Origin of the sequence: Nocardia higoensis NBRC 100133 (assembly GCF_000308595.1) — a bacterium.
GTDB classification, from domain to species: Bacteria; Actinomycetota; Actinomycetes; order Mycobacteriales; family Mycobacteriaceae; genus Nocardia; species Nocardia higoensis.
In genome coordinates this window covers 1-57,671 of sequence record NZ_BAGA01000004.1, presented here as the reverse complement: position 1 = coordinate 57,671, position 57,671 = coordinate 1, and the positions used below count along the sequence as shown (strand labels likewise).

Genomic DNA, 57,671 nt, shown 5'->3' with positions numbered 1-57,671 from the left:
CGGGGACGGTATGTCCCCGGCGGGCGCCGACGACCGGCGGTCGAAGCTCACCCTTGTGAATTACTCTTCCGGTGCATCGGGGAAAGCCTGCTGGGTGTAACCACCCCGCAGCGTTCCCTCGAGATAAGCGGTCTTGCAGGCCCGCCGCGCGATCTTGCCGCTGGACGTGCGCGGGATGGAGCCCGCGGGCACGAGCAGCACGTCACGCACGGTGACGCCGTGCCGCTGGGAGATCGCCGCGCGCACCGCGTCGCCGATCGGGCCGGGATCGGCCTTGCCCGCGCCCGGACCGCGCTCGGCCACGATGACCAGCTGCTCGGAGGCGTCGTCGGCGTCGAACTTCAGACCCGAGTGGCTGTCGGCTTCGAAGACCTCGGCGGGCAGCTGGTTGGCGGGCACCGAGAACGCGGCGACGAAGCCCGGCCGCAGCGCGTTGCTCGCCTCCTGCGCGGAGTACTCGAGGTCTTGCGGGTAGTGGTTGCGGCCGTCGACGATCACCAGGTCCTTCACGCGACCGGTGATGTAGAGCTCGCCGTCGAAGTACACGCCGTAGTCGCCGGTGCGCATCCAGTTCGCGTCCGGCTCGGTGCCCTCGGCGTGGCTGCCCTCGGCGATCCGCTCGGTGACCCGGTTGCGGAAGGTCTTCCTGGTCTCCTCCGGGCGGTTCCAGTAGCCGATGCCCATGTTGTTGCCGTGCAGCCAGATCTCGCCGACCCGGCCGTCGGGCAGCTCGTGGCCGCCGCCGTCGTTCTCGACGGTCTCCGGATCCACGATCACGGCCCACTGCGACAGCGCGACATAACCGCAGGAGACCTGCGCGATGGCGTTCTCGGCGCCGGGATCGACCTTGACCATGCGGCCCGCGTTCAGCTCGGAGCGGTCCACATAGGTCACCTTGGCCTCGTCCTCGGCCTTGGTGGCCGAGACGAACAGGGTGGCCTCGGCCATGCCGTAGCAGGGCTTGATGGCGGTCTTGGGCAGGCCGTAGGGCGCGAACGCCTCGTTGAACTTGCGCATCGAGGACGTGGTGACCGGCTCGCTGCCGTTGATCAGGCCGAGCACGTTCGACAGGTCGAGCGACTCGCCGCTGCGGGGCAGGCCGCGCGCGGCGGCGTGCTCGAAGGCGAAGTTCGGCGCGGCCGCGAAGGTGCCCGCGCCGTCGGAGATCGCGGCGAGCTCCTTGATCCAGCGGTACGGGCGGCGCACGAACGCGCTCGGCGACATGATGGTGATGTACTTGCCGCCGACCGCGGGCAGGATCACCGTCAGCAGGCCCATGTCGTGGAACAGCGGCAGCCAGGTGACGCCGCGCGAGTTCCAGTCCAGGTTCAGCGCGTCGACCATCTGCAGCAGGTTGGTGGCGACCGCCCGGTGGGTGATCTCCACGCCCGCGGGCACCCGGGTGGAGCCCGAGGTGTACTGCAGGTAGGCGATGTCGTCGACCGAGATGTCCGGGCGTACCCAGCTCTCCCCGACGCTGTCGGGGATCGCGTCGACGGCGATGATGCGCGGGCGCTGCGCGGCGGGCAGCGAGCGGAAGAACTGGCGCACGCCCGCGGCGGAGGAGCTGGCCGTCAGGATGGCCGAGGGCTCGCAGTCGCCGAGCACGGCGTGCAGGCGATCGGTGTGGCCCGGCTCGTCCGGGTCGAACAGCGGCACGGAGATGGCGCCCGCGTAGATGGCGGCGAAGAAGGAAACCACGTAGTCCAGGCCCTGGGGGGCGAGGATGGCGACCCGATCACCCCGCTTGGTCACCTGCTGGAGTCGGGCGGCCACCGCGCGCAGCCGGACACCGAACTGTTGCCACGTCAGCTCGTGCACCTCGCCATCGCGTTCTCGCGAATAGTCGATATACCGGTACGCAAGCGTGTTGGCGTCGTTGCGGGTGTGCTTCTCGACGTGATCAACCAGGGTCTGACCCTCGGGAATTCGGATGTTCCCGGTTTCGTCCAGGTAGTCGTCGAAAGTCTCTTCCATTCCTTCTTCTCCTCCGAGGCACACGCAGCATGACGGCGACACCGCCGTTGGTATCTGTGGGGCCTCGACTCGCTTTCGCCCGCGGGTGCTCCATGTCGCAGAGTCAACCTGCAGATTTCCTGCGGTCTGCGCGGTGACCGCCTTATCGGCTAGATGTCCTCAAACCAGGGTCATGTTACAGAGAAGACCCGCTCACTCATCCCTCAGCAGGGGGATAACCGGAGCGAATGCGTCCATCTGCGTGGGATAGATGCCGACATAGGACATCGACGTGAGCTTGCGCACCCGCTTGATCTGCTCGGCGATCTCCTCGAAGCTGCCGATCGCCACATAGGGCGAGTCGAGCAGTTCCTCGACCGTCAGCTTCACATCCACCTCGAGATCGGGGGCCAGGCCCCGCTCCAGCGCGGACAATGCCATCTCGGCGGTCTTCTCCCGGTCGTCGGTGATGACGACGGCGGTGATCGCCCAGTTCAACTCGATGTCGGCGAACCGGTCACCTGCCGCTTCCTTGACCAGGTTCACCTTCTCGATGGCCTTTTCCAGGGTAATGCCGGAGAGCAGGCCTTTGCCGTTCTTCGTGGTCATCGGCACAACCGAGACGATGTCGGCGTGCTGCGCCGCCAGGCGCAACATCTTCGGGCCACCACCGCCGGTACACAGCGGCGGGCGCGGGCCCTGGCGCGGGCGCGGCGTGCCCTTGACCCCGTCGACCTGGTAGTACTTGCCCTGGAACGTGCACTCCTGGCCGCGCAACAGCACGTCCAGGATGGTCAGGGTTTCGGCGAGCTTGGCCAGGCGAACGCCCGGGCTCTCGTAGGGCAGGCCCGCGGCGAGGAACTCGTCCTGCTTCCAGCCCGCGCCGACGCCGACTTCGAGGCGGCCCTTGGACAACACGTCGATGGTGGCCAGATCCTTGGCCAGCACCACGGGGTGCCGGAAACCGTTGGCCAGCACCGAAGTACCGAGCCGGATCTTGTCGGTGGCCTGGGTGAGGGCGCCCAGCGCGGCGATCGGGCCGATCTGGTCGCCGAGGTGGTCGGGTACGACGAAGGTGTCGTAGCCGTACTCCTCGGCCTGCTGCGCCAGTTGGACGAACTTGCGAGCGCCGCCCTCCTGCTTGTTCCCCTCGCCCGCGGCCGCGAAACGAAACGGGCGCAGCGGCGTGCCCAAGGCGGTCAGCTCACCGGCCGGTGCGGCGGCTTGTGTCATGGATACATGCTCCTGGCTGTGCGGAAATGCGGCGCGACGGCCTTCCCCGGGATCCGGGGCCGGTCGCGAATCACCAGCGCACTTTACAGCGTTCCGGCGATGTGTCGTGCGGTTGTCACCGCACCGGTCGACACGGCACACAACCGAGGTGACCGGTGTTGTGTCAGCTCATGCTTGTGGTCGGGAATTCGGTACCGATCCGGGGCTCGGGAATGCCGGTGCAGGACGAACGGGGGTGGGTCACGTATGGGGCGGGGCGGGTGCGTCCCGGATGAGGCCGCTCGCCCAGCCCACCGTCCACCGGGTGGCGGTCGTGCCGTTCTCGTCGACGACATAGGTGTTGTACAGGGCGTGCACCGGATTGCCCGCGGCGCGCACCAGGCTCAGCACGCTGGGGATCCAATTCACCGGGTTCAGCGCCTGCCTGGGCGAATCGCAGATCATGTCGCCGGGTGCGCAGATGGTGTAGGTACGCTCGGCGAGCTCGCCGAAACCCGACCGGGCGCCGGTCATGGTGATGCCGGGGACCTTCAGCCCGTTCAACGCCACCTCGGCGCCCTCACCCGTCGGGGACGGACCGACCTCGATCGCCTGTCCCGGTCCGGATACCCGCCTGCCGTCGGCGATCAATGCCACGCCGAGCACCTTGTCGGCGGGCACCGGGCCCTCGCCCGCGCCGATCCGCTCGGCCACATCGCCCACGATGACCGCGCCCTGGGAGAAGCCGGCCAGCACATAGGTGGTCAAGGGGCATTCCCGCGCACGCTCGGTCAGCGCGTCGACGGTGCGCTGGGTGCCCTCGGAGCGGCTGTTGTTGTAGGACTGCTGCCCGTCCGGCGGGATCGCCACCGGGTTGGAGAACTGGGCCACGTACGGCACGGTGTAGACGTCGAGGCGCTCGGCCGGGAACTGCTCGCGCAGCGGCCCGCTGATGTTGAGCATCAGCGACTGTGGATTGGCCATCGGATTGCGCGGGTCGTCGGTGCTGCTCGACTCCCAGGTGCCGGGCACCGAGATCAGTTGCACGTCAGGGCAACTCGCGGGCTGACCGGCCGGCGGACCGGGCGGCTGCGGACCGGGGCCCGGCACTTTGAGCCTGCCCGCGAGCAGGAACCACAGCAGCACGATCACCGCGACGAGCAGCGCGGCGATCAACAGCACCAGCAGACGTCCCACCGGCCGGGGCCGGCGGGACGAGGACCCGCGACGTGCGCTCACCGGCAGTACGTCTGCTCGGCGGTGTCGATGTAGATCCGGCCTGCTTCCTCGACCGACATCTTCGACGGATCGAAGGAGGCGTCCGAACCCGCCATCGCGTTGACGAAGGTGGTCAGGTCACTCTCGGCGGCACCCGCGGCCACGCCCTGGCAGATGTAGGTGGCGACGCTGATCGCGATGTCCGGGCTGGAGGGCTTGATGCCCTTCTCCTCGAGCGCGGCCAGGAACTGCTTGTCCTTGTCGCTGAGACCGGAGGTGTCCGCCTCGGGGATCTGCTCGGCGGGCACCGGCTGCGGACGCTCGGGCGCGGCGGTATCGGTCTGCTGCTCCGGCTGCGGTGCGGGCTCGGAGGCGGGCGCCTCCGGGGCCGGGCTCGCCGGCTCACTCGCCGTCGAGCTGGGCGCGGCGGCCGCGGAGGTCGCCGTGGTGGTCAACGTCGGCGTGCTCGACGCGGTCGAATCGTCATCGCCGCAGGCGGCGAGCAGAGCGGTGGCCGCGATCGCCACGGCAACGCCGAAAACCTTTCCACGAATCCGGTGCATGTATGTCTGTCCTCGATCTGTGCGCAAGGGGGTGCGGTCGGCCCCCAGGGTAACGGCATCGGCCGAGACCGGTCAGAGGGAGTGAACCTCCGCCTTGCCGTCGCGCACTGTGACGAAGCCCGCCTGGAAGTTCTGCTGCACACCACCGGAGATCGGGAACTCGTCGCTGATCGGGAAACCGAGCCTGCCGTTCTCGAAGCCCTCGGACTGCCAGGCGTCCATGATCGGGCCGTTGCGCACCGCCCAGGCGCCCGACAGCGGACTCCAGTAGACGTTGCCGCCCTCGAACCGGCTGAACCGGCCCAGATCCTTCAGCGGCGCCTCTTCGGCGAGCGGGAAGCCGAGCCAGCTGCTCTCGTATCCCATCTGCGCGTATTTGCCCAGGACCAGGCCCTGCACCCGGTACACCCCGGTGTTCGGGCTGTAGTAGAACGGCCCGCCCTCGAAGGCCTGCACCGCGCCGGCCTTGTTCGGCGTCTGCACCTCGGGTCCGATCGGGTAACCCGCCGGGCCGCGCTCGTAGCCCTGCTTGCCCCATTCCTCGAGGATCGCCCCGCGCACCACCTGCGCCCCGGTCTGCGGAGTCCAGTACAGCGGGCCGTGCTGGAAGGACTGCACCCGGCCGCGGCCGTCGCCGAGATCGCGTTCGCCGCCGGTCGGCAGGCCGAGCACACCGTCGGGACCGCCGGCGGCCTGGTAGCCCCCGCCGATCATGCCGCCCACCGTGTGCGTCCCGCTCTCCGCCGAGGAGAACACCCGGCCACCCCGGAAGTCCTGGGCGACGCCACCTTTCACCTGGTATTCGGCGGTGAGGCATTCGCCGAGCCAGCCGTTGCCCGCCGCCACCGTGCCGATCGCGCCACCGGGGGCGCAGGCCGGCTTGTCGCGTTCCGCCGCCAGCGCGGACGCGGTCTGCGGCCAGGACTGCCGCATCTCGAAATCCCAGTACGGCCAGCTGTGCGTGCCGGACGCGCGGTAGTTCACGGTGGCCGGGATCTTCAGCTCGCCGAGCTTGGTCACGAAGTTCTGCGAGGTCAGCCGGGACAGGATCTCCAGACCGGTGCCCGCGTAATTGGTGCTGACGCCGGGGATTCCGGACGCCTGGTCGAACGGGCCGGTGGTGCCGCTGCCGCTGGAGATGTAGAGGCTGACGCCCTGCAGCTTGTCGGCCAGCAGATACGGATCGTGGGCGGCCCACTCGGGATTCGACGGCGGGCCCCACATCGCGTCGGCGTCGAAGCCGCCCGCGTCGCGCATCGCGAACTGGATGGCCTGCGGCATGCCCAGGGTCGTGGTGGTCAGGAAACCGGAATAGGAGGCGGCGTAGCGGGCGAACCCGGGATTGCGCCCGGCCAGGAACATCGCCGCCGTGCCGCCCATGGACAACCCGGCCAGGCCGCGCGCGTCGGTGGCGCGCCACTGGCTCTCCAGCAGCGGCGGGAGTTCTTTGGTGAGGAAGGTCTCCCACTGGTAGTTGCGTCCGTTGTCGGGGCGAAGCCAGTCGGCGTAGAAGCTGGACTGGCCACCGATCGGCAGCACCACGGTCACGTTCTTGTCGGCGTAGAACTCCGCGGCGCCCGCGTCCTTGGTCCAACCGCTCTCGTCGTCGGTGGCGCGCAGCCCGTCCAGCAGGAACAGGACCGGAAACCTGGTGTCGGGTCGGGAGTTCCAGTCGCGCGCGAGCAGCAGCTGCACCTGTACCGGGGCGCCCATGGACGGCGAGGTGACCCACAGCGCGACCCGCCGGTCACTCAGCCAAATCGCCTGCTGGACAGTTGCTGCGGATGCCGCTGCCGCGGGTTGAGCGGCCGCATGCGGAGCCATCGGGGTGATCGTGATCGCAGCCGGCAGCACAGATATCGCGGCGACCAGGGCTAATCCACCGAAGAGCTGCCGGACGCCGCCACCGCGGCGCCGACTCGGCTTACTCCAAGCAAATCCGACCACCCGCTGTTTGTACCCCGGTCGGAGCGGGATTCCGGGTAAGGCGCGCCGCGTGTGAGCAAGCAGTGACCGGATCGCCCACCCCCGAAAAGCGAGCCAATCGTGATGCGCGTCACAGCATATCGGCGGTCCGTCCACCGCCGCGGCGAATTCGGCCACCACGGCAGCAACGACAGAGGCCGCCGCTTCCGGATTCGGAAGCGGCGGCCTCGTCGATTTCGTGTCGGCCCGGTCAGCTGGGCCGGGTCATGCCTTTCGCGTGGATGTCACCAGGCGCCGGTGGCGTCCAGGATGCCCTGACGCGAGTTCCACAGCTCCGACTCCCAGTACTTCCAGGAGTGCGTGCCGGTGGCCGGGAAGTTGAAGAACGCCGGGATGTTCAGCGACTTCAGACGAACCTGGAACGCGCGGGTGTTGACCAGCGAGAGGGCTTCCAGCGCCATCGCGTTGCCGGTGTTGAACACGCCGACCGCCGAGTTCGGATGATCGTGCTGGCCCGGCAGGCCGCTCGACGCCGAGATGTACATCGGCAGGCCACGCAGCTGCGGGGCGAACACGAACGGGTCCATGCGCAGCCACTGCGGGCTCCACGGCGCGGCCATCGAGTCGACGTTGTAGCGGCCCGCGTCGAGCATCGCGATGCGGATCGCCTCACGCATGCCCGGTGCCGAGATGTTCAGGTAGCCGGAGTAGGACGCGGCGTACTTGAACTGATCGCGGTGGTAAGCGGCCAGCGCCAGCGCGGCGCTGCCACCCATGGACAGACCGGCGACGGCGTTGTTGGTCTTGGAAACACCGTATCCGGCAAGGAAGTTCGGCAGTTCCTCGGTCAGGAAGGTTTCCCACTTGTAGGTGGTCTTCTGGCCGTTGGTGCTGGAGGGGGCGTACCAGTCGGTGTAGAAGCTGGACTCACCGCCCACCGGCATCACCAGGGTGATGTTCGCGTCCTTGAACTGGTCGATGGCGTTGGTCTCGAAGGACCACGCATTGCGGTCGTCGCGCGCCCGCATGCCGTCGAGCAGGTACAGCGCGGCGCTGCCGCCACGCGAGGCCCACTGGACCTGCACCTTGATCGGGCCCATGGACGAGGGGACCATCAACTCTTCGAACCCACCGGCCGGCGCGCGCAGCACCGGAGCGTGGGCGGGAGCGGCGGTAGCGACCGTCGGGGCCGCCACTCCGGCGGCAACCGGTAGCGCCAGCGCGGCGGCGCCCACCGCCAGGATCCGATGACGCCAACCGCGAGGCGTGCCTCGCTTACCCGACGGGACTCTCTTCGGCGCGGCGGCCCTGCCGAATCGCATGAATGTCGCTCTCTTTCTGCTGTTGTGGTGTCGCCACGCCGAGCCGACGAGGCACCACCCGTGCTGCCAACGAGACGCACGCCACCGTGTGCCGGCCCCGACAGTCCGGCACACAATGACGGCGCTACAACGATCTGGTCACACTTGTGCTCGCGGAAGAATATTCGACCCGGACATTCCCGGGCAAGACCGAGATATTTCCGTTGGCCGATATCCCACCGCACCCGCGATGTGATCGTGCGGTGACCATACCGCGTTCGCGCCGCGATGTCGTCCCGGATGTCCGATTGCCGTTCGGCGATGCCATGTCGCACACCGGAATCCGCCTGCGCTGTAGCCGTTCGGAACGCACGACGAAACCGCCGAGCGCGGCAGCGCCCGGCGGTTCGGCGGTTCGGCGGTTGCTTCGGCTATCCGATATGCGCCGACATATCCGGCAACATCCTGGTGACCTCGTCACGCCAGTTGTTCCACGCGTGGATTCCGAATGGCGGGAACGAATACACCGCGTTACCTCCACCCAAAGTCGCCATACGCACCTGGAACGAACGCGTATTCGCCAGCGCGAGCGCTTCGAGCATCATGCCGTTGAAGGTGCCGAAACTCGGCGGATCCGAGGAGGTGGGCAGGCCGCTGGCGGCCGCCACCCAGATCCTGGTCCCGTTGTTGACCAGATTCGGCGCGAAGACGAACGGATCCATGCGCAGCCACTGCGGACCCCAGGGCGGCGCCATGGCGTCGACGTTGTATCCGCCCGCGTCGAGCATCGCCATGCGGATGGCCTCGCGCATTCCCGGCGCCGAGATGTTGAGGTAGCCGGAGAACGAGCCGGCGAAGCTGAACTGATCCGGGTGGTAGGCGGCCAGCGTCAGCGCGGCCGAGCCGCCCATCGACAGGCCGAACGCGCCGTTGCGGTAGGGATTGAAGCCGAGCCGGTCGCGCAGCGCCCAGCGCAGGTTGTCGGTCAGAAACGACTCCCAGGTGTAGCGATAGCTCTTGCCGGGACCACCGGCGAAGCCGTTCAACCCGCCCGATCCCGTACTGGATCCGCTACCCGCCGGAATACCGAAGAATTCGCTCGGCGCGTTCCAATCGGCGTAGAAACTCGACATACCGCCGACCGGCATCACCACATTGATGTTCCAGGAAGCCAGCAGCGCCGGGACATCGGTCTCGATTTCCCAGCCGTTCAGCGTCTCCGGCGCACGCATGCCGTCGAGCACATAGGCTACGCGATTGGTGTTGCCGTCCGCGGCGCGCAGCACGCGGGTTTTGATCGGACCCATTTCGGAATCGACCCAGAAATCGAACGCGCGTGGATCGAATGCCGCCGAGGCCGCCGCGCCGCCCCCGGTCACCGAGACGCCGAGGGGTACCAGCAACGCGGTTGCCAGTCCGGCCGCCCAGCGTCGCGTCCACGCACGGGTCCGGGACCCGCCGTGCGCTCCGGAGGCCCTCGGCGTCGCACGTTTCCAGCGGAGACTTCGCATACCATCGACCTTTCTCCAGGACGACCGGCAATCATCTAGCTATCTGTCCGGTCTTCTCGTCCGAGCACAGGGACGGAGTCCGAAGCAGATCGGACATGACGACCTCAGTGCATTCTCTCCGGGTAATCAATCGGCAACGAATGCCTACATGTTGCTGGAAAGTGATGCCAGTCACAAGCACGCGGGGCCGCCGCTACTGATTCGTTGCCGATCGGGTCACGGATCTATCCGGTCGCGCGCATGAAAAACCGCCCGCGGCATGCTGCCGCGGGCGGTTTTCCGTCCCATGGGGTGGGTAGCCGGGCGATCGCGCCCGGCCGACCGACGTCGGGCTATCGGTCAGCCGATGGTCGCCGACAGGTCGGGAATCATCCGGTAGACCTCGGTCTCCCAGTAGCGCCAGTTGTGCACGCCGACCGCCGGGAAATCGTAGGTGACATTGTTCGCGCCCAGGGTCGCCATGCGCACCTGGAAGGCGCGGGTATTGGCCAGCGCCAGCGCTTCCAGGCCCATCGCGTTCAGGGTGCCGAAGCTCAGGCCGTCCTGCGCGGCGGGCAGGCCGCTGCCCGCCGAGACCCACAGGCGGGTGTTGTTGGCCTTCAGCCTCGGGGCGAAGACGAACGGGTCCATCCGCAGCCACTGCGGACCCCACGGCGGGGCCATCGAGTCGATGTTGTAGCCGCCCGCGTCGATCATGGCGACACGCAGGGCCTCACGCATGCCCGGCGCGGAAACGTTCAGGTAGCCGGAGTAGGACGCGGCGTAGTTGAACTGATCCGGGTGGTAGGCGGCCAGCGTCAGCGCGGCCGAGCCGCCCATCGACAGGCCGAACACGCCGTTGCGGTTCGGGTTGAAGCCGAGCCGGTCGCGCAGCGCCCAGCGCAGGTTGTCGGTCAGGAACGTTTCCCACGTGTAGCGGGTGCTCTTACCGGGGCCGCCGGCCAGCATCTGCAGCGCGCCGGAGCCCGAGGAGGAGCCCGCCGACGACGCCGAGGAGGAGCCGCTGGAACCGCCGCCGATGCCGAGGATGGTGCTCGGGGCATTCCAGTCGGCGTAGAAGCTGGACATGCCGCCGACCGGCATGACCACGTTGATGTTCCACTTGGTCAGCTCACGGGCGACTTCGGTGTCGATCTCCCAGCCGCTGAGGTCGTTGCGCGCGCGCATGCCGTCGAGCGCGTAGACCACGCGGTTGGTGTTTCCGTCCGCGGCACGGAAGATCCTGGACTTGATCGGACCCATGTCCGAATCCACCCAGAAATCGAATCCGGAGGGGTTGAATGCCGCCGAGGCGGTGGCTCCACCACCGGCCACCGTCACACCGAGCGGCATCAGCACGGCAACCGACATGACCACCGCGCGTTTGAGCCATGCGCCGGCTCTTCGAGCTCGCATCTTCTCTTTCGGCCTTTCCTTCGAGCGGCCGGACTCGACCGCGTCCGGACGGCAATGGCAGCCGACCGGAATTGAACTAAGTCCAGAACACGCCCACGGGCGTCGCGGACGAGCCTAACTCCACCCCCCTGCTCGGACGTTACCAAACCGAGACAAAGAGGTATATCCCACTATCACACTGCAATCTCTGCGCCAAGAGTGCACGCTCGAGGCCGGTGTGACAACCCGTGATCTTTATCGGCTCGCGATCAGCGCGGCGGTTGCGGGAAAGGATCGACCAGACCGCACCGCGCGATCTCGTATTTGGGCACGCGATCGATGCGGTACTTCGCGAAGCTCAGCGCATTGCGCAGGTTGTGCCGGAACCGTTCGAAGGTGAGCGGATCGCGGGTCGAGACCAGCAGCGCGTGGGTGTCGTCGCAGCTGAGCGCGGTCCTGGCCTGGGCCACCCACTTCTCGTCGAGGAACCAGGGCATCCACGGCTTCTGATCGACCATGCCGGCATCCACGACGACCCAGTCCGGATACAGGCTCTTGTCGTGCCCGATGCGCCCGTCCACCAGCCGGTCGCTGTGCGCGGCCAGTGGGTAGGCCAGTCCCATCGGGTCGATGACCCGCACGTCGAGCGGGACGTTCATGCTGGTCATGCCCAGGTTCAGGAAGTACACGGTGTGCCCGGCCCCGCCTTCGGGGATGGGCAGCGGCGGCGGCGCGATGTACCAGAACATGAACGACGGCGAATTCAGCAGCAGGCCGCCGTCGGGATTGCGGCGGATGTCGGCCACCATCGCCCGCATCCGCGGATAGTCCAGGTAGTCCTCGGCGCGGATCGGGTGATCGTGGCCGGTGTTGAGCACGTAGTAGACGCGCTCGTCGACGATGCCGGACTCGTTGATCTTGGTGCCGGAGGTGATCGCGGTGGTGCCCGCGGCGAACAGCGCCCAGCCCATGGTCGCCAGCCAGGCCAGCAGCACGAAGCCGAAGCTGCGCCGGGCGAGAGCCGATCCGGAGCGGGGCAGCCGCAGCGGCAGCACCGAGACCGGCAGCAGCAGCAGGAACACCTGCGCCAGCAGCATCCGCCCGTGCATGAAGTCGCCGCCGACGCGCAGCGCGTAGACGGTCAGGATGAGGCCGCTGGTGATCACCAGCGTGACGACCGCCGCGGGCGAGCGCAGCCACCGCTGCCACTTCGCGAGTCGGGAAGCGCCGGTGACCTCGTGCGCGCCGGGCGCGGGCGACCAGGCGGGCAGCCCGCCGCCGCGCATCGCGACCACTGCCGCGGCGAGCAGGATCAGCAGCGGCAGCCACAGCAGGTAGGGACCGACCAGATCCCACAGATAGGTGAAACCCTGCGCCCATTTGGCGCCGCCCGCGTCCTTGGCGACGGCGGTGTTCGGGTAGGGCAGGCCGTAGTAGCCCATCCGCCAGACCTGATAGCTCAGCGGCAGCACGCCGGCCACCGCGACGATCCCGATGCGGGTGGCCACGGGACCGAAGCGCCACTGCGGCATCGGCGCGCAGAAGATCATCGCCAGCGCCAGGCCGCCGACCAGCGTCATCTCCGGGCGGATCAGCGGCGCCAGCCCGGCGAGGAAGACCAGCCAGGCCAGCCCGCCGGGGCGCACCCGGTCGGCCTGCGCCCAGCGCATCATCGACCACCACAGCACCGCCAGCCAGCAGATGACCAGACCGGTCTCCAGGCCCGAGGTGACGTAGTCGCGGGCGGGCGGCAGCGAGATGTAGACGATCGCACCCGCGGGCAGCAGCAACGACGAGCCGGAGCCGCCCCACAGCCGGGCCGATCCCAGCATGGCGAAGACGATCGCGATCATCGAAAGGGTCAGCGCCACAGCGAGGACCACGTACTCGAGGCGAACCTGGGTGAGCCAGCTGAAGAACCAGACGATGTAGGTCCAGGCGGTGCTGGTGTTGGCCTCGACCCGCTCGTCCATGTTGAACACCGGGCCGTTGCCCGCGAGCAGATTGCGCACCGTGCGCAGGACGATCAGGCCGTCGTCGGCGATCCAGCGCCGGTTCCAGCCGCCGATGGCGAACAGCGCGACGGTGAGCGTTATCCCACCGACGAAGAGAGCCGAAGGCAGGCGCAGCGCGGACGAGACGGACCGCTCCTGCGGCGCAGGGCGATCCGTCTCGTCTTCAGTTCGCTCCGCTGCATCGACCAACTTTTCGTCAGGTGAGATAGACAGCGACACCTACCGCTCCGATCCAGGCGATTGCGAGGAACTGCAGAACGCGGTCCCCCAAGGCGATCTCTTCCGGTTCCCCTGCCTCGCCGCCGTCGACGTCGACCGCGTAGCGCAGGATTGCGATGGTAAACGGCACCATGGAGATGGCGAACCAGGTGGTGTCGTTGGCGCGATCCTGCTCGAAGGCCCACAGGCCGTAGAAGACGACGACCGCGGTGGCCGCGAGAGTCCAGATGAAGCGCAGGTAGGTCGGGGTGTAGTACTCGAGCGACTTGCGGATCTTGGCGCCGGTGCCCAGCGCGATCTGCAGTTCGGCGTAGCGCTTGCCCGCCGCCATGAACAGCGAACCGAACGCCATGATCAGCAGGAACCACTGCGAGAGCACGATATTCGCGGCCGCGCCGCCCGCCACCGCGCGCAGCAGGAAGCCCGAGGACACGATGCAGATGTCGAGCACGGCCTGGTGCTTGAGCCCGAAGCAGTAGGCCAGCTGGATGCCGATGTAGACCGCCATCACCACGGCCAGCTGCCAGGAGGCCAGGAAGGCCAGCAGCACGGAGCCCGTCAGCAGCACCGCCGACAAGCCGAAGGCCAGGTTGACCGGCACCACCCCGGCGGCGATCGGACGGAACCGCTTGGTCGGATGCGCGCGATCGGCCTCGACGTCGAGTGCGTCGTTGACCAGGTAGATGCCCGAGGCCGCCATGCAGAACACGACGAAGGCGATGGCCACGTGCCCGAGCACCGTGAGGTCGCTGACCGTCTCCGGGCCGGCCGCCAGCGGGGCGGCGAGCACGAGCACGTTCTTGACCCACTGCCGCGGCCGGACGGCCTTGATCAGACCGCCCGCCAGCGACTTCGGCGGACCCTTGACGACGGCATCGGCCAGGTCGGCGCCGGTCGGCTCTTCACTCATCTCAACCAAGGCCTTTTCTCGAGCGGTCACTGTCTTCGATCTCGTCCGTGCGGTGCGTGGCGTCGCGCGCGCGTTCGCACGCTACCGCCCCGCGGCCCGTCGCTCACGCCGCTTCTCGACAGCGAGCAGGGCCGAAGCCGACGCCGCACCCAGCGCCGAACCGGCCAGCACATCGGAGGGGTAGTGCACCCCCAGCACGACCCGGGAGAGCAGCATCGGCGGGATCAGCACCGCAGGCAAGGGTAGCCCGGTGAGTTTTCCGAGCAACACCGCCGCCGCCGCGGTGGAGGTGGCGTGCGAGGACGGGAAGCTGAGCTTGCTCGGCGTACCCACGTTGACCTGCACCGACGGATGGTTCGGTCGCGGACGGCGCACCACCCGCTTGATCACGATGGAGGCCGCGTGCGCGCCGACCGCGCCGACCGCGACCCCCGCCCACTGCCGCCTGCGCGGCTTGTCGACCAGCCAGCCCGCGGCCGCGACGCCCACCCAGCCGAGCGCGTGCTCGCCGAAATGCGACATGCCGCGCGCGGCCGAGACCACCGCCGGGTTCGCGCCGATGCTCGACTGCACGGCGTTGATGAGCGCGACCTCCGGCGAACGCGGGGGATCGCCCGGCTGTCCGGCGGTGGCCGCGGGCTCGGCGAAGGCCTCCGCCCGGGCGTTCGGGGAGGCTGCGCCGCCATTCCCCGCGCCGGTCGGGCCCGCGCCGTTGCGGTCCGCCGCGCCGTCGCGTGTCACAGCTCCGCTCCGGTTCTCGGCGCCGTCGCGGTCGGGGGCGCCGTTCTCGTCCACAGCACTGTTCGGGTTCACCGGTTCTCGCCTTCGGTCTGCTCGATGCCGAACACGTTCTCCCAGGCGGCGGTGCTGGTCAGCCGCGGATGGGCGGCCCGATAGCGCTCGCGCAGCTCGGGGAAACGCTCGGCCAGTTCCTTGCGCAGCCGCATGGCCTCCTTGAACAGGGCCAGCGCCTGGCGCGGGTCGCGCTTGCGGTACACCACGCCGCGGCCGTCGGCGGTGGTCACCGTGACGCCGTCGACCTGCGAGAGCAGGTACCAGCGCGCGTCCAGGGTCGGCACGTTCAGCTGCGGGGTGTCGTGATGTTCGGGGCGGGCCGGGCGGAAGTTGTGCACCACGCCCTTGGCCAGCCGGACGATCTTGGCGATCGGGTTGGCCGGCTCGCCGACGGCACCCACGTGCAGGTGTGAGGCCAGCGGCAGTTCCGTCGAGGACGGCAGGATCACCGCGTCCGGATACTGCTTGCGCAGCTCGTGCACCGCGCCCAGCGCCGACGGCAGCAACTGGAACAGCCGCTCCGGACCGGCCAGGTAGTCGCGGATCGCCAGGTTCTGGATGGCGACCGTCGAGTACTCCAGGCACAGCAGGTGCTTGAGGGTGGCCTTGACGGTGTTGACGATCAGGCCGCGGCCGTCGCCGGGCATGTGCAGCGAGGCGACCACCAGGCGGTTGCGCAGGTGGAAGTACGCCTGCCAGTCGATGGCGTCGTCCTTGTCGCTCCAGGCCATGTGCCAGACCGCCGCGCCGGGCAGGGTCACCGTCGGGTAGCCGGCCGCCTTGGCGCGCAGACCGTATTCGGCGTCGTCCCACTTGAGGAACAACGGCAGCGGCTGGCCGAGCTCCTCGGCCACCTGCCGCGGGATCACGCAGGTCCACCAGCCGTTGAAGTCGACATCGATGCGCCGGTGCAGCAGCTTGGAGTTGTCCCGATCACGCAGCGGGTACTTGGCGAAGTCGTGGTCGTACTCGACGTTGGGCGCCGCGCTCCACATGAAGATCGACCGGTCGACGACCTCGCCCATCACATGCAGATGCGACCGTTCCTGCAGGTTGAGCATCTGCCCGCCGACCAGCACCGGCGACTTGGCGAACCGGGAGAAGGCCAGCGCGCGCAGGATCGAGTCGGGCTCGATCTCGATGTCGTCGTCCATGTAGACGATGAACTGCGCGTCGGTGGTCTTCAGCGCCTCGTACATGACCCGGCTGTAGCCGCCGGAACCGCCGAGGTTGGGCTGGTCGTGGATGGCCAGCCGGTCGCCGAGCACCGCGGCGGCCTCGGCGAAGCCCGGCTCGTCGACGACCTTGCGGGTGCCCTGATCGGGGATGATGACCGCGGCCACCTTCTCCAGCACCAGCGGATCGGAGCCGAGCGCGGCCAGTGTCTTCACCGCGTCGGTGGGCCGGTTGAAGGTGGGCATGCCGACGGCGATGCTGCCCTCGCCCGGCGCCTCGATCGGGGCGAACCAGCCGCCCGACAGCAGCGTCACCGCGGTGTCGGTGGTGATGTCGAACCAGATCCAGCCGCCGTCCTCGAAGGGGGCCAGCTCGGTCTCGAATTCGACGCTGGTCGAGTCCGCGCCCGCCGCGACGGAGAACTCCTTGCCCTGCACGTGGATTCGCGAGCCGTCGGCCTTGGAGCGGTAGACGTCCACCCGGCCGTGCCCGGCCAGTTCCAGGCGCAGCACCACCGACGTCAGGATCGTCCAGCGGCGCCAGTAGCTGGCGGGCAGGGCGTTGAAGTAGGTGCAGAACGAGACTTCCGATTCCGCGCCGATGGCCAGCGAGGTGCGGGTGGCCGCGTGCGCGCGCCGGGCGTTGGTCGCCGATTCCTCCAGGTAGAGGGTGCGCACATCCAGCGGTTCACCGGGGCGGGGCAGGATGATGCGCTGCAGCAGCGATTTCGCGCGGGTCTCGGTCGTCATGTCTTCCAATATGGACTGGGAGGTCATCGTGGACTTTCGGTCTGTGCGCCCCGTGTTCTCGACTGCGATTCAGCTCTGCTCGTCGGCCAGCGGGGCGCCGGTTTCCAGGTGCGGGCGCAGCACGTTGTCGAACATGCTCAGCGCCGAACCGATCGCCATGTGCATGTCCAGGTACTGGTAGGTGCCGAGACGGCCGCCGAAGAGCACCTTCGACTCGGCGGTCTCGCGGGCGGCACGCTCCCGGTAGGCCAGCAGCTTGGCGCGGTCCTCGGGGGTGTTGATCGGGTAGTACGGCTCGTCACCGGTCTGCGCGAAACGCGAGTACTCGCGCATCACGACCGTCTTGTCCGTCGGGTAGTCGCGCTCGGGATGGAAGTGGCGCGGCTCGATGATGCGGGTGTAGGGGACGTCGGCGTCGTTGTAGTTCATCACCGAGGTGCCCTGGAAGTCACCGGTCTCGAGCACTTCGGTCTCGAAATCGATGGTGCGCCAGCCCAGCTCGCCCTCGGCGTAGTCGAAGTAGCGGTCCAGCGGGCCGGTGTAGACGACCGGGGCATCGGGGTTCGCGGCGCGCAGTTCGTCGCGCACCTCGAACCAGTCGGTGTTCAGCCGCACCTCGATGAGCTCGGAGGCGGCCATGTTCTCCAGCCACTTCGTGTACCCCTCCTTGGGCAGGCCCTCGTAGGTGTCGTTGAAGTAGCGGTTGTCGAAGGTGTAGCGCACCGGCAGGCGGGTGATATTGCCCGCGGGCAGTTCCTTGGGGTCGGTCTGCCACTGCTTGGCGGTGTAGTCGCGGACGAACGCCTCGTAGAGCGGGCGCCCGATCAGCGAGATCGCCTTCTCCTCGAGGTTCTGCGCGTCCTTGGTCTCCACCTCGGCGGCCTGCTCGGCGATGAGCTCGCGGGCCTCGTCCGGGGTGAAGTAGCGGCCGAAGAACTGCGAGATCAGACCGAGCCCCATCGGGAACTGGTAGGCCTGCCCCTTGTGCATGGCGAAGACGCGATGTTGGTAGTTCGTGAACTCGGTGAACTGTGTGACGTAGTCCCAGACCCGCTTGTTGGAGGTGTGGAACAGGTGCGCGCCGTACTTGTGGACCTCGATCCCGGTCTCCGGCTCCGGCTCCGAATAGGCGTTGCCGCCGAGGTGATAGCGCCGGTCGAGGACCAGCACTCTCTTGCCCAGCACGGCAGCCGTGCGTTCGGCGATGGTCAGCCCGAAGAAGCCGGAGCCGACGACGATCAGGTCGAATTGTGCGTTGGAATGTGCGGAGCCGGGAGACGATGCGACGGTCACGGGAGCCCAGAGTATCGGAAGTCCGGCCGCGCGCAGGGCGCAGTCACGCGATGACGCCGACCGCCCGGTCACACGCCGCTTTCCGCCCAGGTGAGGGCGCTTGCACCGGTCCGCGCCTCAGCGATACGGCTCCCCGCTTCGATGGTCAGGACGCCCGCGAGGGCGTGGAAGGCCCTCGGACGAATCGGACCGAAGTCTACCGGCCGGCACTCACCGGCTCGGGGGCGAAGGCGTAGCCGTGACGAACTCGGAGGTGGGAGCGAACCAGCGGGTGGTAGCGGGTACGGCGGCCGGCACGACGACGATCAGCGGGAGGACCACGGCGGCGAGGCTCGGGAGCCAGGCGCCGTGGACGAAGGCCGTGATCACGCCGGGCAGGCCGGTGGTGGCGGTGGCGATGTCCGCGGCGGCACCGCCGGGTTCCGCCCAGTGCACGCCGTAGTCGGACTCGTAGCCGAATACCGAGGTCAGCAGGCCCACGACGGCGAAGGTGAGCCAGACGCCCGCGCCGAACAGGACCGTGACCCGCCCTTCCTCGGCGCGCTGATACATCCGTACCGCGCCGTAGGCGAACGAGCCCGTGAGCAGGGCCGCGCCGAACAGGGTGAGCACGGCCAGGGAGTTGTCGTAGACGCCGGGGTCGGAGAGGAACGAGGCGCCCAGGATGCACAACCCGACCAGATTCGCGGCGGCGGCGAGCGCGGCGAGCCAGACGGACACGGTGGCGGCGATGCTGCCGGGGCGGTCGGCGCCGTGCACACCCTGGCTCATGGTTCCTCCTAATAAGCGACGGGAACGTATCGTGCGCCGAGCGGGTCGGGCGCGCGAACGCACCAAGTATGCGCAACGCCACGTCCGCGCGTGGGATCGCGACGGCGAACGCCGTACGCCCGCGCAGTCGTCCCGCGCGGGCGTACGGATTCACGAGCCTCTGGTCGCCGCACCGGTCGCGCCGGCCGGAGCACGGTCCGAGGGACCGCGATCGCCGGACGACACCGCGATCGTCAGCGCATCACCGCCTCGGCATAGGACTTCATCGCGTCGCGGACGTAGGCGGCCGTGCCCTCGCCGTGCTTGTCGTAGTTCGCGCCGAAGCGGGGGTCGGTGACGTACATCTCGCCCAGGCCGATGAAAGCGTCCGCGGGCACCTCCCGCTGCCCCCAGCCCGCGGACACCCAGTCGCGGTGGCGCGCGGTGATGGCACGCACCTCGTCGCTGTCCACCGGCAGGCCCGCGGCGTGCGCCCGGCCGTAGGCGGCGGCGATGTCGATCGCGTCCTGACCGAATCGCTGCTTCCGCTCTTCGCTCAGCGAGCGCCACCAGGTGTCGCTGCTGGTATAGGCCTGCTCACCCCAGCGTTCGATCACCTCGTCCTTGTAGCGCGTGTGGTCGAAGCCGTCGAAAACCTCTGCTGCCACGAGTTGCTCACCCCTTTCCGTCTTGTGCAACGTGGTCCGCACCGAGTCGATCAGCCGCGCGATCCGGTCCTGCTCCTGTTTCAGCAGGTCGAGATGGGTGCGCAGGGCGGCGGCGGTGTCCTGTTCGCCGGCGAGGACCTCGGCGATGACGGGCAGGCCGAGGCCGAGTTCGCGCAGCAGCAGGATGCGTTGCAACCGGAGCAGAGAGTTCTGGTCGTAGTACCGATAGCCGTTGGCGCCGATCCGGCTGGGCGTCAGGAGCCCGAGCTGCCCGTAGTGGCGCAGCGTCCGGCTCGTCGTGCCCGCCGCCCTGGCCAGATTCTGGATCGACCATTCGCCGGTGGCAGTATCTGTGGTATCCGTCGTCACGACCGGTTCTCCTTCCCCGATCTTCTCGGTGAAACCAGTCTGCGAATTGACGCTACGTCAAGGTCAAGCCCGTTTTCGACGGGTTCACCCGGCCGGGATCACATCCACCCTCGACGGGATCGCGAAGGTGGCCTCGCCCGGCGGCGCACCCTCGGCCCGGCCGCCTTCGGCGGGGGCGCCCTCGGTCGGGGCCTGCTCGCCGGGGGTATCGGTCAGGTCGGTGCCCGGGATCATCTCCAGCAGCGTGGTGAAGTCCACGACCTGCGCGCCGAGCAGCTCGGTGACGATGATGACACCGTTGCTGAACAGCCGGTAGGTGCCCGCGTTCTGCGGGAGTTCCGCCTCCGGGCCGAGCGGGTCGCCGAGGGTGCTCGAGGGACCGCCGATGCGCGCGTACTCGATGTCGATCGCGGTCGGTCCGCCGTCGTCCGCCGGACCGCCGGGGTCGATGTCGCCGGGGCTCATCGGCGGGCGCGCGATCCCGAGTTCGGCGGGGGTGGGCCCGATCTCGAAGGTCTGGATGTCGGCCGGGCTGCCGCCGTCGGGCGCGGCGGAGTACTCCGAGCGCAGGATGTGCCCGTCACGCAGCAGGACCAGACCGGCGGTGGAGGCCACCGCGGCGGCCGAGCGCGGATCTTCCCGCTCGGTGCCGGGGTAGACCTGGCAGTCGGTGCTGTCGCAGGTCTGCGCGTACGGGTAGCGGGTCTCGGCCAGCGCGTAGGATCGCGCGGCGACGGCCTGGGCGCGCAGCGCTTCGTTCGCGCCCTTGTCCGCCCAATTCGCCTGCATCTCCGCGGGAACCACGCCGAGCAGGTAGTCCTCGATGTCGACCCGGTTCACCGTGCGGAACGCGCCGTCCTCGGTGGCCACGCCGAGCGCGCCGCGATATCCGCGACCGTCGCAGAGGGTGAGATGTTCGGCCACCGGACGACCGGGATTCGGGTCGAGCGGATAGAGCCAGGGATCCGATGTGGCTGTCTGCCAGACGACTTCGCCGTCGCAGCCGAGCGTGACCACGACGTTCGCGCCGCCGTCGGGCAGCGGAGTCAGGTGCGCGACCTGTCCGGGCTCCAGGATTCGCCCGGCCACTCGGGCGCCCGCGTCGGCGTAGGCGTCCAGACCCTCGTCGTCGAGTCCGGTCAGCCGCACCGCGAGGGTGGTCGGGCCGATCGTGCCGATGGCCGCGCCGGGGTAGTAGTGCGCCAGGATCTCTTCGGCGGTGCTGCCCTCGGTGGCGCTGTCGAAGGCGCCCGCCTGGCTCATGCCGCGTCCGTGGCCGGGACCGGCCAGGGGTGAATAGTCGTGCGCGGCAGGCCATTCGATGTAGGCGAACGCGCCGCCGAGCAGCACTGCCGTCGCGCCGGTGAGCACCACCGGCCGCAGGCGGATCGTGGGGGGTCCGACCCGGTTCCGAAGTCGCCTTCGGCGCCGGGTCCGGCCTAGCGGTCCGCAGTCGTTCCGATGTCCGTCACGCCCACTGCCTTGCATAGTCACACTCCCACCTCGTCGGCATGTCTCCCGGACCAGCCGCACTCCGGGGGCTACATTCGAGCAATCACAAATCTAACCCTAAACCAGAGGTTTATATTTGTGGTGAATGTGAACCAGTGTGATGGCTGTTCTTTCCGGACACAACCCCGATCCAGCGGCCTGATCACTGTTCGATCCGATGGGAGAGACCTGTGCCGTACCCCAAGCCGAAACGTTCTTTCGTGCTACCGATGGTGACCACCCTGGCGGTCGCCGCCCCACTGGCAGCGCTGACGACGATCGACTCGGCGGAGGTCCGCTCGACCAACGATTCGGGCACGGCCGCCGTACCCGCACAGCTCGCCCAGGTGGTCCTGAACCAGGCTCCCGACGTCACCCTGCCGCTGCGCGAACTGAGCGGGCTCGACCTGCCCGACCTACGCCTGTCGGACCTACGCGCGCTACCACTACCCGCCTCGGACCTGCCTGTTACCCCACCCGGAGCCCTGGCTCCCGCGGGGGCGCCCGCCGCGATCGCCGCCCCCGCCGGACTCCCCGAGGGCATCACCCCCGACTCCCCCGCCCTGGCCCCCGGCGTGTTGCCGCGGGAGCTGCTCGACCAGCTCGGCGCACAGGTCAAGGAGCTGTCCAGGGACACCCCGTTCAGCATGGTCGCGCTCACCGCCCCCGACCTGTCCGGCACCGCCGCGATGGTCCGCGCGCGCGAGGCCGACGGCAGCTGGGGCGAGTGGTACCCGGCCCAGCCGGTGGACTCCGGGCGCAGCGACGCCGATCCGACGAGCGCCACCAGCGGAACCGAGCCGATCTACGTCGGCGACACCACCGCGGTGCAGATCCTGGTCAGCCGCAAACTAGCCGCAACGGATCCGCAAACACCAAGTGGGGCAGCACAATCCGAGCCCGTCGCGCCGATCGCGCACCCGGAGTTCGATCCGGCGCAGGCCATCGACGATCTCACCGCGGTGCTCATCGATCCGGGCCGCGGCGCGCTCGACGGCACGCTGCACGAGGTCGCCGCTCCCCTGCCCAACGGCGGGCCCAATGTGATCACCCGGAGCCAGTGGGGCGCCGACGAATCCATCAACTGCCAGGAACCCACCTACGACGACGGCCTCGGCGGCGTCACGGTGCACCACACGGCGGGTCGCAACGACTACACCCGCGCCGAGTCGGCGGGCATCGTCCGCGCCATCTACACCTACCACTCGCAGACCCTCGGCTGGTGCGACATCGGCTACAACGCGTTGGTCGACAAGTACGGCCAGATCTTCGAGGGCAGGCGCGGCGGGCTCGACCGTCCGGTGCAGGGCGCGCACGCCGGTGGGTTCAACGAGAACACTTCGGGCGTGGCGCTGATGGGCAATCACGAGTCGGTGCCGCCCACGGAGGCCGCCATCCAGGCGATCGGCTCGTTCATCGGCTGGCGCACCAGGATCGCCGGTCTCGATCCCAAGGGCTACACCACCATGTGGTCGGAGGGCACCCAGTACACCCCGTACGCGCAGGGCGAAGAGGTGGACCTGCCGATCGTCTTCGCACACCGCGACGTCGGCTACACCACCTGCCCCGGCGACTCCGCCTACTCGATGATGGACCGCATCCGCGATATCGCCGCGGGCACTCCCGGATCCGACACGCCCAAGCGCGCCGGATCCGATCTCGCCGCGCTCGCCCAGCTCACCGCGCGACTGCTGAACATGGTCAACGACAACCTGATCGCCAAGCACTATGCCGCCACCGGCGGTCCGGAGGGCCCGCTCGGCGAGGCCACCTCCGAACCACTGCCCGCCGCCCAGGGCCAGCAGTACGCGAAGTTCGTCAACGGCTACGTCTACACCGCCCCCGACGGCAATGCCGTCGAGGTGGTCGGCGAGATCCTCGAACGCTTCCTCGCCCTCGGCGCCGACTCCGGCATCCTCGGCCTGCCGCTGACCAGCCCCTACCCCGTGCCCGACGGCCTGCGCTCGGACTTCCAGAACGGCTCGCTCATCCTCAACCACCTGACCGGCATCGTCACCACGGTCTGGAAGACCTACAACGACACCTACCAGGAAGAGATGAGCCGCCACCCGATCGCGGGTCCCGACGGCGCACCCGCTCCCGGGGCCGGACCCGCCCCGGCGACACCTCCCGCCCCGGGCGAACCGGCCCCCGCCCCGGAGGGCATCGCCCCCGGGGAAGCGGTCCCGGCGCCCGATTCCGAAGGCGCTCCCGCGGCGGAAGGGATCGCGCCGGAGCCGGTCCCGGCACCCGCCTAGCCGCGTAGTCCCGACAGGTCGGGCGACGGCGAGAACGCGGCCGCCAGCCGTGCCGTGGTCGCCGCGTCGGGCAGGAACTCCACCCGATAGCGCTCCGGAAACAGCCCCGGCACCGGCCGCAGCGCCAGCTCGCGTGCCAGGTCCGGCCATGCGACCTCCACCGCCGAGCCGGACTCCATCGAGGTCAGCAGCACGCGGTCGGCGCGCGGCAGCAGAGTGGGCACGGTGTCGACCCAGGTGGTCACGGTGAACTCCACGCCGTCCCGGCCACGCGCGTGCATCAGCTGCCCGGGCAGCAGATCGGTGATCTCGGCCTCGAGGTCGGCACGCAATCCCTCGTACTGGTCGTTGTACACCGAGGCAGCCAGGGTCGATTCCGCCGAGCGGATCCCCGGCCAGGCCGGGTGATCGGGCGGCACCCGGAACGGAATCAGCCTGCCGTGCCGATCGGTGATGTAGGGCACCGGTGAGACCGGCCGTACGGCTTCCTCGTAGACCTCCCGCACCAACTCGACCAGCTCGGCGACGACCTGCGGCGAGGTGACCGCACCGATCGCGACCCCGGTGTTGCCCGGAACGCACGCGATGAACTCGCAGCCGTATCGCTCGCGCAGCGCGCCCAGCCAGCCGGGCACCAGCGGCAGCGCACCCGCGTAGAGCTCGCCGTCCTCGTCGGGCAGGAACATGATCGGCTCGCCGGAACGCCCGAACGCGTCGACGACCGCGGCACCAAGGCCCTGGAGATTGGCACGGGCGGTGGCGAACACCGTCTCCGCGTCGACGCCCCAGGTCACCAGATCATGGGGTGTCACCGCGGCCATGGAGGTCGGTGTGTCGACGACCACGCGTTCCATCATGCCCGGCGCCACCGGTCGCCACAGGGTGTTCTCGGCCAGTCGCAGGCCCTGGATCCGGGACGCGAGCTCGCCCGCCTGCCGCAGCACCGGACGCAGCCGCGGGGCCGCGACTTCCCAGGAATCCCGGCGCATCGCGGCGGCCGTCCCCTCGACGATCCCGCGCACATAGGACTCGAGCATGGCGTGGGCGGCGGGTCCGGTCTCACCGCGACAACGCCGGTAGGGCGTGGTCAGCCCCATCCGGAACGACATCCCTTCCGGGGTGCCGTAGTGGATCACGAACTCCCGATCGTCGAATTCCGCCCCGGCGACGCCGGGCTGAGCCCGCACGACGGACAGGACCAACAGCCCGAAGTCGCGCCGCGCCGCCTCGCTCCCGCCCCTGCCGAACCAGCTTCCGATCCCCATCCCGTCCTCGCTTCCGCCCCACCGACCCGAGCGCGGCGGAACCGCGGGACGTTACCAGAGGAACTCGAAAACTGCTGCGCCACAGCTGGATCGCGCAAGCACCGGATCTGCGCCGGGGCTCGGACGAACAGGCGGCCTACTTCCACCAGCGCTCGAGCACCCGCGCGACGCCGTTCTCCACATTGGTGGCGGTGACCTCGTCGGCGGCGGCGATCGCGTCGGCGTGCCCGTTCGCCATCGCCACCCCGTGCCCGGCCAGTTCCAGCATCGGGATGTCGTTGGGCATGTCGCCGAAGGCGATGACCCGGTCCTGGTCGATGCCCAGCCGCTGGGCCACGGTGACCAGCCCGGAGGCCTTGGTGATGCCCGGGGCGGACAGTTCGATGAGGCCGTGGTCGGTGGAGTAGGTGATGTCGGCCTGGTCGCCGATATAGGGCACCAGTGCCGCGCGCATCTGGCCGCTGTCGGCGCCGCGCATCCGGATGAGCAGTTTGACGGCGGGCGCGGCGACCACCTCGTGCCGCGCGACCTCGGTGTCGTCCGGGTTCAGCCAGGCATGCTCGTATTCCGGCGCGCTCACGAACTGCGGGGTCGCGGCGTCGTGGGCCGAGGCGCCGACCCGTTCGGCGGCCAGCCCGCAGCCGGGCAATACGCGTTCGGCGATCTCGGCGATCTCGACCAGGGTTTCCACGCCCAGGGTGTACGCGCCCAGGATCCGGTCGGTGGCGCTGTCGTAGATCACCGCGCCGTTGGCGCAGACGCACAGCGGCGCGTGGTCGAGGCCGTCGACGACCGGATCGACCCAGCGCGGCGGCCTGCCGGTGGCCAGCACGAACGGCACACCGTCGGCGACGAGCGCGGTCACGACCGCCTTGGTGCGGTCGCTGACCCGTTCGTCGTGGTCGATCAAGGTGCCGTCGACGTCGGTGGCGACCATCTTCGGCGGGGGCAGGTGCAAGCGCGTCACCTGTCCATCCTGCCGGAAAAGCGGCTCGCAACGGTGGCGAAGCGGCCGGGCGGCGGACATGCCCGTCCCGCGCCGGTGCCGCACGCGCATCGACGCTCGTCCCTATGATCAGGGTCCGAGACCCGTATGCCAGCCCGGCGAAGGACCAGACCTGATGATCGGCTTCCTGCTGCGACGCGCCGCGAACTATGTGGTGTTGCTGCTGCTGGCCTCGTTCCTGACCTTCGCCGTCGCCGGTCTGACCTTCCGGCCGCTGGACAGCCTCGAACAGCGCAATCCGCGCCCGCCGCAGTCGGTGATCGACGCGAAGGCCGCCGAACTGCATCTCGACGAGCCGATCCCGCAGCGCTATCTCACCTGGGTCAGCGGCGCGGTGCACGGCGATTTCGGCACCACGCTGGCCGGGCAGCCGGTGAGCGAGGAACTGGGCAGGCGGGTCGGGGTGAGTCTGCGACTGCTGCTCGTCGGCTCGGTGCTGGGCACGGTGCTCGGCGTGCTGATCGGCGCGGCCGGTGCGATCCGCCAGTACAAATTCAGCGACTACTTCACCACGATCGTCTCGCTGGTGCTGCTCAGCACGCCGATCTTCCTGCTCGCCACACTGCTGAAATACGGTGCGCTGGAGATCAACTCGATGACCGGGCAGCGCATCTTCCTCTACACCGGCGAGACCTCGGCGCATCGGATCGACGGGTTGTGGCCGCAGTTGCTCGACCGGCTCCAGCACCTGGTGCTGCCCACACTGGCGCTGGCGCTCGGCGCGATGGCCGGCTACAGCCGATATCAGCGCAACGCCATGCTCGATGTGCTGCAGAGCGATTTCATCCGCACCGCGCGGGCCAAGGGGCTGACCAGACAGCGCGCGCTGTACAAGCACGGCCTGCGCACGGCGCTGATCCCGATGGCGACACTGTTCGCCTACAGCCTGGGCGGCCTGATCACCGGGGCCACCTTCACCGAGAAGATCTTCGGCTGGCACGGGGTCGGCGAATGGCTGGTGGACTCGGTCAACGCCCAGGACATCTACGTGGTGGTGACGGTGACGGTGTTCACCGGCGTGGTGGTGCTGGTGTCGGGACTGCTGTCCGACATCGTCTACGCCGTGCTCGACCCGCGGGTGCGGGTCGGATGACGGCCGGATCGCACGGACAGCGCGAGGCGAGGGGCGGGCGGACATGACCGAAGCCGAGATCATCGTCGCCGGAGCCCCGCGGGCGGCCACCGGCAGGCGGGCGCTGGTGCGGCGGCGGTTCCTGCGCAACAAGCCGGCCGTGGTGGCGGCGGTGGTGCTGATCCTGCTGGTGCTGGCCAGTTTCGTGCTGCCGCACTTCCTGCCCTACGACTACCTGTATCAGGACCGCACCGCGCTGCGGCAGCCGCCGAGCCCGCGGCACTGGTTCGGCACCGACCCGATCGGCCACGATGTGCTGGCCCAGACCCTGCGCGGGGCTCAGAAATCGCTGATCATCGGGTTCTGCGTGGCGGTGTTCAGCACCGCGCTGGCCGCGCTCGCCGGATCGGTGGCCGGGTTGCTCGGCGGATGGCCCGATCGGGCCATCATGTGGCTGGTCGATCTGCTGCTCGTGGTGCCGTCCACGATCATCATCATGCTGTTCGCGCCCAAGGTGAAGGGCGGCGGCGGGATCGCGCTGCTGGTGGTGCTGCTCAGCGTGTTCGGCTGGATGATCAGCGCGCGCATCGTGCGCGGGTTGACGATGAGCCTGCGCGAGCGTGAATTCGTCCGCGCGGCGCGGTATATGGGCGCGCCGACCCACACGGTGATCCTCACCCACATCGTGCCCAACATCGCCTCGATCCTCATCATCGACACCACTCTCGCGGTCGGCGCGGCGATCATGGCCGAAACCGGTTTGAGCTTCCTCGGTTTCGGCGTGCAGCCGCCGGACGTGTCTCTGGGCACGCTGATCCGCGACGGCACCGCCTCGGCGCTGACCTATCCCTGGTTGTTCCTGTTCTCCGGCGGGTTCCTGGTCACGGTGGTGTTGTGCGCGAACCTGGTCGGCGACGGGCTGCGCGACGCGTTCGATCCGAGTGCCAGGGGTGCGCGGAAACGGAAGCGGGCGAAGGCATGAGCGACACGGACAGTCCCCGCCGGGCAGGCGAGGCGGGCGCCGGCTTGCTGGAGATCGTGGATCTGCGGGTCTCCTTTCCGAGCGAGGAAGGCCGCATCGAGGCGGTGCGCGGGGTGAACCTGACCGTCGCGGAAGGCGAGGTGCTCGCCGTCGTCGGCGAGTCCGGCTCGGGCAAGTCGGTGTCGGCGCTGGCGATGATCGGCCTGCTGCCCGACCAGGCCAGGGTGAGCGGTTCCATCCGGCTGCGCGGGCGCGAGCTGATCGGCCTGGGTGACCGGCCGATGTCGAAGTTGCGCGGGCGCTCGATCAGCATGGTCTTCCAGGACCCGCTCTCGGCGCTCACCCCGGTGTACCGGGTGGGCGATCAGGTGGCCGAGGCGCTGCTGGCACACGGCCGGACGACCCGCAGGCAGGCCGCGGCGCGCGCGGTGGAGTTGCTGGATCTGGTGGGCATCCCGGACGCGGCGGTGCGCGCGCGGGCCTTCCCGCACGAATTCTCCGGCGGCATGCGCCAGCGGGTGGTGATCGCCATGGCCATCGCCAACGATCCCGCGCTGATCCTGTGCGACGAGCCGACCACCGCCCTGGACGTGACCGTGCAGAAACAGATCCTCGATCTGCTGCGCACCGCACGCGACATCACCGGCGCGGGCGTCGTCATGATCACCCACGACATGGGCATCGCCGCGACCCTGGCCGACCGGGTGGCGGTCATGTACGCCGGGCGCGTGGTGGAGACCGCGCCCGCCGCCGACTTGTTCGCCGAGCCGCGCATGCCCTACACCGTTGGCCTGCTGGGTTCGATTCCCCGGATGGACGGCCCGATGCGCAGCCCGCTGATCCCGATCGCCGGCGCACCGCCCGCCATGCAGGCTCTGCCGCCCGGATGCGCCTTCGCCCCGCGTTGCCCCGTCTCGATCGACGAGTGCCGCACGATCGATCCGGTGCTGACCCCGACCGGCGAACGTGGCCTCGCCGCCTGCATCCGGACCGGTGATCTGAGCGCCGACGACCTGTTCGCCGCCTACCGCCGCGACCTGGACGGGACCGGCACCGCGAGCGCACCGGCCGGGAACTCCGACCACGAGGCCACTGCCGCCTCCGTCGCCACCCCGACCTCGGCGGTCGGGCAGCCCGACGCCACCCACACCTCGGATGCCGTGCCCGGCACGGCGAGCCCGTCCGGCGACGCCGCCTCGGATCCGACGGTGGTCCTGCGGGTAACCGATCTGGCCAAGACCTATCCGCTCACCTCGGGGGTGATCCTGCGACGGCGGACCGGCGAGGTGCGCGCGGTCGACGGCATCGATTTCGAGGTGCACGCGGGCCGCACGCTGGCGCTGGTCGGCGAGTCCGGGTCGGGCAAATCGACCACGCTGACCCAGATCCTGGATCTCGAGCCGCCGGAGCGGGGACGCATCGAGGTGCTCGGCCACGACGTCGCCACGTTGACCAAAGCCCAGAAGCGGCAGCTGCGGCGCAAGATGCAGATCGTCTTCCAGGATCCGACCGCGGCGCTGGACCCCCGCTTGCCCATCTCGGACGTGCTGGCCCAGCCGTTGCGCATCGACGGGCGTCCGCGGGCGGAGATCGCCCGGCGGGTACCGGAACTGCTCGAGCTGGTGGGCCTGCGTCCCGAGCACGCCGATCGGTATCCGGCGGACTTCTCCGGCGGGCAGAAGCAGCGCATCAGCATCGCCAGGGCGCTGGCGCTGGACCCGGAACTGCTGGTGCTCGACGAGCCGGTGTCCTCGCTGGACGTGTCCATCCAGGCGGGCGTGCTGAACCTGTTGCGGCAGTTGCAGGCCGATCGCGGGCTGTCGTATCTGTTCGTCTCGCACGATCTATCGGTGGTGCGCAATCTCGCCCACGAGATCGCGGTCATGCACCGGGGCAAGATCGTGGAATCCGGGCCCGCCGAACAGGTGCTCGGCGACCCGAGGCATCCGTACACGCGGGCGCTGATCGACGCGGTGCCGACACCGGCGCTGTCGCGATAGGAGGTAGATCATGGGCATCCGCACATCGCGACTGCTGGCCGGGCTGAGCGCGGGCGCACTGCTGGCCGCGCTGCTGGCGGGCTGTTCGGCGGACGACCGTTCCGCGACAGGGCTGTCCGACGCCATCGGCAGCACCAGCGACATCAATCCGGTCGAGCGTGACCGGGTCGCCGAGGGCGGCAATCTGCGGCTGTCGGTGAGCTCCTTCCCGGCGAACTGGAACACCCTCTCGATCGACGGCAACGAGGGCGATATCGCCTCGATCACCCACGCGATGTTGCCGCGTTCGTTCGTCTCCGACGCGGCGGGCCGACTCAGCGTCGATCACGACTTCTTCACCGATGTCGCGCTGACGAACACCGAGCCCCAGCAGGTCACCTACACGATCGAGCCGAAGGCGGTGTGGTCCGACGGCCGCCCGGTGACCTGGGAGGACATCGCCTCCCAGGCGAACGCGCTGAGCGGGCGTGATCCGCGCTTCCAGATCGCCATGACCAACGGCTTCGACCGGGTCGCCCGGGTAGAGCGCGGCGTCGACGACCGCCAGGCGGTGATCACCTTCGAACGCCCCTACGCCGAGTGGCGCGGCCAGTTCGCGGGCAACGCGATGCTGTATCCGAAGTCGGTGACCGCCGACCCGGAGGCATTCAACGACAGCCTGACCGACGCCATGGGGCCGACCGCGGGCCCGTTCCGCATCCAGTCCACCGACCGTGCCCAGGGCCGCATCGTGCTCGAGCGCAACCCGCTGTGGTGGGGCGAGACGCCCAAGCTGGACACCATCACCTTCAGCGTGCTCGACAGCGTCGCGCGCGTATCCGCCCTGCAGAACGACGAATTGGACGTCTCGCAGCTCAACAGCGTCGACGAGGTGCTGCTCGTGCGCGACACCCCCGGCCTCGAGGTACGGCGCGCGCCGGGGAACCGCTGGCGGCACATCACCTTCAACGGCGCGCCCGGGTCCATCCTGGCCGATCCGGGCGTGCGGGTGGCGATCGGCAAGGCGATCGACCGGCAGGCCATCGCCTCGGCGCTGCAGAACGGGCTGGTGGAATCACCGACGCCGCTGAACAATCACATCTACCTGCAGGGCCAGGAGGGCTACCGGGACAACGCCCCCGCCTTCGATCCGGCGGCCGCCGAACGCGAACTCGACGAACTCGGCTGGCTGCGCCGGGGCGATGTGCGGGTCAAGGACGGGCGCGAACTGGTGATCCGCGACGTGATGTACGACGACCCGACCTGGGTGCAGATCGCGGGGATCATCCAGAACGACCTGGCGCGGATCGGCGTACGCCTGCAGATCGACACCAGGCCCGGCGCCGGCTTCTTCACCGATGTCATCCAGCCCGGCGATTTCGACGCCGCCCAGTTCATCTACCAGGGCGACGCCTTCCCGCTCAGCAGCGTCCCGCAGACCTACGGGTTCTACCCGCCCAACACGCAGAACAATTTCGGGCGGATCGGATCGCCGGAGCTCAACGAGCTGATCGAGGCCACCCTGTCCGAGCTCGATCCGCAGCGGGCGATCGAGCTGGCCAACGAGGTCGACCACGCGGTGTTCGCCGAAGGCCATTCCCTGCCGCTGTACCAGTGGGACGGCAGCTACGGCGTGCGCGCCGATCTGGCCAACTTCGGCTCCCCCGGCCTGGCGTCCTACGACTACACCGCCATCGGATTCCTCCGGTGAGCGGCGAATCCACCGCGTACGCGCGACATTCAGGGAGGCGACGATGAAGATACGCCCGGCCGCACGGCTCGCGGCTCCGCTGCTGGCGATCGGCGTGGTCCTCGCGGCCTGTAGCGGCGATACCGGCGACCTCGTCGGCGACTCCACCGTCGGCGCGACCAGCGATATCAACCCGCACGATCCGGGTGAGCTGCGCGACGGCGGCAACCTGCGGCTCGCGCTGACCGCGTTCCCGCCCACTTTCAACAGCCTGCACGTCGACGCGGACGCCGATGTGTCCACCGTGATGGCATCGACGCTACCCGGCACGGTCACCGCCGACGCGGCGGGCGAACTCTCGGTCGATCACGACTACTACACCGACATCGAGCTCACCGGCACCGATCCGCAGCAGATCACCTACACCATCAACCCGGCGGCGGTCTGGTCCGACGGGACGCCCATCACCTGGGAGGATCTGCGGTCCCAGGCGAACGCGCTGAGCGGGCGGGACCCGGCCTACCGGGTGTCGGCCACCCAGGGCTACAGCCGGATCGCCTCGGTCGAACGCGGCGTCGACGACCGGCAGGCGATCGTCACCATGTCCGATCACTACGCCGAGTGGCAGGGCATGTTCAGCCCGCTCTATCCGAAGGCCACCACCGAATCGCCGGAGGCCTTCGAGAACCTGGACCGCCAGGCGCCGCGCGTATCGGCCGGGCCGTTCGTCGTCACCGACATCGACCGCGCCCAGCAGCGCATCGTGCTCGGCCGCAACCCGTCCTGGTGGGGCGAGACGCCGAAGCTGGAGAACGTCACCTTCAGCGTGCTCGACTACGCGGCCCGTATCAACGCGCTGCAGAACGACGAACTCGACTCCGCGGAGATCTCGAGCCTCGACGAGGCGAGCGCCGCCACCCAGTCGCCGGGGCTGGTGGTGTTGCGCGCGCCCGCTCTGCGGTTCTCGCACATGACCTTCAACGGCGCCCCCGGCTCCATCCTGGAGGATGCCCGCCTGCGGGTGGCTGTGTCCAAGGCCATCGACCGCCAGGCCATCGCCTCGGCGATCCAGAACGGTCTGGTCGCGGACCCGAAGCCGCTGAACAATCACATCTACCTCGACGGTCAGAAGGGTTACCGGGACAATGCCCAGGCCGTCGCCTTCGATCCGGCGGCCGCCGAGCGCGAGCTCGACGAGCTGGGCTGGGTGCGCGAGGGCGACGTGCGGGTCAAGGACGGGCGTCCGCTCGAGCTGCGCATCGTCATGTACCAGCAGCAGACCTGGGTGCAGATGTCGCAGATCGCCCAGCAGAGCCTGGCGCAGGTGGGCGTGCGGCTGAAGATCGAGACCTATCCGGGCAACGGCCTGTTCACCGATGTCGTCGACCCGGGCAACTTCGACATCGTGAACTTCTCCTGGAACAAGAGCATCTTCCCACTCGGCGCGCTGCCGCAGATCTACGCCTACGACCCGGCCAACCCCTTGAGCAACAAGGGCCGGATCGGTTCGCCGGAACTCAACGAGCTGATCGAGCGCACGATCTCCGAGCTCGATCCCGACAAGGCGATCGAGATGGCCAACGAGGCCGACCGGATGATCTTCGAACTCGGCTTCTCACTGCCGCTCATGCAATCGGTCGGCATGGTGGCTCAGCGCGCGGACCTCGCCAACTGGGGTGCGTTCGGCCTGCAATCGGAGAACTGGACGAAAGTCGGCTTCCTGAAGTGAGTTCCGGGACGAGCGGGCAGGCGCGCCCGCTCGCCTATCCGCTCGGCGTGACGGCGGCCGCGCTCGCCGGGTGCGCGGCGGTGCTGCCCTTCGGCGATGTCGATCAGCGCGCCGCCGCGGCCGCGGTGGCGCTGGTCGTGCTCGGCTACAGCGGAATCCGGCTGGCCAGGGCGCTCGGGGCGCTGCCACACGGCTTGCCGGAGGAGGTCCGGACAGCGGGCGTGCCGGTGCGTCGGGTCCGTCAGCAGCATCGTCTGGTCAGCCGGTCGTGGCTGGAAATCGGCGTGCCCGGCCGGCCGGACCGGTGGTGGCTGCCGGTGTACTTCACCCCGGAACTGGTGCGCCTCACCGCGACCGAGGCGCGGGTGGACGCGCGATACATCGAGGTCGCGGGAATGCGGATGCTTCCGGCCGGACGGGCGCGCGACAGCGAACCGGCGGGCCGGCTGCTCGACAACCCGGTGCGGCCCGATCCGGATGCCGGGCGTCGAGCGCGCACCGCGAACCGCCTGTCCCGGCGGTTGCTGCTGGACGCCCAGCCTGCCGTCGCGGCCCCGATCGCCGCATTGCTGTGGGTGTATCTCGACGGCGGCGGATTCGGCGCCTTCCTGGGTGCGCTGTGCGTAGCCGGAGCGGCGGCTGTGTGGCTGACGGCGATCCGTGGTTCCGATCCGAGCTGACATTGGTCTTACCACTTGACCAGTTGACCACTACGGGCGCAGAGTTGTCGCATGGCGTTGCAACCAGTGGTCAAACGGTCGGTGTCGACGGAGGTCTTCGAGCAGATCGCCGAGGAGGTACTCAGCGGTGAACGAGCCCCGGGCTCGGCGCTGCCCAGCGAACGGCAGCTCGCGGAGGCGCTCGCGGTGTCCAGGCCTGCCGTGCGCGAGGCCCTGCAGCGACTTGCCGGGGCCGGGCTGGTCTCGGTGCGCCAGGGCGACACCACCACCGTGCTCGACTACCGGCGCGGCTCCGGGCTGGAGATCCTGCCGCGGCTGCTGATCCGGCAGGGCACACTCGATCCCACCGTGGCCCGCAGCATCCTCGAGGCCAGGCTGCACAACGCGCCCAAGGTCGCCGAGCTGGCCGCGGCGCGCACCCGCCGCCCCGCGGATCGCGACCGCCTGCGACACGCCCTCGACACCACCCTGGCCGAGCTGGCGGGTGAGACCGAGCCGATCGCGCTGCAGCGGCACGCGCTCGAATTCTGGGAGCACCTGGTCGACGCGGCCGACTCGCTGGTGTTCCGCCTGATGAACAACATGCTGCGCGCCGCCTACGAGCCCGCGCTGGCGGCACTGGCCCCGCTCATGACGGTCGAGGTCGGCAATGCCGCCGGGTACCGCGCGGTGGCCGAGGCGGTGCTGGCAGGCGATCCCGCCACCGCCGCCGAACGTGCCCACACCCTGCTCGAACCGGCGACCACCAGCCTGATCGCCGCCCTGGACAGCGCCATCGACGCATCCGAACAACCCACTCCGCACAGCGAGGTGCCCTCATGACCGGAACGACCGCGCGCCGGGGGATGACCCTGCGCGACGCCCGCGCCGAATTCGTCCGTCACCCCTCCCCCTGGCTGATCGGCGCCACCCTGATCGCCGCGTCGGGCGCGCGCGTGGCGCTCGGCGACTGGCAGCCGACCGACGCGCTGGTGCCGCTGGTGATCCTCGCGGCCTTCCCGTTGGTCGAGTGGATCATCCACGTGCTGGTTCTGCACTGGCGCCCCAAGCAGCTCGGGCCGCTGCGGCTGGATTCCGAGCTGGCCCGCAAACACCGTGAGCACCACCTCGATCCGCGCGATATCCCGCTGATCTTCATCCCCACCCGCTCGCTGGTCTTCGTCATCGCCGGGCTGGTCGTGATCGCGGCGTTCGCCTTCCCGCGCACCGGCCTCGCCCTCACCTTCCTGCTCACCGTGGCGGCGCTCGGGCTCTGCTACGAGTGGACGCACTTCCTCATCCACACCGACTACAAGCCGCGGCACGCGCTCTACCGGGCGGTCTGGCGCAACCACCGCCACCACCACTACAAGAACGAGCACTTCTGGTTCACGGTGACCAGTTCGGGCACCGCCGACCGGCTCCTCGGCACCTACCCCGACCCCGCGGACGTGCCGACCTCGCCGACCGCGCGCCACCTGCACGGCGCCTGAATCCCTCGTTTCCGGCACGCGTCCGCGCGCTCGCAGGCGTTGACAAAATACCCCTGGGGGGTATCGTCGGAGCCGTGAACACCACAACCAAGTTCGCCGGCTTCGGCATCGGTCTGGCTGCCGTCTTCGCGCTCGCACTGGGGATCGGCGCGCTGGTCGGTCCCACCGACTCGGGCGCCGATTCCGCCGAGCACGACGCGCACACCGGCGGCGCGGGCCAGACGAGCGCCATGCCCGGCGGCCTGCTGGTCACCGACGCGGGCTACACCCTGCAACTGGAGAACGCCCTGGTTCGGGCCGGCGACCGGGCGCCGCTGCGGTTGCGCGTCCTCGACGAGCACGGCGCGCCAGTCACCCGCTACACCACCAGCCACGACAAGGATCTGCACCTGATCGTGGTGCGCCGCGATATGACCGCTTTCCAGCACGTGCACCCGGTGCTCGGCCCGGACGGCGCCTGGAGCGTGCCGGTGGACCTGAGCCGCGCGGGCGACTACCGCGTCTTCGCCGACTTCGTCCCCGAGGGCGGCGAGAACCTGACACTCGGCGCGGATCTGCGGGTCGCCGGTGACTACGACCCGCGGCCACTGCCCGCACCCGCAGGCACCGCCACGACAGGCGACTACACCGTGACGCTGGACGGCACGGTCACCGCGGGCGCGAATTCGACGGTCACCCTCTCGGTCGCCCGCGACGGACGCCCGGTCACCGACCTCGAGCCCTACCTCGGCGCATACGGCCACCTGGTCGCACTGCGCGGCGCCGACCTCGCCTACCTGCACGTGCACCCCGAGGGTGGTCCCGGCGACGGAGTCACCCCGGCAGGACCGGGCATCACCTTCGCGATGACCGCGCCGAGCCCGGGCGACTACCGCCTGTTCCTGGACTTCCAGCACGAAGGCGTCGTGCGCACCGCCGAGTTCACCGTGACCGTGCCCTACGAGAACTCGGACAGCTCGCCGGCTTCGGCAGGCCCAACGACCGCACCCGGCACCGGAACACCGAGCACCGTGCCGGGCGTGAGCCCCGGCGGCGAGCACGGCGACCACGGCCACTGAGCCCGGACCCCGTGCCACATCGAACGGAGCACCCCATGAGCACCGCCTCCCCCGCCCTGGCGCAGCAGGCGCCGCAGCTGATCGAATTACAGATCGGCGGTATGACCTGCGCCTCCTGCGCCAACCGCATCGAGAAGAAGCTGAACCGGCTCGACGGCGTGACGGCTACGGTCAACTACGCCACCGAGAAGGCCTCCGTCCAGATCACCGGCGACCTCACGCCCGCGGACCTCATCGCCACCGTCGAGGCCACCGGGTACACCGCCGAGCTGCCCGCGCCGCCGGTCTCCGCGTCCACGGCGCAGCCGCAGGCCGAGCCCGCCGACCCGACCGACGCGCTGCGGCAGCGCCTGATCGTCTCGGCGGTGCTGAGCATCCCGGTGATCGCGCTGGCGATGGTCCCGGCCTGGCAGTTCGAGTACTGGCAGTGGCTCTCGCTGACGCTGGCCGCGCCGGTCGTGGTGTGGGGCGCGTGGCCGTTCCACCGGGCCACCTGGGTGAACCTGCGCCACGGCGCGGCCACCATGGACACCCTGGTGTCGATCGGCACGCTGGCCGCCTTCGGCTGGTCGCTGTACGCGCTGTTCTTCGGCACCGCGGGGACGCCCGGCATGACGCACCCGTTCGAGCTCACCATCGCCAGGGCCGACGGCAGCGGCAACATCTACCTGGAGGCCGCCGCGGGCGTGACGACCTTCCTGCTGGCCGGCCGCTACTTCGAGGCCAGGTCCAAGCGCACGGCGGGGGCGGCGCTGCGCGCGCTGCTCGAACTCGGCGCGAAGGAGGTGACGGTCCGGCGCGGGCAGACCGAACAGCGGATCCCGATCGAACAGCTCGCCGTCGGCGACGAATTCGTGGTGCGGCCGGGCGAGAAGATCGCCACCGACGGCGTGGTGGTGGAGGGCGCCTCGGCCGTGGACGCCTCCATGCTGACCGGTGAATCCGCGCCGGTCGAGGTCGGCGTCGGAGACGCGGTCACGGGGGCGACGGTCGATGTCGGTGGGCGATTGGTGGTGCGCGCCACCAGGATCGGCGCCGACACCCAGCTCGCGCAGATGGCGAAGCTGGTGGAGCAGGCGCAGACCGGCAAGACCCAGGCGCAGCGGCTGGCCGACCGGATCTCCGGGGTGTTCGTGCCGGTGGTCATCGCGCTGGCGGTCGCCACGCTCGGCTTCTGGCTGGGCACCGGCGGTTCGGTGGCGGCGGCCTTCACCGCGGCCGTCGCGGTGCTGATCATCGCCTGCCCGTGCGCGCTCGGCCTGGCCACCCCGACGGCGCTGCTGGTCGGCACCGGCCGCGGCGCGCAGCTCGGCGTGCTGATCAAGGGTCCGGAGGTGCTGGAGTCGACACGGCGGGTGGACACCATCCTGCTGGACAAGACCGGCACCGTCACCACCGGCAAGATGGCCCTGCGCGAGGTGATCGCCGCCGAGGGCGAAGACGCCGACCGGGTGCTGGCCGTGGCGGGCGCGCTGGAGCACTCCTCCGGACACCCGATCGCCCGCGCGATCGCCGACGCCGCCCACGCGAAGACCGGCGACCTCGAGCAGGTACGCGACTTCGCCGATCTGGCCGGCCTAGGCGTGGAGGGCGTCGTGGCCGGGCGCCGGGTGCTCATCGGACGGGCCAGGCTGCTCGAGGAGCGCGGCCTGCCGCTGAGCGGCGAACTCGCCGAAGCGCTGGCGCGCGCCGAGCACGACGGCGGCACCGCGGTCGCGATCGCCTGGGACTCCCCCGCGGGCGGACTCGCTGCGCGCGGCGTCCTCGTCGTCGCCGACGCGGTGAAACCGACCTCCGCGCAAGCGGTCTCGCAACTGATCGGCCTCGGCCTGACCCCGATCATGGTGACCGGCGACAACGCCGCCGTGGCTCGCACCGTCGCGGACGAAGTCGGCATCGACGAAGTGATCGCCGGGGTGCTGCCCCAGGACAAGGCGGAGGTGGTGCGGCGGCTGCAGGACGAGGGCAAGGTGGTCGCGATGGTCGGCGACGGCGTGAACGACGCCGCCGCGCTCGCCCAAGCCGACCTGGGCCTGTCCATGGGCACCGGCACCGACGTGGCGATCGAGGCGGGTGATCTGACGCTGGTGCGCGGCGACCTGCGCGCCGCCGTCGACGCGATCCGGCTGTCCCGGCGCACACTGGGCACGATCAAGGTGAACCTGTTCTGGGCCTTCGCCTACAACGTCGCGGCGATCCCGCTGGCGATGGCCGGGCTGCTGAACCCGATGCTGGCAGGCGCGGCGATGGCCTTCTCCTCGGTCTTCGTGGTGAGCAACAGCCTGCGCCTGCGGGGATTCTCCTCGGCGGGCGGCGCGCACTGAGCGACACGAGCCCGTCCTCCCGAATCCGCGGAGGGCGGGCTCAGTCGCGCAATGCCTGCTCGCGCAGACTCTTCAGCGTGCGCGACAGGATGCGCGAGACCTGCATCTGCGAGCAGCCGAGTTGCTTGGCGATCTGATCCTGCGACATCGATTGGAAGAACCGCATTTCCAGCACCCGGCGCTCCCGTTCGGGCAGCGCCGCGATGAGCGGACGCACCGCGAGATAGTTCTCCACCGTGCCGTATTCGGGGTCCTCCTCGCCGAGCGTCTCGGCCAGCCCGGGCATCCCGGACTCCTCGCTGCTCGCCGAACCGTCGATCGAGGAGGTCTGGTAGGCGTTGCGGGCGACCAGCGCCTGGGTCACCTCGGCGATGTCGACGTCGAGTTCCTCGGCGATCTCGCGCGCCCTCGGCATCCGTCCGAGCCGCTGGGTCAGCGTCTCGATCGCCGGATTGAGGGTGGCCTGCAACTCCTTGAGCCGGCGCGGCACCCGCACCGACCAGGTGTGATCGCGGAAATGCCTGCGCACCTCACCCATGATGGTCGGCACCGCGAAGGCCAGGAACGGCGCGCCCTGGCCCGGATCGAAGCGGTCCACCGCGGCCACCAGACCGACCCGGGCGATCTGCAGCAGATCCTCGAAGTTCTCCCCGCGCCCGCTGAACTTGCGAGCGATGTGCTCGGCCAGCGGCAGGCAGCGCTCGATCAGCTCCTCGCGCAGCACCCGGCGGCGCGGATCGTCGGCGTCGAGAGCGGCCAGCTCGGCGAACTCGGGTTCCAGGTCCTGGTAGCCCCCGACCGCCGGCTCCACCGGACCGGTGGAGGCGGCCTCAGGCATCGGCGCGTCCGCGTGACCAGCGGAAATGCACGGTCGTCAGGTAGCCGCCGGTGGCATCGCGGGGGCCGGTGTCGATGGATACCGATTCGGTGAGGGTGGTGAGGATGTGCCAGCCGAATCCGGTGCGGTCGGGGCCGTCCTCGGTGACGGTGCGCGCCGAGACGGAGATGTCCATCGAGGCTTCCCCGTAGTTCAGCGAACAGTCCAGATCGGTGCCGGGTACCGCGTCCTGCATGAGTGCGGTGGCCACCTCGTCGAGCGCCAGCCGGATGTCGGCGACCTCGTCGATGCCGAAGTCGGCGATGAGTGCCACCGTCTCGGCCAGCGCGCGCAGCATGACGAGCTGATCGTAGCGGGCGGGCACGCGCACGCCGATGGTGGTGGTACGTGTCTCCGCCGAGGGGAACACCTTCTCGCCCTTACCCATAGGAGTACTCCTGGATGCGCCGCTGTCGAGCCCGGAACGACAGCGTACCGCTGCGAGGATCGCGGCCGTGGCGCGGGCCACCGCAGACGAGCACCAGCCGCCTGTATGGAGCGGATGACGGGATTCGAACCCGCGACCCTCACCTTGGCAAGGTGATGCGCTACCAGCTGCGCTACATCCGCGTGCCCGGCCGCTGCGGCCGTGCGATCGAGAACTTTAGCCGCCCCGTAGGCCGGTACAAAATCGCCTGGTCAGCGGGCTACGGGCGGGGCGGTCGGTCGTCGCCGGACGCGGCCCGTTTGGCCTGGCGTTCGGCGATCTCGGCGGCGTCGAGCGCGTTGGCCTCCTCCAGGGTGGGCGCGCTGCCGCCGAGCCGCGCGGGCACCCAGTAGGCGCCGGGTTCGTGCTCGTAGCTCTCCTGGAGCCCGGCCAGCAGGCGCTGCATGGTGGAGTGCAGCACTTCGGTGAGTTCCGCGGGCGGCAGGTTCGGCGCGATCGGCTCGCCCACCGCGATCGAAATCGGAGTGTTGGTGCGGCCCAGGCGCTTCGGATGTCCCTTCGTCCAAACCCGTTGCGCGCCCCAGATGACGAGGGGGATGATCGGCACGTCCGCCTCGATCGCCATGCGCGCGGCGCCGGACTTGAACTCCTTGATCTCGAAGCTGCGGCTGATCGTCGCCTCGGGGTAGACGCCGACCAGTTCGCCGCGCTTCAGGTAGTCGACGGCGGCCAGGTAGGAATCGGCGCCCGCCGTGCGGTCGACCGGAATGTGCTTGAGCGCGCGCATGATCGGGCCGGAGATCGCATTGTCGAAGACCTCCTTCTTGGCCATGAACCGGATGTAGCGCTTCACCCGGCGCGCGGGCAGGCCGGCGTAGGTGAAGTCCATGTACCCGGTGTGGTTGATCGCGATCACGGCGCCGCCCCGGGCCGGGATGTGCTCGGCGCCGGTGACGGTGAACTTCAGGCCCTGGGCGAAGAAGACGGTCCGGGCCAAGCCGATGATCGTCCGGTAGACGGGTTCCACAATTCCGCTAGCGTAGTCGCAGCATCGTCCGACCGGAACGGCCGCCGCCGAAACCCGTGTCGCCGCGCCGCCGCACCGGCCCCGTCCGCACCTGCCAGCGAAAGAGGATCGTCGAAGTGGAACGTGCCCGCCCGCACGCGAGGGAACACGACCGGACAGCAGCGAGCGGAGCGGGCGCCACACGCCGCGGCGGCCGCGCCCTGACCTGCGGTCTCGCTGCGGCAGCCCTGCTGCTCACCGGCTGCGACTCGGTGTCGGGCATCCCGGTCGACGACGCGCCGTCCTCGTCCCCCGCGAGCGAGGAGACGGTCTCGGCCGCAGGCGAGGAGAACGCCGGGGACACCGGCACCGCCGCGCCCGCGGCCCCGTCCACCCCCGCGCTGCCGCCGGTCCCCGACGACGCCCCCGAGGTGGGCGCGGTGCCCGGCGTGCCCGAGGCCGTGCCGGCCCTGCGCCGCTGGGCCGCCGACCTGGAGAACGGCACCATCGCCGAACTCCAGGAGAAGTGCTGGACGCTCGCGCCCGGCAATGTGACGCAGATGTACCAGTACCCGCAGGGCGTGCTGGCCGCGCTCGCCCAGCCGGGCGTCGCCACCGCCGACACGGTGACCTGGCAGAGCAGCACGCTCACGGTGACCGTGGACCGCGCGGTCCTGGCCGACGGCTATGCCTGCCCGCGGGTGGGCGCGGCGGGCACGAGCGTGCAGTACAACGACGCCGACGCCAGGCACACCGTGCGGCGCTATCTCGCGCGGCAGGTCGGCGAACCGCTCGCCCCGGCCGACACCGAGGAGACCCACCCGCTGCTGTGCGAGGCCTCGCCCGCGTCCTGGGATCCCACCGGCAGCGGCACGTCCGTGGCCGCCCCGCTGGCGGCGAACCCGCGCAAACTCGGCGACATCACCGCCTTCAGCGGCGAGCAACTCACCTCGGCCTGGCTCTCGGCGGACTACATCACCGTGGACGCCCCGATCACCGACGACGAGGGCAGCACGCGGACGCGCACCTTCACGCTGACCCAGCGCGAGACCGATTCGGGCAATTCGGCCGGCTACTGCATCGGCGACGTCACGACCTCGTAGGACCCAGGTCACCAGCCGGGGCAGCCGCCCACGACACTCGACCGCCGGCCACTACCCTGGGTACCGGCAACGTCAGGAGGAACAGCTCGTGCAGATCACCAGCGTCGGACACGCCGGATTCCACATCCGTACCGCGGCCGGGACCATCCTTTGCGATCCCTGGGTCAACCCGGCGTACTTCGGCTCGTGGGTCCCGTTCCCGGACAACACCGGGCTCGACTGGGACGCCCTCGGCGACTGCGATTTCCTCTACGTCTCACACCTGCACCGCGACCACTTCGACGCGAAGAACCTCGCCGAGCACGTGAACAAGGACGCCACGGTGCTGCTGCCGGACTTCCCGGTGCCCGACCTGCGCCGCGAGCTGGAGAAGCTGGGCTTCCACAAGTTCTTCGAGACCGAGGACTCGGTGAAGCACACCGTGACCGGGCCGGGCGGCGAGCTCGACATCATGATCATCGCGTTGCGCGCGCCCGCCGACGGCCCGATCGGCGACTCCGGGCTGATCGTCTCCGACGGCGAGACCACCTGTTTCAACATGAACGACGCCCGCCCGGTCGACATGGACGTGGTGCACGAGACGTTCGGGCACATCGACATCAACCTGCTGCAGTACTCCGGCGCCATCTGGTACCCGATGGTCTACGACATCCCGTCGCGCACCAAGACCAACTTCGGCAAGCAGAAGCGCCAGCGCGGCATGGACCGCGCCCGCAGCTACATCGAGCAGGTCGGCGCCACCTGGGTGGTGCCGTCGGCCGGTCCGCCGGTCTTCCTCGATCCCGAGCTGCGCCACCTCAACGACGACCACGGCGACGAGGGCAACATCTTCCCCGACCAGATGGTCTTCCTCGAGCAGATGCGCATCCACGGCAACGAGGGCGGGATCCTGATGATCCCCGGCTCGGTCGCCGACGTGCGCGGCAAGGAGCTCGAACTCACCCACCCGTTCGACCCGGACCGGATCTACGGCGACAAGGCCGCCTACATCGAGGACATGGCGCAGCGCTTCGCGCCGGTGCTGGAAGCCGAGAAGGCCACCTGGGCCACCGGCGAGGGCTCCCTGCTGGAGCCGTTGAAGGCGCTGTTCGAGCCGATCATGGCGCAGAGCGATCTGATCTGCGACGGCATCGGCTATCCGGTCGGCCTGGTGCTCGGCGACGAGACCGTGGTGCTGGACTTCCCCAAGCGGGTCGTGCGCGAGCCGATCGAGGGCGAGGGCCGCTACCGCTACGGCTTCCGCATCGCGCCCGATCTGGTGCGCACCGTGCTGCGCGACAACGAACCGGACTGGGTCAACACCATCTTCCTGTCCACCCGGTTCCAGGCCTGGCGCATCGGCGGCTACAACGAATTCCTCTACACCTTCTTCAAGTGCCTCACCGACGAGCGCATCGCCTACGCCGACGGCTGGTTCGCCGAGGCACACGACGACTCGGCCACCATCGAGCTCGACGGCTGGCAGGTGCAGCGCCGCTGCCCGCACCTCAAAGCCGATCTGTCGAAATTCGGTGTGGTGGAGGGCAATACCCTCACCTGCAACCTGCACGGCTGGCAGTGGGACCTGGAGTCCGGGCGCTGCAAGACGTCCAAGGGTCACGAACTGCGTTCCAGCAAACTCTGATTCGCGTCCGGGACCGCTACGGCCGCGCTGTCACGGCCACCGACGGCCGCCGGGTTTCGGTCCCGGACCCTACGGCTGCCCGGCCGCGGGTCGATCCGGCTGGTCCGCTACCGGGCCATTATCGATGCTCGCCACCGGGTCGATCCGGTAGCTCGGCCCCGGACCGACCCGGTGGGCGCGTGGCCAGCAGCAGCGCCAGCAAGGTCAGCGCGCAGCCGACGATCGCCCGGACCGAGACGCCGGGGCCGCCCGGCACGAGCAGATCCAGCAGGACCGAGGCGACGAGCTGCCCGGCCACCGAGGTGAGCCCGAGCAGCAGCACGCCGATCCAGCGCACGGTGACCGCGCCCAGGCCGATGAACGCGACGCCGATCGCGCCGCCGAGGTAGAGCCACGGCTCGCCGGGCAGCTCGCCGAGCCCGCCGACCGTCAGCAGCACCACCGACTCCACCGCGACCAACGCCGCGAACCCGACGGCGAAATTGATCAGCGTGGCCGGGGCCGGACCGCCCACCTCGCCGACCCGCCCGTTGACCGCCTGCTGCCAGGCCAGCCCGATCCCCGCCAGCGCGGGCAGCACGATCAGCAGGATGTGCGGCGCCGCGCGCACCGACTCCGGCAGCGCGAGACCGGCGGGCGAGGCGCCGGAACGACCGCTCGACGCCAGGAACACCGCGCCGATCGCGATCACCGCCGCCCCGGCCCGCAACGGCGTCACCGGCGTGCGCCCGCTCGGCGCGATACCCAGCCGGTCCACGACCAGGCTGCTCACCAGCTGCCCGGCCACCACCGCCACCGTGAACGCGGTGACCCCGATGGCCGCCACGGTCAACCCCTGGCTCGCCACGAAGAACGCCCCACACAGCCCGCCGAGCAACTGCCACACCCGCAGCCGCCCCTCCCCCACGGCCGCCCACACGTCCCCCAGCCCGCCGCGCAACCGCCGGCTCACCGCGAAGGCGATCATGAGCAACACCAGCCCGGTACCGAAACTGACCGTCGCCGCGGCGATCCCGTCGTGCAACCGCGCCCCCAGCGCACCGTTGATCCGCGCCTGCACCGCCACCCCCGCGCCGATGCCGAACCCGCACGCCACCCCCACCCTCATCCGCGCGGTCACCCCGAAACCGTACCGCCCGGCGCCCATCCGCCGGCGCATACTCCATCCGGCGGTCAGCCCGGTCGGTCCGGCAAAACAGCGGGGTCGGCGCGGCGGCGCGGCAGCCAGGCGGGCATGAGCGCGGCGATCACCAGCATGGCCGAGCCGAGCACCGCGAGGGTGGCCGACATGGGCAGCCGAATACTGGCCAGCGCGGCGACGCCGAAGACGCCGAGCGCAACCACTTCGGCGAGCAGACCCGAGACCGAGGTGACCGTCGCGCGGGCCGGACCCTCGATCGCGTCCTGCAGGCGGGCATCGGCGACGACCTCGGCATCGAGCACCGCGCCGTACCCGATGCCGATGGCGACGAACCCGGCGACAGTGAGCGGGTACACCCATTCGGGCCTGCCCGCCGCGGCCCCCACGATCAGCGCACCCCCGACGAAGAGCACCGCACCGGCCGCCACCATCCAGGCCAGCGTCCGCGCCGAGAGCGCACTCGTCCGGCCGGCCAGCAGCGTGCCCGCCATCGACCCGGCCACGGTGATGCCGATGAGCATCGGCACCACCGTGGTCGAGACGCCCGCCGATTGGGCCAGCAGCGCGAAGTATTCGTCGTAGGCGGTGATGCCGAACAACAGCGCCCCCAGCGCCACGCCGCGCCGCACCCGGCGCACCCGCCAGGTCTCCCCGAGGCCGGCCCGCAGCATCGCCGGATACCGCATCACCCTCGACTCGGTGCCCGCGCAGTCGATCCCGACAGCCGAACGCCCTGCGGACCCATCGGCGGTCGAAGCCGCGACGGCGACAGCGTGCGGATCGGCGGCAACCGGTCCGGCCACAGGCGCTGCGTGCGGACCGGCCGGGTGGGCACCGGCCGGGTGGGTTCGGGCGCCCGCCTCGGCCCGGTCGCCGACCGCCTTGGGCGCGGTCGGCAACAACAGGCAGATCGCCGTGTGCAGACCGGCCATCGCCACGCTCACCCAGCCGACCAGCGCGTATCCACCGACGCCGTACAGCGGCGCGGCCGCGAGAATCGCCACGACCACGGCGATTTCGGCGGCGGCGCGGGCATAGCCCATCAACCGGGCGTAGGCGTCGGTTTGTTCGCGGGCGGCGAGTTCGTCGTAGATCAACGCCTCGAAGGTGCCCGACTCCAGCGCGCTGGACACGCCCCACAGCACGAAGCCGAGGGCGAATCCGAGATAGGACGGCGCCAAGGTCCAGAGTGTGAAGGCAGCGGCGACCAAAACGCCACTGAAGCCGAGCAGGCCGCGCCGCGAGACCGTGTCCGCCCACGCGCCGGAGGGCACCTCGAGCAGGAACGAGGTCACCGACCAGAGTGCCAGCAGGGAGGAGATCTGCGCGGTGTTCAGGCCGTGGTCGGCGAACAGCAGCGCGTAGAGGGCGTAGAGCGGAACGAACTCCCGCGAGCCCTTGAACAGCACCGCGCGTACCACCAGGTTCGACAGGGAGCCGGGGCGACGCTCGGATGCCGAGCCGGAGCTGGGTTCGTGTCAATAACCGCTGAAGCGAATGTTCATGGGTCCCAGCCTTGTCCGGGGCATCGTCCCACGTCAAGCGCTTTTCGGGGTTCCCCGCTCGGACCGGGTGTCAGTTCAGCGGCACCCAGCCGTTGGAGGCCACGGCGTCCTCGCGGTCGGCGCTGCCGCCGATGCGGCCCTGCCCCTGGTTGAGATCGTTGATCAGTTCCGAGACCGGATGCGAATCGCTGTAGTGGTAACCCTGCGCCAGCGCGAAGCCGAGTTCGGTGAGCACGGCGGCCTGGTACTCGGTCTCCACGCCCTCGGCGATCACCTGCAGGTCCAGCGCGGAACTCAGCGCCGCGATCACGCCGAGCAGCGGCGGGGCCGGCGAGTCCGACCGAATGGCGGCGACGAACGACTGGTCCACCTTGAGGATGTCGCTGGGCAGGGTGGCCAGCCTGCTCAGCGAGGAGTAACCCGTGCCGAAGTCGTCGATGGCGATGCGTACACCGCGATCGCGCAGGGTGTGCAGGTTGGCGATGGCGGTCTGGGATTCCGCGGCCAGCTCGCTCTCGGTCACCTCCAGCACCAGCTGATCGGCGGGCCAGCCGGTCGAGGACAGGATCTCCCAGACCCGTTCGGCATAGCCGGATTCGGCCAGCTCCAGGCCGCTGACGTTGACATTGAGCGTCAGGTCCAGCTGGGCGAAGGTCTCCTGCAACCGGGCCGCGTCGGCGCAGGCGCGGCGCAGCACCAGCTCGTCGAGGTCGGAGATCAGGTCGTATTCCTCGGCGACCCGGATCAGGCCCTCGGTGGTGACATCCGGCTGCGCGCTCGACGACCAGCGCAGCAGCGCCTCGACGCCGACCGCCTTGCCGCCGCCCTCGGTGAGGCTGACGATCGGTTGGTAGTGCACATCCAGCGCGCCCCGGTCGATCGCCTCGCGCAACTCCACCGCCAGCGGCAGCTGCCGCGAGGATTCCAGCACGGTGCGGTTGCGGCCCGCCTGCTTGGCCCGGTACAGGCCGACATCGGCGCGGCTGACCAGCAGCGAGCCGGACTCCCCGGGCTGCCAGGAGGTCACGCCCGCGGAGCAGCCGGTGGTCACCGCCGCGCGCAACTGCTCGGTGAGCAGGATGGCGGCCTGTTCGGTGACATTGGGCAACAGCAGCGCGAAGGCGTCGCCGCCGTAGCGGGCCAGGCGCTGATCGGGGGCGAGCAGTTTGGACCAGGTGTCCGCTACCCGCTGCAGCACGGCATCGCCCGCGCGATGGCCCAGGTGATCGTTGATCTTCTGGAAGCGGTCGAGATCGACCAGCACCAGGGAGAGGTTCTGCCCGGTGCGGGTGGCCTGGGCTATCGCGGTGTTGAGCGCCCGGTCGAAGCCGCGGCGGTTGAGCAGGCCGGTGAGCACATCGATATCGGCTTCCGAGGCCATCCTGGTGAGGATGCCGACGACCACGCCGACGCCGAAGGTCACCCCGGCCGGGATGATGCCCGACCACCAGGACAGATCCCGGGTCGGCACCGCCCACAGGCACAGTGCCACCGCGAAGGCGATGTGCGCGGTGGCCTGCGTCCAGCGGAAGAACAGCGCGGCGTCGCAGGCGATGAAGACGTAGAAGGCCGCCAGGCTGATGGCGCCGACGGTATTCGGAAAGGCGTAGACCGCGATGGTGATCAGCACCGTCGCGATGGCCACGTACCCGTGGTGTATACCGTGCGGCAAGCGCGGTCCCCACGCGAGCAGCGTCAAGCCCAGCAGCAGCGCGATCGCCGCCGCGGTACCGACCAGCGGCCGATTACCCTCGTCCCCAGGGGCGACCGCGGTGATCACCAGGCCGAGCACGCCACCCATGACGTAGAACGCCCCGGTGGTTCTCGCCATGACCATTGCTGTCGCCAGCGCCGATGCCGCCCGCACCCGGGTTCGGGTATCGCCGCGCGCCCCGATTCCTCGCACGCCCCACAGCCTAGACACTGCACAGCACACTGGTCGCCACATCCCGCAATTCCGACATGGCGACCCGCCGGTCGTCCGGCTCGCTCAGTTCGCGGGCCGAAGCACGTCGGTGCCGACGAACGGCACCAGCGCGGCCGGGACCCGCACCGAACCGTCGGCCTGCTGATGGTTCTCCAGGATCGCCACGATCCACCGGGTGGTCGCCAGGGTGCCGTTCAGCGTCGCGGCGATCTGCGGTTTCCCGTTCTCGTCCCGGTAGCGCACCGAGAGCCTGCGGGCCTGGAAGGTGGTGCAGTTGGAGGTGGAGGTCAGCTCCCGGTAGACGCCCTGGCTGGGCACCCACGCCTCGCAGTCGTACTTGCGGGCCGCCGAACTGCCCAGGTCACCGGCCGCGACGTCGATGATGCGATAAGGCACCTCGACAGCGGCGAGCATCTCGCGCTCCCAGCCCAGCAGCCGCTGGTGCTCGGCCTCGGCCTGGTCGGGGGTGGTGTAGACGAACATCTCGATCTTGTCGAACTGGTGCACCCGGATGATGCCCCTGGTGTCCTTGCCGTAGCTGCCCGCCTCCCGGCGGAAGCACGACGACCACCCCGCGTAGCGCTTGGGGCCCTTGCTCAGGTCGAGGATCTCCTCGGCGTGGTAGCCGGCCAGCGGCACCTCCGAGGTACCGACCAGGTACAGGTCGTCGTCGGCCAGGTGGTAGACCTCGGCCGAGTGGCTGCCGAGGAAGCCGGTGCCCGCCATGATCTCGGGGCGCACCAGCACCGGCGGGATCATCATGGTGAACCCGTTGGCGACGGCCTTCTGTGCCGCCAGCTGCAACAGACCCAGCTGCAGCATCGCGCCGTAGCCGGTGAGGAAGTAGAAGCGCGAACCGGAGACCTTCGCGCCGCGCTCCATGTCGAACAGGCCGAGCGACTCACCGATCTCCAGGTGATCCTTGGGCTCGAAGTCGAATTCCGGTAGCTCGCCGACGGTTTCGAGGAGAGCGAAATCGTCCTCGCCGCCCGGCGGTACGTCCGGCAGCACCACATTGGAGATCGCGCGGTGCGCGGCCTCCAGGTCGGCGTCGGCGGCGGCCTGGGCCGCCTCGGCCTCCTTGACCTTGATCGACAGCTCGCTCGCGTGGGTGAGCAGGGCAGGCCGGTCCTCCTTGGCGGCCTTGCCGATCTGCTTGCTCATCGCCTTCTGCTCGGCACGCAGGTTGTCGGCGGAGGCGACCGCCGCACGCCTGGCCGCGTCCGCCTCGAGCAGCGCGTCGACCAGAGCCGGGTCTTCACCACGCGCGCGCTGGGAAGCGCGCACCACGTCGGGGGCCTCCCGCAGGAGTCGGAGGTCGATCATGGGCAATCAGCCTAGTCGCCGCGCTGTGGGCCGGTCACATCGATTACCGCCACCGCCCGTCCGGGGCACCACCGCCGGTCCACCGCCACCGCCGTCCTGCACCGCCGAGGTCGCCCGGATCGTGGCACCGCGGGAACGGGACTGCCATGATGGAGCGCGATGTCCACCGATGATGTGCCACAGAAGCCTGCGCCCGGGCCGGGTTCCTCGGCGCGCGCGGGCCGGATCAGTGCGCGTTCCGGGAAGAAGACCGCGTCGCGCGCCCCAGCCACCGCCTCCGGTGACGACCGCTCCGGCGAAGGCGCCGAGCGCGCACCGAGCCTGTCGGCGCACACGCTGCGCTGGGGTCTGCTGGCGACCGCCGCGGGCGCGGTGGTGGCCGCCCTGGTGACCCTGGCCGTCACCGGGTTCCAGAGCGAGTCCGGCCTGGAGGTACACAATCCGGCGGCGCCCCCGCACACCGTGCTGGACAAGGAGTTCGGCACCGCCTCCACCGGCGACTGCCTGAGCTGGAACAAGCCCGATCGCAGCGATCTGGTGAAGGTCGACTGCGCCAACCGCCACCTGTTCGAGGTGGCCGCCGACATCGACATGTCCAGGTACCCGGGCGTGGAATTCGGCCCCGGCTCCCGCTTCCCGGATTCGCTGCGGCTGACCGAACTGAAGGAAGAGCACTGCGTGCCCGCGGTGCAGCGCTACATGAACGGCAAGTTCGACCCGCGCGGGCGCTATGTGGTCGGTCTGATGTACCCGAGCGCGGACGGCTGGACGGCCGGCGACCGGACGCTGCGCTGCGGACTGCAGTTCTCGGCCAGCACCGGCGCCCCGCTGCCGACCGTCGGCAGCGCCGCCGAGCAGGATCAGTCCAAGGTCTTCGAGCCCGGCACCTGCCTCGGCATCAACCAGAACCTGCCGACCGACCCGATCGAGTGCGCGCAGGAGCACTCCGTGGAGATCGTGTCCTCGGTCGACCTGGCCGCCAACTTCACCGGCGGCCCGCCCGCGAAGGCCGATCAGGACAAGTACGTCGAGCAGCAGTGCACCGACGCGGTCAACGCCTATCTGGGCTCGCCCGAGGCCATCCGCAACAAGACGCTGACGCTGTTCTTCGACTACGTCGACACCGCGAGCTGGCTGGCCGGCAGCCGCAAGCTGGACTGCATGATCGGCAAGGGCACCGACCGGGAGGGCTTCGCGCCGATCGTCGGCTCGGCCAAGGGCGACATCCTGATCAACGGGCAAGCGCCTGTGCCGCCGCCGAATACGGGCCGCTCGACCCCGGCGCCCCTGCCGGGCGCGGCGCCGCTACCGCCGCAGCCGCAGCCCAGATGACAGTCGCCATGTCCGAGGACCGGTTCGAGGAACTCGTGTCCGATGCCCTCGACCTGATCCCGCCCGAATTGACCAGCGCCATCGACAATGTGGTGATCCTGGTCGAGGCGCGCGATCCGGAGGAGCCGAGCCTGCTCGGCCTCTATCGCGGGATCGCGCTGACCGAGCGCGACAGTCATTACGGCGGTTCGCTTCCCGACACGGTGACCATCTACCGCGACGCGATCCTGGACATCTGCGAGGACGAAGAGCAGGTGGTCGAGGAGGTCGCGATCACCGTGATCCACGAGATCGCACACTATTTCGGCATTGACGAGGACCGGCTTCATCAGCTGGGATGGGGGTAGGTCTCGGCACGGTCGCCGGTACCCCCTGCGCTGGTGGGAGACGGGGGCGGGTACGGCAACTGGCAAGATCTGATGAAGGAGGGGATTCGATGGAACCGATCGCGGCGCTGTCGCGTCCAATCACTCGTAGGGGGAATTCTCGTGGTTCCGCCCATCTTTCGGCATCGAACGGACCGCCACTAGAAGGAGTCGAGTAATGGTCGGCCACGTATCCATCTCGCCCGAACTCATCCTCGCCGCCGCCGCCGAGCTGGACCTGCTCGCCGAGCGACTGGCGGCCGCGGCCGCGTTCGGCGGTCCCGCTACCCATGTGCTGCCCTCCGGCACCGAAGAGGTCTCGCTGCTGGCGGCGAACCACTTCAACCGGGCCGCGGCCACCCACGACCACTCCATCGCCCAGGCCGTTCTCGAGTTGCACCACGCGGCCGCCGTGCTGCGCCTGCAACTCGGCACCCACGTCGCGGAAGACGTGGTCAAGGCCGGCGTGATGCAGGCAGTCGCCGGAACCATCGGGGCCTGACGGCTCGCGCGAAAAGTCGAAACAGGGGAGACACAAGCATGACCGTAGGTATCACCGGGGTGTTCTGGCTGCCCCGCATGGCCGAAGCCAATTCCATCGCGCTGAACGCGGGGGCGCACGCGGTGCCGATCTCGGCGGCCGCCACGGCGTGGGGCGGGCTCACCGCCGCCTGGGCGGACGCGACCGCCACCGTGTCCAGGGTGGTCGCCGAACTGGGCGTCGGCATGCAGGGCGTGAACGGCCTCGCCGCGCTCTCCCGCCTGGTCCCCTTCGGCACCTGGGCCTACGAGCAGAGCGTCATGGCCGCGACGATGGGCAGCAAGGCCGCCGCGAACGCCACCGCCTACACCGTCGCCTCGCTGGCGATGCCGAGTCTGCCGGAGATCGTCGCGGTGCACGCCGCGGTCGCCGCCTCGGCCAACCCGCCCGGCGCGGTGTCGGGCGCCTTCGAGGCGGCCGAAATGGCCAAGTCCGCCATGGATGTCCGCGCCGCGCTGGTGATGGAGACCTACGAGGCCGCGACCACCGCCACGGTGATGACGCCGGGTGAGTTCCACGCCCCGCCGCCCATCGCCGACGGCGCGGGTACCACCGACGTAGGCACCGCGGCGGAGACCTCGTTCCAGGGCGATCCGCTGAGCACCGCGGTCGCGAGCGCGGCCTCGGTCCTGAACAACCCCGGCGTGGTCGGCGCGGTCAGCCAGGTGGCCAACGTGGCGGGCACCGTCGCCGGCAGCGGCGTGAGCACCGTGGGCAATCTCGGCGCAGGCGTGATCGCGGCCGCCACCAACACCGCGCCCGCGATGGCGGCGCCCTCGGTCGGCGTGACGGGCGCGGGCCTGGCCGGCGGCGTCGGCGGCGCGAGCGCCGCGACCCACTCGGCCACGGTCGGCCTCGGGTCCTCGGTGGCCCTGCAGAACGGCTCGGTGCAATTGCCGCCGGGCTGGGGCTCGGGCGCACCGGCCGCGGCGCCCGCCGCCGCTCCGGCGGCCGAGGTCGTCGCCCGTGTCGATACCGCCGCCGCCGCCCGTCCGGCGTCCGGGTCGGGCAGCCCGTTGCTCGGTCGCGGCGCGCAGTCCGGCCAGGACGACGACACCGAGCACAAGGCTGCCGACTACCTGCGCGACGACCACTTCGGCGACAGTCGCTTCGTGTCCGACGGCGTCATCGGAGCGGCACCGGCGGGGTCGGCCGAGTGAGCGTACTGGGGGCGGCGGGCGGTCCGTCGACGCTGGGGAGCATCTCGATCGGCCTCGACGAAATGCAGTTCCTGTTGGAGCGACTGCAATTCGACGAGTTGCCGGTCGTGCTCCAGACGATCGGCCGCTACGACAACGAGAGCGATCACGACGCGGCCATGCAGGTCGCCGAGCGCACGCTCGTCGACCGGGGTTTCCTGGTCGACGGCGTCGTGCACCGGGAACTCGAGGACAGGCTGCGCACCTTGTACCGCCCGCACTGGGTGCTGGCGCTGCGACTGGTGGTGAACGGCCAGATCAACCGGCTGGCTCTGGCCAAGGGCGACGACCTCACCGTTGTCGCCCTGCGCGGACCGTTCTCCTACGTGCTCGACGAAGTCGACGAGGATCTGCCCGGCCCGCTGATCGCCGCCCTCGGCCCGGCCGAACCGCTCGGCATCGAGAGCATGAACGCCGAAACCGAATTGCTCGCCCCGGTTTTCGGCGACACCGGCGATGCGGCGACCACGGCGAATCGGCTGGCCGGGATCTGCACACCCGCCAGGGATGTGCAGCCGCTGGCCTCCGCGCTGGTCGAAATCCATTCGCACACCCAGATTTCCGCGGTGGTGTACGGCGACGGCACGCGCGAGGTCGCCGACAGCCACATCGCGGTCTTCGACACCAGGGGCGGGCGGATCGTGCTCACCGCGGCGGTGGCCGACGACGGCACGAAGTGGACGTCGATCAGCAGCGGCTCCACCGCGCGGTTGCGCGCCGCGATCAAGGATCTGATCGGGTCGCTGCCCGAGCGGGATGAGTTCCCCCAGCAGGTGGCAACGAACCCGAGCTGACTCGACCGACGGGCGGCCGCGCTCAGCCCATGGTCGGCTGCGCCGAAGCCGGCCGCGCGTAGTCGAACGGCGGGACGAACCGGCCCCACCGCACGCACTCCCAGCTGCCGTCGGCGTTGGGCACCAGTTCGATGGTCTCGGTGTTGTCGAGGCGATTGGTGGTCGCGAAGGGCGGTGCGATGTCGGCCAGCGTGCGGGCGACCAAGCGCATGGCGGCGCCGTGGTTCACCAGCAGCACGTCGCCGGTGTGCGTCACGGGGTCCAGATACCGGTCGCGCAGGTCCTCGATCACCGGGATGAACCTGGCGAGCACGTCGGCGCCGGATTCGCCACCGGGCACGGCGATGCCCAGATCGCCGTCGTGCCAGGAGCCGTAGATCCGCTGGAACGTGCGGTGTGCGTCTTCGTCGGCGAGTCCTTCGAGATCGCCGGCCTGCACCTCGTGCACATCTTCGAGAGCGGTCGCGGAGACACCGGTGACCTCCTCGATGTAACTCGCGGTCTGGCGAGCGCGCAGTGCCACCGAGCTGAGCAACACCGCGGGCGCGGCGGCCAAGTTCGAACCGAACGTCTTCGCCTGTGCCGCACCGCGTTCGGTCAGCGGCAGGCCGGGGACCCGGGTGTCGAGCAGCCGGGCCACATTGCCCTCGGTCTCACCGTGCCGTACCAGGATCAGTTTGCCCACGGTGCCGGGCGTCGTCATAGATCCGCCACTCCTTTTCGCAATTGCGTCAACCACTGTGCCGATTCCTCGTCCGACGGCGGCGGCGTACCCGTCTGCGAGGCCGTCGGCCAGGAACCGAGGAACCTGATCCGCGACGTGCGGTGCAGCGCCTTGAGTGCCTCGGCGACCGCAGGATCGTCGAGGTGGCCGACACAGTCGAGGTAGAACCGGTAAGTGCCCATACCCGTACGGGTGGGCCGGGATTCGATGCGGGTCAGATCGACTCCGCGGGTGGCGAATTCGGCGAAGGCACGCATGAGCGAGCCGGGCACGTTCGGCAGCTCCAGCACGATGGAGGTGCGGTCCGATCCGGTCGGCGGCGGCGCCACGCACGGCCGGCGGACCAGCACGAATCGGGTCACGGCCTGATCGTGATCGGCGACGCCGGAAGCGAGCGCGGTCAGGCCGAGCCGCTGCCCGGCCAGCGTCGTGGATACCGCGGCGTCGGCAAGCCCGGCGGCGACGTCCTCCGCGGCCGCCGCATTGGACGCCGAGGTATGGATGCGCACGCCCGGCAGCGTCCGCTCCACCCACTCGCGCACCTGACCCAGCGCGACCGGGAAGACCGCGAGAGTCCGCACATCGGAGATCGCCGTGCCGGGTGCGGCCAGGATCTCGAAAGCCACCGTTATCTCGGTCTCGGCGACGATCTGCAATCGCGCGCCGACCGCCAGTGAATCGAGCGTGGTCGAGATCGATCCCTCGATCGAGCTCTCGATCGGCACCACGGCGCCCTCGACCGCGCCGCGGCGCACCATCTCCAGCGCGGCGGGCGGCGACGGGGCCGGGACGCGCTCGACCGGTCCGGCGATGACATTCGCGGACTCGAGGTCGGCCAGGGCCATCTCGGTAAAAGTTCCGGATGGTCCGAAGTAGGCGATGTGCGGCACGCCTTCGACTGTATTTGTTTTCCCCGGATCGTGTCTGCGCGGTATTTGCCTCGCACGTCCCGGGACCGCGTGCCCCGGTCCGGAAGCGTCCGGAGCACTCAGGGTTCGAGGACGGTCAGCGCTTCCCGGACCGGCTCGGGACGGTCGGTCTCGATCGCCAGCAACACGGTGCGGACCGCCTCGACGGCGGGGGGTTTGAGCGCGGTCAGGAATGCGATGTCGGGCCGTTCCAGGGCCACCCTGATGTCCTCTCCGCACAGGGCCGCGGTGGTGGCCGCGACCACGGCCAGCGCGCGGGCGCCATCGGCGGTGCGAGCGATGTAGCCGGTGTCCTCGTGGGCTATGGCGGCCAGGAAGTCGGCCACGTCCGCGTCGGTGCCGTCGGCGTCGAGCACGGGTCGCGCCGGGTCCTCGGTGGGCGGGCGGACCAGCCCGGCGACCAGGCTCCGGCGCGCGGGCGTGCTGAGAGTGACCAGGACCGGTTCGTGCGCGGGACCGTCCGGTGCGGGAGATGCGTCTGCCACCGGGCCACGGTATCGCGCCGCCGCGGGGGCCGGGTGCGGCCGCTGCCCCGATCGGCGGCGATCGCGGTCGATAGCGAATCCCACCGCGACGGCCGGTGCGGCTATCCACCGGCACCGATCGGCCTGAGCACATAGGCCTTCGGCGTGGGGCCGAACTGCTCTCCGTGATGCCCGCGGGTAACCCGCGGCTGGGGAAAGGGTTGCGGATCACACAGCCGTGACTTAGCTTAGGTTTACCTAAATAGCGGCCTCGAATGCCGCCGCACCCTCCGGAGGTCAGCATGCCGACGAAACCGACTCTCGCGCCGAGCGCTGCCGAACGGGTGCGCAGTGCCTGCGCGCACGCCGAGTCCTCGGTGCTCGCGTTGCCCGGCATCGACCCCACCCCGACCTCGGTGCACCATCTGCGCCAGTGCGGCGACGTGGTGATCGCCGTGCCGACCGGCTCGGTGGCGGCGGTGCTGACGGCGAACTCCGGTCCGGCGGGTGCGGCCGCGGTGCTCGAACTCACCGACAACGCGCCGCTGCCGCTGCGGGAACCGGTGCGCGCGCTGGTCTGGCTGCGCGGGGTTGTGCGCGCGGTGCCGGAGACCGCGCAACGGGCGCTGGCCGGCGAGGTCGCCAAGGAATTCCCGCATCCGCAACTGCTCGACGTGGGCCACAGCGCGACCCTGCTGCGCCTGGTGGTCGGCACCGCCGTTCTGGCCGACGCGACCGGCGCCGAGTCGGTGCCCGCCGAACAGGTCCGCTCCGCCCGTCCCGACCCGTTCTGCGAGATGGAGTCGGCCTGGCTGCAGCACCTCGACGCCGACCATCCCGACATCCTCGAGCAACTCGCCCGCAAGCTCCCGCCCCGCCTCCGGACCGGCGACGTGCATCCGCTGGCCATCGACCGCTACGGGCTGACGCTGCGGGTCGAGGGCCACGACGGCGACCACGACGTCCGCCTGCCGTTCACCGCACCGGTCGACGACGTCGAATCGCTGAGCCGGGCCGTGCGCACCCTGGCCGGGTGCCCCTTCCTCAACGGCCTGCGCCACGGCTGACTCATGCCCGAACGGCACGGCCATGACCGGGCCGCGCCCGACAGCCCGCGCCACGACCCAGGCCAAGCCCGAACAGAACGGCCCGCGCCAACCTGAACGGCCTCGTCCACTGCTGAGCCGCGCCCGACCGCATGTGCATCGACCGAGCCGCGCCTGACCGCATGCGCCACCGCCGACCCGCACCCGAACGCCAGGGCCACAGCCGACCCGCGCCCGAACGACATGCCCACAGCCGGGCCGCCCGCGCCACGCCCGAACAGCCCACGCCACGCCCGCGCCACGCCCGAACAGCCCACGCCAACTCGAACGGCCTCGCCCACAGCCGAGCCGCACCCGAACGACATGGCC

At 69.9% G+C, this 57,671-nt stretch carries 47 protein-coding genes and 1 tRNA gene; 19 read left to right on the top strand and 29 right to left on the bottom strand.

The features are described 5' to 3' along the window. Positions 1–60: 60 nt before the first annotated feature. The 16 genes from fadD32 to ON26_RS00395 form a co-directional block, all read right to left on the bottom strand. Entirely contained in the window at positions 61–1,977 is a 1,917-nt protein-coding gene (gene fadD32 / locus ON26_RS00470) for a long-chain-fatty-acid--AMP ligase FadD32 (RefSeq protein ID WP_040793907.1), read from the bottom strand. A 192-nt stretch (positions 1,978–2,169) separates the two neighbouring features. Next, positions 2,170–3,189, bottom strand: coding sequence for an LLM class F420-dependent oxidoreductase (locus ON26_RS00465; RefSeq protein ID WP_040793906.1), 1,020 nt, complete (start codon positions 3,187–3,189; stop codon positions 2,170–2,172). Positions 3,190–3,429: 240 nt separating this feature from the next. Continuing rightward, on the bottom strand, positions 3,430–4,365 hold the full coding sequence (locus ON26_RS00460) for a cutinase family protein (RefSeq protein WP_040793905.1): 936 nt from the start codon (positions 4,363–4,365) through the stop codon (positions 3,430–3,432). Positions 4,366–4,403: 38 nt separating this feature from the next. After that, positions 4,404–4,949, bottom strand: a complete 546-nt coding sequence (locus ON26_RS00455; RefSeq protein ID WP_040793904.1) for a DUF732 domain-containing protein — start codon at positions 4,947–4,949, stop codon at positions 4,404–4,406. Between the two features lie 72 nt (positions 4,950–5,021). Continuing rightward, on the bottom strand, positions 5,022–6,773 hold the full coding sequence (locus ON26_RS00450) for an alpha/beta hydrolase-fold protein (protein ID WP_085998923.1): 1,752 nt from the start codon (positions 6,771–6,773) through the stop codon (positions 5,022–5,024). A gap of 386 nt (positions 6,774–7,159) precedes the next feature. Next, on the bottom strand, positions 7,160–8,197 hold the full coding sequence (locus ON26_RS00445; RefSeq protein WP_083883631.1) for an alpha/beta hydrolase: 1,038 nt from the start codon (positions 8,195–8,197) through the stop codon (positions 7,160–7,162). 410 nt (positions 8,198–8,607) lie between these two features. Next, a complete protein-coding gene (locus ON26_RS00440) occupies positions 8,608–9,687 on the bottom strand; it encodes an alpha/beta hydrolase (RefSeq protein ID WP_083883630.1) in 1,080 nt (359 codons plus the stop codon). Between the two features lie 339 nt (positions 9,688–10,026). Then, entirely contained in the window at positions 10,027–11,082 is a 1,056-nt protein-coding gene (locus tag ON26_RS00435; RefSeq protein WP_040793902.1) for an alpha/beta hydrolase, read from the bottom strand. Positions 11,083–11,330: 248 nt separating this feature from the next. Further along, entirely contained in the window at positions 11,331–13,265 is a 1,935-nt protein-coding gene (locus tag ON26_RS00430) for an arabinofuranosyltransferase AftB family protein (protein WP_040793901.1), read from the bottom strand. Positions 13,266–13,272: 7 nt separating this feature from the next. After that, on the bottom strand, positions 13,273–14,205 hold the full coding sequence (locus tag ON26_RS00425) for a decaprenyl-phosphate phosphoribosyltransferase (RefSeq protein WP_040793900.1): 933 nt from the start codon (positions 14,203–14,205) through the stop codon (positions 13,273–13,275). Between the two features lie 81 nt (positions 14,206–14,286). After that, positions 14,287–14,787: a phosphatase PAP2 family protein gene (locus ON26_RS00420; RefSeq protein WP_040793974.1), complete on the bottom strand. Its 501-nt coding sequence runs from the start codon at positions 14,785–14,787 to the stop codon at positions 14,287–14,289. Positions 14,788–15,014: 227 nt separating this feature from the next. After that, complete coding sequence (locus tag ON26_RS00415; RefSeq protein WP_040793899.1) at positions 15,015–16,952, bottom strand: glycosyltransferase; 1,938 nt, start codon at positions 16,950–16,952, stop codon at positions 15,015–15,017. Positions 16,953–16,994: 42 nt separating this feature from the next. Further along, complete coding sequence (gene glf, locus ON26_RS00410; protein WP_040793898.1) at positions 16,995–18,218, bottom strand: UDP-galactopyranose mutase; 1,224 nt, start codon at positions 18,216–18,218, stop codon at positions 16,995–16,997. Between the two features lie 210 nt (positions 18,219–18,428). After that, positions 18,429–18,989 carry a hypothetical protein gene (locus tag ON26_RS00405; RefSeq protein ID WP_040793897.1) on the bottom strand — a complete coding sequence of 187 codons (561 nt, stop codon included), beginning with the start codon at positions 18,987–18,989 and terminating at the stop codon, positions 18,429–18,431. A 233-nt stretch (positions 18,990–19,222) separates the two neighbouring features. Further along, positions 19,223–20,005, bottom strand: a complete 783-nt coding sequence (locus ON26_RS00400) for a MerR family transcriptional regulator (protein ID WP_040793896.1) — start codon at positions 20,003–20,005, stop codon at positions 19,223–19,225. An 84-nt stretch (positions 20,006–20,089) separates the two neighbouring features. Next, positions 20,090–21,493, bottom strand: a complete 1,404-nt coding sequence (locus tag ON26_RS00395; protein ID WP_083883629.1) for a SpoIID/LytB domain-containing protein — start codon at positions 21,491–21,493, stop codon at positions 20,090–20,092. 233 nt (positions 21,494–21,726) lie between these two features. Here ON26_RS00395 and ON26_RS00390 point away from each other — a divergent pair, with 233 nt between their 5' ends. Next, positions 21,727–23,754, top strand: coding sequence for an N-acetylmuramoyl-L-alanine amidase (locus ON26_RS00390; RefSeq protein ID WP_083883628.1), 2,028 nt, complete (start codon positions 21,727–21,729; stop codon positions 23,752–23,754). Here ON26_RS00390 and ON26_RS31395 read toward each other — a convergent pair. Together ON26_RS31395 and ON26_RS00380 are read right to left on the bottom strand one after the other, a co-directional pair. Next, positions 23,751–25,019 (bottom strand): DUF1444 domain-containing protein, encoded by a 1,269-nt coding sequence (locus ON26_RS31395; RefSeq protein ID WP_051026445.1) that lies wholly within the window; start codon positions 25,017–25,019, stop codon positions 23,751–23,753. The two genes, ON26_RS00390 and ON26_RS31395, sit on opposite strands and share 4 nt — an antisense overlap. Before the next feature lie 136 nt (positions 25,020–25,155). Further along, entirely contained in the window at positions 25,156–25,956 is an 801-nt protein-coding gene (locus ON26_RS00380) for a Cof-type HAD-IIB family hydrolase (RefSeq protein ID WP_040793971.1), read from the bottom strand. 184 nt (positions 25,957–26,140) lie between these two features. Here ON26_RS00380 and ON26_RS00375 point away from each other — a divergent pair, with 184 nt between their 5' ends. The 10 genes from ON26_RS00375 to ON26_RS00330 all read left to right on the top strand — a co-directional run bounded on the left by ON26_RS00375 (position 26,141) and on the right by ON26_RS00330 (position 39,011). Beyond that, on the top strand, positions 26,141–27,118 hold the full coding sequence (locus tag ON26_RS00375) for an ABC transporter permease (protein ID WP_040793894.1): 978 nt from the start codon (positions 26,141–26,143) through the stop codon (positions 27,116–27,118). A 43-nt stretch (positions 27,119–27,161) separates the two neighbouring features. Then, on the top strand, positions 27,162–28,079 hold the full coding sequence (locus ON26_RS00370) for an ABC transporter permease (protein ID WP_040793893.1): 918 nt from the start codon (positions 27,162–27,164) through the stop codon (positions 28,077–28,079). Beyond that, the gene (locus tag ON26_RS00365; protein ID WP_051026444.1) at positions 28,076–30,079 is read left to right on the top strand and encodes a dipeptide ABC transporter ATP-binding protein; all 2,004 of its coding nucleotides are present in this window, start codon (positions 28,076–28,078) and stop codon (positions 30,077–30,079) included. The genes ON26_RS00370 and ON26_RS00365 overlap by 4 nt, the downstream gene beginning before the upstream one ends. A 10-nt stretch (positions 30,080–30,089) precedes the next feature. Continuing rightward, positions 30,090–31,769: an ABC transporter family substrate-binding protein gene (locus ON26_RS00360; protein ID WP_040793892.1), complete on the top strand. Its 1,680-nt coding sequence runs from the start codon at positions 30,090–30,092 to the stop codon at positions 31,767–31,769. A 43-nt stretch (positions 31,770–31,812) separates the two neighbouring features. Then, positions 31,813–33,477, top strand: a complete 1,665-nt coding sequence (locus tag ON26_RS00355; protein WP_040793891.1) for an ABC transporter family substrate-binding protein — start codon at positions 31,813–31,815, stop codon at positions 33,475–33,477. Continuing rightward, positions 33,474–34,157, top strand: coding sequence for a hypothetical protein (locus tag ON26_RS00350; RefSeq protein ID WP_245545670.1), 684 nt, complete (start codon positions 33,474–33,476; stop codon positions 34,155–34,157). Before ON26_RS00355 ends, ON26_RS00350 begins: the two co-directional genes overlap by 4 nt. Before the next feature lie 51 nt (positions 34,158–34,208). Next, positions 34,209–34,979, top strand: coding sequence for a FadR/GntR family transcriptional regulator (locus ON26_RS00345; protein WP_040793890.1), 771 nt, complete (start codon positions 34,209–34,211; stop codon positions 34,977–34,979). After that, entirely contained in the window at positions 34,976–35,629 is a 654-nt protein-coding gene (locus ON26_RS00340) for a sterol desaturase family protein (RefSeq protein ID WP_040793889.1), read from the top strand. Before ON26_RS00345 ends, ON26_RS00340 begins: the two co-directional genes overlap by 4 nt. 74 nt (positions 35,630–35,703) lie before the next feature. Further along, positions 35,704–36,687 (top strand): DUF8832 domain-containing protein, encoded by a 984-nt coding sequence (locus ON26_RS00335; protein ID WP_040793888.1) that lies wholly within the window; start codon positions 35,704–35,706, stop codon positions 36,685–36,687. A gap of 35 nt (positions 36,688–36,722) precedes the next feature. Then, on the top strand, positions 36,723–39,011 hold the full coding sequence (locus ON26_RS00330) for a heavy metal translocating P-type ATPase (protein ID WP_040793887.1): 2,289 nt from the start codon (positions 36,723–36,725) through the stop codon (positions 39,009–39,011). Positions 39,012–39,051: 40 nt separating this feature from the next. Here ON26_RS00330 and ON26_RS00325 read toward each other — a convergent pair whose 3' ends face one another. From ON26_RS00325 to ON26_RS00310, 4 genes are all read right to left on the bottom strand, one after another. Beyond that, the gene (locus ON26_RS00325) at positions 39,052–39,849 is read right to left on the bottom strand and encodes an RNA polymerase sigma factor SigF (RefSeq protein ID WP_051026443.1); all 798 of its coding nucleotides are present in this window, start codon (positions 39,847–39,849) and stop codon (positions 39,052–39,054) included. Then, the gene (locus ON26_RS00320; protein WP_040793886.1) at positions 39,842–40,276 is read right to left on the bottom strand and encodes an ATP-binding protein; all 435 of its coding nucleotides are present in this window, start codon (positions 40,274–40,276) and stop codon (positions 39,842–39,844) included. Before ON26_RS00320 ends, ON26_RS00325 begins: the two co-directional genes overlap by 8 nt. A 106-nt stretch (positions 40,277–40,382) precedes the next feature. Further along, positions 40,383–40,458 (bottom strand) — tRNA-Gly (locus ON26_RS00315). A gap of 77 nt (positions 40,459–40,535) precedes the next feature. Further along, positions 40,536–41,303: a lysophospholipid acyltransferase family protein gene (locus ON26_RS00310; protein WP_040793885.1), complete on the bottom strand. Its 768-nt coding sequence runs from the start codon at positions 41,301–41,303 to the stop codon at positions 40,536–40,538. A 116-nt stretch (positions 41,304–41,419) separates the two neighbouring features. Between ON26_RS00310 and ON26_RS00305 the strand changes: the two genes are divergently transcribed. Both ON26_RS00305 and ON26_RS00300 read left to right on the top strand, forming a co-directional pair. Then, positions 41,420–42,385, top strand: coding sequence for a hypothetical protein (locus ON26_RS00305; protein ID WP_051026452.1), 966 nt, complete (start codon positions 41,420–41,422; stop codon positions 42,383–42,385). Between the two features lie 88 nt (positions 42,386–42,473). Next, a complete protein-coding gene (locus ON26_RS00300; RefSeq protein WP_040793884.1) occupies positions 42,474–44,009 on the top strand; it encodes a Rieske 2Fe-2S domain-containing protein in 1,536 nt (511 codons plus the stop codon). Between the two features lie 118 nt (positions 44,010–44,127). Here the strand turns inward: ON26_RS00300 and ON26_RS00295 are convergent, their stop codons facing one another. The 4 genes from ON26_RS00295 to serS all read right to left on the bottom strand — a co-directional run bounded on the left by ON26_RS00295 (position 44,128) and on the right by serS (position 49,908). After that, positions 44,128–45,129 (bottom strand): DMT family transporter, encoded by a 1,002-nt coding sequence (locus ON26_RS00295; RefSeq protein WP_245545669.1) that lies wholly within the window; start codon positions 45,127–45,129, stop codon positions 44,128–44,130. A gap of 53 nt (positions 45,130–45,182) precedes the next feature. Further along, positions 45,183–46,571 carry an MFS transporter gene (locus ON26_RS00290; protein ID WP_245545668.1) on the bottom strand — a complete coding sequence of 463 codons (1,389 nt, stop codon included), beginning with the start codon at positions 46,569–46,571 and terminating at the stop codon, positions 45,183–45,185. A gap of 154 nt (positions 46,572–46,725) precedes the next feature. Continuing rightward, on the bottom strand, positions 46,726–48,486 hold the full coding sequence (locus tag ON26_RS00285; protein WP_245545667.1) for a putative bifunctional diguanylate cyclase/phosphodiesterase: 1,761 nt from the start codon (positions 48,484–48,486) through the stop codon (positions 46,726–46,728). A gap of 159 nt (positions 48,487–48,645) precedes the next feature. Then, positions 48,646–49,908, bottom strand: a complete 1,263-nt coding sequence (gene serS, locus ON26_RS00280; protein WP_040793881.1) for a serine--tRNA ligase — start codon at positions 49,906–49,908, stop codon at positions 48,646–48,648. 159 nt (positions 49,909–50,067) lie between these two features. Between serS and ON26_RS00275 the strand changes: the two genes are divergently transcribed. From ON26_RS00275 to ON26_RS00255, 5 genes are all read left to right on the top strand, one after another. Next, on the top strand, positions 50,068–51,240 hold the full coding sequence (locus ON26_RS00275; RefSeq protein ID WP_040793880.1) for a septum formation family protein: 1,173 nt from the start codon (positions 50,068–50,070) through the stop codon (positions 51,238–51,240). After that, the gene (locus tag ON26_RS00270) at positions 51,237–51,587 is read left to right on the top strand and encodes a metallopeptidase family protein (RefSeq protein ID WP_040793879.1); all 351 of its coding nucleotides are present in this window, start codon (positions 51,237–51,239) and stop codon (positions 51,585–51,587) included. The genes ON26_RS00275 and ON26_RS00270 overlap by 4 nt, the downstream gene beginning before the upstream one ends. 196 nt (positions 51,588–51,783) lie before the next feature. Next, a complete protein-coding gene (locus ON26_RS00265; protein WP_040793878.1) occupies positions 51,784–52,107 on the top strand; it encodes a PE domain-containing protein in 324 nt (107 codons plus the stop codon). A 38-nt stretch (positions 52,108–52,145) separates the two neighbouring features. Then, positions 52,146–53,306, top strand: coding sequence for a PPE domain-containing protein (locus tag ON26_RS00260; protein WP_040793877.1), 1,161 nt, complete (start codon positions 52,146–52,148; stop codon positions 53,304–53,306). Then, the gene (locus tag ON26_RS00255; RefSeq protein WP_040793876.1) at positions 53,303–54,139 is read left to right on the top strand and encodes an ESX secretion-associated protein EspG; all 837 of its coding nucleotides are present in this window, start codon (positions 53,303–53,305) and stop codon (positions 54,137–54,139) included. Before ON26_RS00260 ends, ON26_RS00255 begins: the two co-directional genes overlap by 4 nt. A 22-nt stretch (positions 54,140–54,161) precedes the next feature. On the opposite strand, the gene ON26_RS00250 is transcribed toward ON26_RS00255, so the two are convergent. From ON26_RS00250 to ON26_RS00240, 3 genes are all read right to left on the bottom strand, one after another. Further along, positions 54,162–54,842 (bottom strand): histidine phosphatase family protein, encoded by a 681-nt coding sequence (locus ON26_RS00250; protein ID WP_051026442.1) that lies wholly within the window; start codon positions 54,840–54,842, stop codon positions 54,162–54,164. Beyond that, positions 54,839–55,753 (bottom strand): prephenate dehydratase, encoded by a 915-nt coding sequence (gene pheA, locus ON26_RS00245; protein ID WP_040793875.1) that lies wholly within the window; start codon positions 55,751–55,753, stop codon positions 54,839–54,841. Before pheA ends, ON26_RS00250 begins: the two co-directional genes overlap by 4 nt. A 98-nt stretch (positions 55,754–55,851) precedes the next feature. Further along, the gene (locus tag ON26_RS00240) at positions 55,852–56,277 is read right to left on the bottom strand and encodes a hypothetical protein (RefSeq protein WP_040793964.1); all 426 of its coding nucleotides are present in this window, start codon (positions 56,275–56,277) and stop codon (positions 55,852–55,854) included. 281 nt (positions 56,278–56,558) lie between these two features. Here ON26_RS00240 and ON26_RS00235 point away from each other — a divergent pair, with 281 nt between their 5' ends. Then, positions 56,559–57,323 carry a DUF2470 domain-containing protein gene (locus ON26_RS00235; RefSeq protein ID WP_040793874.1) on the top strand — a complete coding sequence of 255 codons (765 nt, stop codon included), beginning with the start codon at positions 56,559–56,561 and terminating at the stop codon, positions 57,321–57,323. Positions 57,324–57,671 lie beyond the last annotated feature (348 nt).

What these genes read in the sequence shown, in the direction of transcription:
- ON26_RS31395 (WP_051026445.1), bottom strand. Translation starts at nt 25,019, where the DNA reads ATGGGGATCGGAAGCTGGTTCGGCAGGGGCGGGAGCGAGGCGGCGCGG.
- ON26_RS00330 (WP_040793887.1), top strand. Translation starts at nt 36,723, where the DNA reads ATGAGCACCGCCTCCCCCGCCCTGGCGCAGCAGGCGCCGCAGCTGATC.
- ON26_RS00360 (WP_040793892.1), top strand. Translation starts at nt 30,090, where the DNA reads ATGGGCATCCGCACATCGCGACTGCTGGCCGGGCTGAGCGCGGGCGCA.
- ON26_RS00425 (WP_040793900.1), bottom strand. Translation starts at nt 14,205, where the DNA reads ATGAGTGAAGAGCCGACCGGCGCCGACCTGGCCGATGCCGTCGTCAAG.
- ON26_RS00375 (WP_040793894.1), top strand. Translation starts at nt 26,141, where the DNA reads ATGATCGGCTTCCTGCTGCGACGCGCCGCGAACTATGTGGTGTTGCTG.
- ON26_RS00235 (WP_040793874.1), top strand. Translation starts at nt 56,559, where the DNA reads ATGCCGACGAAACCGACTCTCGCGCCGAGCGCTGCCGAACGGGTGCGC.
- ON26_RS00405 (WP_040793897.1), bottom strand. Translation starts at nt 18,989, where the DNA reads ATGAGCCAGGGTGTGCACGGCGCCGACCGCCCCGGCAGCATCGCCGCC.
- ON26_RS00270 (WP_040793879.1), top strand. Translation starts at nt 51,237, where the DNA reads ATGACAGTCGCCATGTCCGAGGACCGGTTCGAGGAACTCGTGTCCGAT.
- ON26_RS00320 (WP_040793886.1), bottom strand. Translation starts at nt 40,276, where the DNA reads ATGGGTAAGGGCGAGAAGGTGTTCCCCTCGGCGGAGACACGTACCACC.
- ON26_RS00355 (WP_040793891.1), top strand. Translation starts at nt 31,813, where the DNA reads ATGAAGATACGCCCGGCCGCACGGCTCGCGGCTCCGCTGCTGGCGATC.
- ON26_RS00395 (WP_083883629.1), bottom strand. Translation starts at nt 21,493, where the DNA reads ATGCAAGGCAGTGGGCGTGACGGACATCGGAACGACTGCGGACCGCTA.
- ON26_RS00445 (WP_083883631.1), bottom strand. Translation starts at nt 8,197, where the DNA reads ATGCGATTCGGCAGGGCCGCCGCGCCGAAGAGAGTCCCGTCGGGTAAG.
- ON26_RS00250 (WP_051026442.1), bottom strand. Translation starts at nt 54,842, where the DNA reads ATGACGACGCCCGGCACCGTGGGCAAACTGATCCTGGTACGGCACGGT.
- ON26_RS00340 (WP_040793889.1), top strand. Translation starts at nt 34,976, where the DNA reads ATGACCGGAACGACCGCGCGCCGGGGGATGACCCTGCGCGACGCCCGC.
- ON26_RS00415 (WP_040793899.1), bottom strand. Translation starts at nt 16,952, where the DNA reads ATGACCTCCCAGTCCATATTGGAAGACATGACGACCGAGACCCGCGCG.
- ON26_RS00440 (WP_083883630.1), bottom strand. Translation starts at nt 9,687, where the DNA reads ATGCGAAGTCTCCGCTGGAAACGTGCGACGCCGAGGGCCTCCGGAGCG.
- ON26_RS00345 (WP_040793890.1), top strand. Translation starts at nt 34,209, where the DNA reads ATGGCGTTGCAACCAGTGGTCAAACGGTCGGTGTCGACGGAGGTCTTC.
- ON26_RS00275 (WP_040793880.1), top strand. Translation starts at nt 50,068, where the DNA reads ATGTCCACCGATGATGTGCCACAGAAGCCTGCGCCCGGGCCGGGTTCC.
- ON26_RS00455 (WP_040793904.1), bottom strand. Translation starts at nt 4,949, where the DNA reads ATGCACCGGATTCGTGGAAAGGTTTTCGGCGTTGCCGTGGCGATCGCG.
- ON26_RS00450 (WP_085998923.1), bottom strand. Translation starts at nt 6,773, where the DNA reads ATGGCTCCGCATGCGGCCGCTCAACCCGCGGCAGCGGCATCCGCAGCA.
- ON26_RS00390 (WP_083883628.1), top strand. Translation starts at nt 21,727, where the DNA reads ATGGTGACCACCCTGGCGGTCGCCGCCCCACTGGCAGCGCTGACGACG.
- ON26_RS00325 (WP_051026443.1), bottom strand. Translation starts at nt 39,849, where the DNA reads ATGCCTGAGGCCGCCTCCACCGGTCCGGTGGAGCCGGCGGTCGGGGGC.
- ON26_RS00265 (WP_040793878.1), top strand. Translation starts at nt 51,784, where the DNA reads ATGGTCGGCCACGTATCCATCTCGCCCGAACTCATCCTCGCCGCCGCC.
- serS (WP_040793881.1), bottom strand. Translation starts at nt 49,908, where the DNA reads ATGATCGACCTCCGACTCCTGCGGGAGGCCCCCGACGTGGTGCGCGCT.
- ON26_RS00285 (WP_245545667.1), bottom strand. Translation starts at nt 48,486, where the DNA reads ATGGCGAGAACCACCGGGGCGTTCTACGTCATGGGTGGCGTGCTCGGC.
- ON26_RS00260 (WP_040793877.1), top strand. Translation starts at nt 52,146, where the DNA reads ATGACCGTAGGTATCACCGGGGTGTTCTGGCTGCCCCGCATGGCCGAA.
- fadD32 (WP_040793907.1), bottom strand. Translation starts at nt 1,977, where the DNA reads ATGGAAGAGACTTTCGACGACTACCTGGACGAAACCGGGAACATCCGA.
- ON26_RS00465 (WP_040793906.1), bottom strand. Translation starts at nt 3,189, where the DNA reads ATGACACAAGCCGCCGCACCGGCCGGTGAGCTGACCGCCTTGGGCACG.
- ON26_RS00365 (WP_051026444.1), top strand. Translation starts at nt 28,076, where the DNA reads ATGAGCGACACGGACAGTCCCCGCCGGGCAGGCGAGGCGGGCGCCGGC.
- ON26_RS00370 (WP_040793893.1), top strand. Translation starts at nt 27,162, where the DNA reads ATGACCGAAGCCGAGATCATCGTCGCCGGAGCCCCGCGGGCGGCCACC.
- ON26_RS00435 (WP_040793902.1), bottom strand. Translation starts at nt 11,082, where the DNA reads ATGCGAGCTCGAAGAGCCGGCGCATGGCTCAAACGCGCGGTGGTCATG.
- ON26_RS00380 (WP_040793971.1), bottom strand. Translation starts at nt 25,956, where the DNA reads ATGGTCGCCACCGACGTCGACGGCACCTTGATCGACCACGACGAACGG.